At 46.8% G+C, this 57204-nt stretch carries 57 protein-coding genes and 2 pseudogenes (1 of these 59 only partly in view); 13 read left to right on the plus strand and 46 right to left on the minus strand.

Annotation, left to right across the window (positions count from 1 at the left end; all coding sequences use genetic code 11):
- Positions 1-212: 212 nt before the first annotated feature.
- The 8 genes from QGT46_RS10880 to fsa all read right to left on the minus strand — a co-directional run bounded on the left by QGT46_RS10880 (position 213) and on the right by fsa (position 6510).
- Positions 213-689 carry a hypothetical protein gene (locus QGT46_RS10880; protein ID WP_148459630.1) on the minus strand — a complete coding sequence of 159 codons (477 nt, stop codon included), beginning with the start codon at positions 687-689 and terminating at the stop codon, positions 213-215.
- A gap of 94 nt (positions 690-783) precedes the next feature.
- Positions 784-1662: a ribokinase gene (locus QGT46_RS10885; protein WP_148459629.1), complete on the minus strand. Its 879-nt coding sequence runs from the start codon at positions 1660-1662 to the stop codon at positions 784-786.
- A gap of 214 nt (positions 1663-1876) precedes the next feature.
- On the minus strand, positions 1877-2950 hold the full coding sequence (locus QGT46_RS10890) for a BglG family transcription antiterminator (RefSeq protein ID WP_301590793.1): 1074 nt from the start codon (positions 2948-2950) through the stop codon (positions 1877-1879).
- The gene (locus tag QGT46_RS10895; protein WP_301590795.1) at positions 2902-3369 is read right to left on the minus strand and encodes a helix-turn-helix domain-containing protein; all 468 of its coding nucleotides are present in this window, start codon (positions 3367-3369) and stop codon (positions 2902-2904) included. Before QGT46_RS10895 ends, QGT46_RS10890 begins: the two co-directional genes overlap by 49 nt.
- A 48-nt stretch (positions 3370-3417) precedes the next feature.
- On the minus strand, positions 3418-3663 hold the full coding sequence (locus QGT46_RS10900) for a hypothetical protein (RefSeq protein ID WP_301590797.1): 246 nt from the start codon (positions 3661-3663) through the stop codon (positions 3418-3420).
- A gap of 413 nt (positions 3664-4076) precedes the next feature.
- Positions 4077-5015, minus strand: a complete 939-nt coding sequence (locus tag QGT46_RS10905; RefSeq protein ID WP_024728436.1) for a transketolase family protein — start codon at positions 5013-5015, stop codon at positions 4077-4079.
- 1 nt (position 5016) lies between these two features.
- Entirely contained in the window at positions 5017-5838 is an 822-nt protein-coding gene (locus QGT46_RS10910) for a transketolase (RefSeq protein WP_024728437.1), read from the minus strand.
- 18 nt (positions 5839-5856) lie between these two features.
- The gene (gene fsa / locus QGT46_RS10915) at positions 5857-6510 is read right to left on the minus strand and encodes a fructose-6-phosphate aldolase (RefSeq protein ID WP_024728438.1); all 654 of its coding nucleotides are present in this window, start codon (positions 6508-6510) and stop codon (positions 5857-5859) included.
- Between the two features lie 330 nt (positions 6511-6840).
- Here fsa and QGT46_RS10920 point away from each other — a divergent pair, with 330 nt between their 5' ends.
- Entirely contained in the window at positions 6841-7920 is a 1080-nt protein-coding gene (locus QGT46_RS10920) for a LacI family DNA-binding transcriptional regulator (RefSeq protein WP_024728439.1), read from the plus strand.
- Here the strand turns inward: QGT46_RS10920 and QGT46_RS10925 are convergent.
- The 9 genes from QGT46_RS10925 to QGT46_RS10965 all read right to left on the minus strand — a co-directional run bounded on the left by QGT46_RS10925 (position 7917) and on the right by QGT46_RS10965 (position 18397).
- The gene (locus tag QGT46_RS10925) at positions 7917-9521 is read right to left on the minus strand and encodes an amidohydrolase (protein ID WP_301590800.1); all 1605 of its coding nucleotides are present in this window, start codon (positions 9519-9521) and stop codon (positions 7917-7919) included. The two genes, QGT46_RS10920 and QGT46_RS10925, sit on opposite strands and share 4 nt — an antisense overlap.
- A 71-nt stretch (positions 9522-9592) precedes the next feature.
- Positions 9593-9952: a diacylglycerol/lipid kinase family protein gene (locus tag QGT46_RS10930; protein ID WP_301590901.1), complete on the minus strand. Its 360-nt coding sequence runs from the start codon at positions 9950-9952 to the stop codon at positions 9593-9595.
- Positions 9936-10484 carry a diacylglycerol/lipid kinase family protein gene (locus QGT46_RS10935; protein WP_301590802.1) on the minus strand — a complete coding sequence of 183 codons (549 nt, stop codon included), beginning with the start codon at positions 10482-10484 and terminating at the stop codon, positions 9936-9938. The genes QGT46_RS10930 and QGT46_RS10935 overlap by 17 nt, the downstream gene beginning before the upstream one ends.
- A gap of 60 nt (positions 10485-10544) precedes the next feature.
- On the minus strand, positions 10545-11975 hold the full coding sequence (gene purB / locus QGT46_RS10940) for an adenylosuccinate lyase (RefSeq protein ID WP_301590804.1): 1431 nt from the start codon (positions 11973-11975) through the stop codon (positions 10545-10547).
- 12 nt (positions 11976-11987) lie between these two features.
- Entirely contained in the window at positions 11988-13415 is a 1428-nt protein-coding gene (purF, locus tag QGT46_RS10945; protein ID WP_301590806.1) for an amidophosphoribosyltransferase, read from the minus strand.
- A gap of 23 nt (positions 13416-13438) precedes the next feature.
- On the minus strand, positions 13439-14143 hold the full coding sequence (gene purC / locus QGT46_RS10950; RefSeq protein ID WP_024728444.1) for a phosphoribosylaminoimidazolesuccinocarboxamide synthase: 705 nt from the start codon (positions 14141-14143) through the stop codon (positions 13439-13441).
- Between the two features lie 135 nt (positions 14144-14278).
- A complete protein-coding gene (locus QGT46_RS10955; protein WP_301590809.1) occupies positions 14279-15478 on the minus strand; it encodes a glycoside hydrolase family 3 protein in 1200 nt (399 codons plus the stop codon).
- Positions 15479-15558: 80 nt separating this feature from the next.
- A complete protein-coding gene (locus tag QGT46_RS10960; protein ID WP_301590811.1) occupies positions 15559-17718 on the minus strand; it encodes a sensor histidine kinase in 2160 nt (719 codons plus the stop codon).
- Positions 17690-18397: a response regulator transcription factor gene (locus QGT46_RS10965; protein ID WP_301590813.1), complete on the minus strand. Its 708-nt coding sequence runs from the start codon at positions 18395-18397 to the stop codon at positions 17690-17692. Before QGT46_RS10965 ends, QGT46_RS10960 begins: the two co-directional genes overlap by 29 nt.
- A 183-nt stretch (positions 18398-18580) precedes the next feature.
- Here QGT46_RS10965 and QGT46_RS10970 point away from each other — a divergent pair, with 183 nt between their 5' ends.
- Positions 18581-20620: a thioredoxin domain-containing protein gene (locus QGT46_RS10970; RefSeq protein WP_301590816.1), complete on the plus strand. Its 2040-nt coding sequence runs from the start codon at positions 18581-18583 to the stop codon at positions 20618-20620.
- Here QGT46_RS10970 and QGT46_RS10975 read toward each other — a convergent pair.
- The 3 genes from QGT46_RS10975 to QGT46_RS10985 are packed head-to-tail and all read right to left on the minus strand — an operon-like array spanning position 20603 to position 23413.
- Entirely contained in the window at positions 20603-21055 is a 453-nt protein-coding gene (locus QGT46_RS10975) for an NAD(P)H-dependent oxidoreductase subunit E (RefSeq protein WP_301590818.1), read from the minus strand. The two genes, QGT46_RS10970 and QGT46_RS10975, sit on opposite strands and share 18 nt — an antisense overlap.
- A complete protein-coding gene (locus QGT46_RS10980) occupies positions 21052-21978 on the minus strand; it encodes a tocopherol cyclase family protein (protein WP_024728450.1) in 927 nt (308 codons plus the stop codon). The genes QGT46_RS10975 and QGT46_RS10980 overlap by 4 nt, the downstream gene beginning before the upstream one ends.
- The gene (locus QGT46_RS10985; protein ID WP_024728451.1) at positions 21926-23413 is read right to left on the minus strand and encodes an FAD-dependent oxidoreductase; all 1488 of its coding nucleotides are present in this window, start codon (positions 23411-23413) and stop codon (positions 21926-21928) included. The genes QGT46_RS10980 and QGT46_RS10985 overlap by 53 nt, the downstream gene beginning before the upstream one ends.
- Positions 23414-23637: 224 nt before the next feature.
- Here QGT46_RS10985 and htpG point away from each other — a divergent pair, with 224 nt between their 5' ends.
- On the plus strand, positions 23638-25629 hold the full coding sequence (htpG, locus tag QGT46_RS10990; protein ID WP_024728452.1) for a molecular chaperone HtpG: 1992 nt from the start codon (positions 23638-23640) through the stop codon (positions 25627-25629).
- A gap of 115 nt (positions 25630-25744) precedes the next feature.
- Here the strand turns inward: htpG and QGT46_RS10995 are convergent, their stop codons facing one another.
- Genes QGT46_RS10995 through QGT46_RS11015 form a run of 5 tightly spaced genes read right to left on the minus strand, consistent with a single transcriptional unit; the run spans position 25745 to position 31292 of the window.
- Positions 25745-27142, minus strand: coding sequence for an MFS transporter (locus tag QGT46_RS10995; protein WP_301590822.1), 1398 nt, complete (start codon positions 27140-27142; stop codon positions 25745-25747).
- A 37-nt stretch (positions 27143-27179) separates the two neighbouring features.
- A complete protein-coding gene (locus QGT46_RS11000; RefSeq protein ID WP_024728454.1) occupies positions 27180-28217 on the minus strand; it encodes a zinc-dependent alcohol dehydrogenase in 1038 nt (345 codons plus the stop codon).
- A gap of 24 nt (positions 28218-28241) precedes the next feature.
- Positions 28242-29246: a Gfo/Idh/MocA family oxidoreductase gene (locus tag QGT46_RS11005; protein WP_301590825.1), complete on the minus strand. Its 1005-nt coding sequence runs from the start codon at positions 29244-29246 to the stop codon at positions 28242-28244.
- Between the two features lie 15 nt (positions 29247-29261).
- Positions 29262-30155, minus strand: coding sequence for a myo-inosose-2 dehydratase (gene iolE, locus QGT46_RS11010; RefSeq protein WP_024728456.1), 894 nt, complete (start codon positions 30153-30155; stop codon positions 29262-29264).
- Between the two features lie 12 nt (positions 30156-30167).
- Positions 30168-31292, minus strand: coding sequence for a Gfo/Idh/MocA family protein (locus QGT46_RS11015; protein WP_148459617.1), 1125 nt, complete (start codon positions 31290-31292; stop codon positions 30168-30170).
- A gap of 233 nt (positions 31293-31525) precedes the next feature.
- Here QGT46_RS11015 and QGT46_RS11020 point away from each other — a divergent pair, with 233 nt between their 5' ends.
- Positions 31526-32371 carry an AraC family transcriptional regulator gene (locus tag QGT46_RS11020; protein WP_301590828.1) on the plus strand — a complete coding sequence of 282 codons (846 nt, stop codon included), beginning with the start codon at positions 31526-31528 and terminating at the stop codon, positions 32369-32371.
- 129 nt (positions 32372-32500) lie between these two features.
- On the opposite strand, the gene QGT46_RS11025 is transcribed toward QGT46_RS11020, so the two are convergent.
- The 7 genes and pseudogenes from QGT46_RS11025 to QGT46_RS11050 form a co-directional block, all read right to left on the minus strand.
- Complete coding sequence (locus tag QGT46_RS11025) at positions 32501-32689, minus strand: hypothetical protein (protein WP_235824590.1); 189 nt, start codon at positions 32687-32689, stop codon at positions 32501-32503.
- Positions 32664-32765 (minus strand): annotated as a pseudogene (locus QGT46_RS16995) (ABC transporter ATP-binding protein); the annotation flags it as partial. The pseudogene QGT46_RS16995 and the gene QGT46_RS11025, both read right to left, overlap by 26 nt.
- Positions 32738-32890: pseudogene (locus QGT46_RS11030) on the minus strand (ABC transporter ATP-binding protein); the annotation flags it as partial. The pseudogenes QGT46_RS16995 and QGT46_RS11030, both read right to left, overlap by 28 nt.
- A 149-nt stretch (positions 32891-33039) precedes the next feature.
- Positions 33040-33318 carry a DUF2325 domain-containing protein gene (locus tag QGT46_RS11035; RefSeq protein WP_006566567.1) on the minus strand — a complete coding sequence of 93 codons (279 nt, stop codon included), beginning with the start codon at positions 33316-33318 and terminating at the stop codon, positions 33040-33042.
- Between the two features lie 61 nt (positions 33319-33379).
- Complete coding sequence (locus QGT46_RS11040; protein ID WP_024728460.1) at positions 33380-33817, minus strand: flavodoxin; 438 nt, start codon at positions 33815-33817, stop codon at positions 33380-33382.
- Between the two features lie 13 nt (positions 33818-33830).
- Positions 33831-34391, minus strand: a complete 561-nt coding sequence (locus QGT46_RS11045) for a DUF3793 family protein (RefSeq protein WP_301590833.1) — start codon at positions 34389-34391, stop codon at positions 33831-33833.
- A gap of 138 nt (positions 34392-34529) precedes the next feature.
- Complete coding sequence (locus tag QGT46_RS11050; protein WP_270432245.1) at positions 34530-34754, minus strand: aldo/keto reductase; 225 nt, start codon at positions 34752-34754, stop codon at positions 34530-34532.
- 139 nt (positions 34755-34893) lie between these two features.
- Here QGT46_RS11050 and QGT46_RS11055 point away from each other — a divergent pair, with 139 nt between their 5' ends.
- Complete coding sequence (locus QGT46_RS11055) at positions 34894-35799, plus strand: DMT family transporter (RefSeq protein WP_301590838.1); 906 nt, start codon at positions 34894-34896, stop codon at positions 35797-35799.
- On the opposite strand, the gene QGT46_RS11060 is transcribed toward QGT46_RS11055, so the two are convergent.
- The 3 genes from QGT46_RS11060 to QGT46_RS11070 form a co-directional block, all read right to left on the minus strand.
- A complete protein-coding gene (locus QGT46_RS11060; protein ID WP_148459613.1) occupies positions 35796-37082 on the minus strand; it encodes a homoserine dehydrogenase in 1287 nt (428 codons plus the stop codon). The two genes, QGT46_RS11055 and QGT46_RS11060, sit on opposite strands and share 4 nt — an antisense overlap.
- Positions 37083-37188: 106 nt before the next feature.
- Entirely contained in the window at positions 37189-37848 is a 660-nt protein-coding gene (locus QGT46_RS11065) for an alpha/beta fold hydrolase (protein WP_024728465.1), read from the minus strand.
- A 103-nt stretch (positions 37849-37951) separates the two neighbouring features.
- The gene (locus QGT46_RS11070; protein ID WP_024728466.1) at positions 37952-38203 is read right to left on the minus strand and encodes a glycerate kinase; all 252 of its coding nucleotides are present in this window, start codon (positions 38201-38203) and stop codon (positions 37952-37954) included.
- A 166-nt stretch (positions 38204-38369) separates the two neighbouring features.
- Here QGT46_RS11070 and QGT46_RS11075 point away from each other — a divergent pair, with 166 nt between their 5' ends.
- Both QGT46_RS11075 and QGT46_RS11080 read left to right on the plus strand, forming a co-directional pair.
- Positions 38370-38798, plus strand: coding sequence for a MarR family transcriptional regulator (locus tag QGT46_RS11075; protein WP_024728467.1), 429 nt, complete (start codon positions 38370-38372; stop codon positions 38796-38798).
- A gap of 18 nt (positions 38799-38816) precedes the next feature.
- Positions 38817-40235, plus strand: a complete 1419-nt coding sequence (locus QGT46_RS11080; protein WP_301590843.1) for an MATE family efflux transporter — start codon at positions 38817-38819, stop codon at positions 40233-40235.
- 8 nt (positions 40236-40243) lie between these two features.
- Here QGT46_RS11080 and QGT46_RS11085 read toward each other — a convergent pair whose 3' ends face one another.
- Entirely contained in the window at positions 40244-41611 is a 1368-nt protein-coding gene (locus tag QGT46_RS11085) for a citrate/2-methylcitrate synthase (protein ID WP_148459611.1), read from the minus strand.
- Positions 41612-41846: 235 nt separating this feature from the next.
- Between QGT46_RS11085 and QGT46_RS11090 the strand changes: the two genes are divergently transcribed.
- The 4 genes from QGT46_RS11090 (at position 41847) to QGT46_RS11105 (ending at position 44172) form a co-directional block, all read left to right on the plus strand.
- Positions 41847-42290 (plus strand): MarR family winged helix-turn-helix transcriptional regulator, encoded by a 444-nt coding sequence (locus QGT46_RS11090; RefSeq protein WP_301590845.1) that lies wholly within the window; start codon positions 41847-41849, stop codon positions 42288-42290.
- 86 nt (positions 42291-42376) lie between these two features.
- Positions 42377-42763 (plus strand): BlaI/MecI/CopY family transcriptional regulator, encoded by a 387-nt coding sequence (locus QGT46_RS11095; RefSeq protein ID WP_024728471.1) that lies wholly within the window; start codon positions 42377-42379, stop codon positions 42761-42763.
- 1 nt (position 42764) lies between these two features.
- Positions 42765-43196 carry a hypothetical protein gene (locus tag QGT46_RS11100; protein WP_301590848.1) on the plus strand — a complete coding sequence of 144 codons (432 nt, stop codon included), beginning with the start codon at positions 42765-42767 and terminating at the stop codon, positions 43194-43196.
- Positions 43171-44172 carry a penicillin-binding transpeptidase domain-containing protein gene (locus QGT46_RS11105; RefSeq protein WP_301590850.1) on the plus strand — a complete coding sequence of 334 codons (1002 nt, stop codon included), beginning with the start codon at positions 43171-43173 and terminating at the stop codon, positions 44170-44172. Before QGT46_RS11100 ends, QGT46_RS11105 begins: the two co-directional genes overlap by 26 nt.
- Here QGT46_RS11105 and QGT46_RS11110 read toward each other — a convergent pair.
- From QGT46_RS11110 to QGT46_RS11120, 3 genes are all read right to left on the minus strand, one after another.
- Positions 44150-46168, minus strand: a complete 2019-nt coding sequence (locus QGT46_RS11110; protein ID WP_301590852.1) for a penicillin-binding transpeptidase domain-containing protein — start codon at positions 46166-46168, stop codon at positions 44150-44152. The two genes, QGT46_RS11105 and QGT46_RS11110, sit on opposite strands and share 23 nt — an antisense overlap.
- A gap of 669 nt (positions 46169-46837) precedes the next feature.
- Positions 46838-46993 carry a hypothetical protein gene (locus tag QGT46_RS11115; protein ID WP_301590854.1) on the minus strand — a complete coding sequence of 52 codons (156 nt, stop codon included), beginning with the start codon at positions 46991-46993 and terminating at the stop codon, positions 46838-46840.
- Between the two features lie 597 nt (positions 46994-47590).
- Positions 47591-48583, minus strand: coding sequence for a hypothetical protein (locus QGT46_RS11120; protein WP_270432277.1), 993 nt, complete (start codon positions 48581-48583; stop codon positions 47591-47593).
- A gap of 175 nt (positions 48584-48758) precedes the next feature.
- Between QGT46_RS11120 and QGT46_RS11125 the strand changes: the two genes are divergently transcribed.
- Positions 48759-49202, plus strand: a complete 444-nt coding sequence (locus QGT46_RS11125; RefSeq protein ID WP_301590855.1) for a hypothetical protein — start codon at positions 48759-48761, stop codon at positions 49200-49202.
- 42 nt (positions 49203-49244) lie between these two features.
- Here QGT46_RS11125 and amrS read toward each other — a convergent pair whose 3' ends face one another.
- From amrS to QGT46_RS11150, 5 genes are all read right to left on the minus strand, one after another.
- Positions 49245-50072 (minus strand): AmmeMemoRadiSam system radical SAM enzyme, encoded by an 828-nt coding sequence (gene amrS, locus QGT46_RS11130; protein ID WP_301590857.1) that lies wholly within the window; start codon positions 50070-50072, stop codon positions 49245-49247.
- Between the two features lie 4 nt (positions 50073-50076).
- Entirely contained in the window at positions 50077-51462 is a 1386-nt protein-coding gene (gene amrA / locus QGT46_RS11135; RefSeq protein WP_301590859.1) for an AmmeMemoRadiSam system protein A, read from the minus strand.
- A 20-nt stretch (positions 51463-51482) separates the two neighbouring features.
- Positions 51483-51626 carry a hypothetical protein gene (locus QGT46_RS11140; RefSeq protein ID WP_301590861.1) on the minus strand — a complete coding sequence of 48 codons (144 nt, stop codon included), beginning with the start codon at positions 51624-51626 and terminating at the stop codon, positions 51483-51485.
- Positions 51627-52031: 405 nt separating this feature from the next.
- Positions 52032-52727 carry a LiaF transmembrane domain-containing protein gene (locus QGT46_RS11145; protein WP_024728482.1) on the minus strand — a complete coding sequence of 232 codons (696 nt, stop codon included), beginning with the start codon at positions 52725-52727 and terminating at the stop codon, positions 52032-52034.
- Positions 52724-53185, minus strand: a complete 462-nt coding sequence (locus QGT46_RS11150) for a LytTR family DNA-binding domain-containing protein (protein ID WP_270432286.1) — start codon at positions 53183-53185, stop codon at positions 52724-52726. Before QGT46_RS11150 ends, QGT46_RS11145 begins: the two co-directional genes overlap by 4 nt.
- Before the next feature lie 143 nt (positions 53186-53328).
- Between QGT46_RS11150 and QGT46_RS11155 the strand changes: the two genes are divergently transcribed.
- Positions 53329-54111 carry an HAD family hydrolase gene (locus QGT46_RS11155; protein ID WP_270432288.1) on the plus strand — a complete coding sequence of 261 codons (783 nt, stop codon included), beginning with the start codon at positions 53329-53331 and terminating at the stop codon, positions 54109-54111.
- Positions 54112-54161: 50 nt separating this feature from the next.
- Here the strand turns inward: QGT46_RS11155 and QGT46_RS11160 are convergent, their stop codons facing one another.
- Together QGT46_RS11160 and QGT46_RS11165 are read right to left on the minus strand one after the other, a co-directional pair.
- Positions 54162-55940: an ABC transporter ATP-binding protein gene (locus QGT46_RS11160; protein WP_301590864.1), complete on the minus strand. Its 1779-nt coding sequence runs from the start codon at positions 55938-55940 to the stop codon at positions 54162-54164.
- Positions 55933-57204 carry the 3' portion of an ABC transporter ATP-binding protein gene (locus QGT46_RS11165; RefSeq protein ID WP_024728486.1) on the minus strand. It continues 459 nt past the right edge of the window, so the window shows 1272 of its 1731 coding nt (coding positions 460-1731); its start codon lies beyond the right edge, outside the window; it ends in the stop codon at positions 55933-55935. The genes QGT46_RS11160 and QGT46_RS11165 overlap by 8 nt, the downstream gene beginning before the upstream one ends.

The following is a 57204-nucleotide window of genomic DNA, read 5'->3' on the forward strand; positions in this document are numbered from 1 at the left end:
ATATCGGGTTTCTGTCCGTAGGGCTACGATTTCGCTATCCCTTCTTCTCGCCCACACCTCACGATGCAAACCTTGGGAGTCGCTTACAAGTTCGTCGGTAGCTACGCCTATGTGGACTTGCACCACAGAACACGGACATGCCCGTCATACTTATAAAACACCAGTTCAAATTGAGCTGGTGTTTTGCTTTATGCTGTCATAAGTACCAAAGATTATTTTACCTCTTTTAAGTGCTGTATCTCACCACTGTGATTGATGATTACGTCCTTCATCACTAACAGCATATGTGTATTTTTTTCCACTCGGTCGCTTAATCTGCTGAACTCTGCATGCGGAATCCTGTCCTCATAGAGGGCATCCAGCTTTGGAATGATCTCGTTCTCCACACGGAGGCAGGTTCTCTTGATAGGGGATAGGTCCTCCTCCACTGCGATCAGCCTGTCATCTATGGACTGCACTTTTAGCTCTAATGAATTGAATCTTCCTTCTAGTGAGTTGAATCTTCCTTCTAGTGAGTTGAACCTTCCTTCTAATGAATCGAATTTTTCTTCTAGTGAGTTGAACCTTCCTTCTAATGAATCGAATTTTTCTTCTAATGAATCAAGCCTTCCTTCTAATGAATCGAATCTTCCTTCTAGTTTGCAATCCAGTAACTTTTCTATCTGTATGAGTAATTCATTGTTGTCCATTCGCTGTTCCTCCTTCTTTTGTGTTAATATTATTATACTCCGGCAAGGAAAGAAAAACAACATATTTTTCCATATAAGATAATATTCAGAAACTTCAAATAATATCGACTTCATCCGATGTCGGTATTGACGGTGCCGCTCCCTTTCTGGATACAGTTATGGATGACGCTTTCGCACACCGTTTCAAGTTGTCCGCGGGACTCATCCCTTCTATAATACCTGCGATAAAATAGCCGGTAAAAGTATCTCCTGCGGCAGTGGTGTCCGCCACATCAGCCGGTATACAGTCCTGCCTGACCTTCACAGATCCCTTCCGGTAAACAGCACCTTTTTCCCCTAAAGTCAGCACGGCTTCTGCCTGAGGAAACCGCTCCGCCATCACATCCAGGATTTTTTCCGGCTCTCTTTCCCCTGTCATCTGAAAACCTTCTACTTCGTTGAGCATAAAGATAGAAATTTTTGAAAAGTCACATTGTTCAAGAGTTCGATTATAAGGAGAAGGGTTGCAGACAATGCGAAGCCCCCGGTCAAATGCACTGTCAATCAGATAGTCTAAAAGATTAATCTCATTCTGGATCAGCAGAAAATCTCCCTGTCCGAATGCATCCAGAGCCTGATTCATCTCATGCTTTGTCTGCCTCACATTCGCTCCTCCGAATAGAAGAATTCCGTTTTGTGCATTCCGATCTACCTGTATGACCGCATGTCCGGTCTCGCCGTCAATTTTCCGCACAAAGGAGGTGTCCACCCCGTATTTATTCAGTTCATCGAGAAGCATCTGTCCGTCAGCGCCGACCGTTCCGCCCTGAAAAACCTCTGCTCCGGCTTTTGCAAGGGCTATGGACTGGTTCAGCCCTTTTCCTCCACAGAAGGTTTCCCTTTTTTCAGATGCCTGCGTTTCTCCTGCCTCTGTGATGTGATCTACCTGATATACAAAATCATAGTTTAAGGAACCGTAATTTAAAACTTTCATATAAACTGCCTCCCACACCTTTTGATTTTATTATATCATTCTCCGGACATATTTCATACCCTCTCAGAACCCATATGTTATAAGCCTGCTTTCTGCATTGCCAGATATGCGGCTCCGATCAGACCGCAGTCTTCTCCAAGCTGTGCCGGTACGATACAAATATTTTCTTTCAGTGCCGGGTACACCTTCTGTTCAGTTCTTTTCTGAATTTCCTTTATGAAGCCCGGTTCCTGAGCATCTTGATCTTTTCCTCCGTATCGATCAGGGATACATATTCCTTGTAGAATAACTGTATACGGTGGATCTCATCTCTCGTGTTCATTTTAAACCCCAGCAAAAATACAATCTGTATCTGCTCATCATCCCAGATGACCGGTTCTTCTAAAATAGCCACCGCAACCTTTGGCTCATTGACGGCAGTCGGCGAGCCATGGGGAAGGCTGATCCCATTTCCGATCGTTGTTGTCGTATTTCTCTCCCGTTCCATGACGGTGCCATAAAAATCATCTTTTACGACTCCCTTTTTTTTCATGGCCTCACACATAACCTGTAAACATTCTTCTTTTGTCTGAACCTTCAGTTCCGCAAAGATCAGTTCCGGAGAAAAAGGATTTTCATTCTCGATCATCTGAGAATTCATATCATCCAAATGATTTCTCAGCCCAACAATACCATTTTTATTTAAAATATTCGGAATCACTGCAACTCTCTTGTCCTTTGTCTTCATATCCTTCGACGAAATGATCAGATCATAGTCCCAATAGTCCTCTGTTTTGTAGTCGTGTGTACTGACAAACACTAATTTCCCTATTTCCGGCACAAACTTCCGTATTCTCTCTTTGATCAGCTGTGCATGCCCCATATTGGAATCAGTGATCACTAATGCATCATATTGATGCTTTTTCCTTTCTATGGCCGCCTGATTATATAAAACAATGTATCCTATTTCGTCTTCTGTAATCTGGAGATGATAGCTTTCCTCAAATAAAATACTGATCACCCAGCTGGCCCGAAATACATTTTTATACTCCTCTTTGATAAAGTCAATCAGGGCATTGTCCTGAGGAGTGCCGTATCTTAACCTGAAAATTGTAGGGCGGAGATGCACGATCAAACTCTCTTTGACCTTCTTATCCGATGTCAGGTCTACTTCCAGAACATCCCCAATCATTTTTAACATTCTGTCTACGAATTCAACCAGCTTATTATCATATTTCCTCACCTGCTCCAGGGTAAGTTCTACTTCTGAAATACCAAGGAATTTAGAACACAGGATTTGAATGGACAAGAATAAGATATCCTCTGACAGGAAGTGTACATGGAACACCTCCTCCAATTTCTCAAAATAGCAACCGTATACGCATACTCCGTATACTTTTTAAGAATCTTCAGTTCTTCCTGGTAATAATCACTTACCAGAGGGATCTCCAATTCCTTTCTTTTATACGCCAGACAGCAGTAAATCAAAATTTTATAGAACGATTCGTCAGTAAACCGGTACTTCCATTCATTTTCCTTGCTTTTCAGCCGGTATCCTTTTCCCCTTTCGTTGACCAGTATAATATGGTACTGCTTCAGCCATTCTTCACATTCTTTCAGCACCTTCAGCATTGTGGGAACGCTCAGATACAGTTTTTCCGACAGCTTCTGTGTCGTAAGGGTCTGCCATGGCCGCAGGTTGAAAAACAGCTTCAGGGTTTCTGTCATCCGCTCCCCCGGATCGTAATTTCCTACCTGATATTTTCTTTTCTTACTCTAAATTGCTTGAATCTTTTCTTTCTGTTCATCAGAAGCCTTCAGCCATACCCACACCCTCGGCTTGCGCTGGATTTCTCCAAGATTATTCTGCAATAGAAATTCATTCATTCCATCCAGCTTGTTTCTCACAGATTTTTCAGAAAGGCCGACTTCCTGTGCAATCTTCCCGGCTGCAACTACTTTTCCTTCCATGAGGCAGTCAAATATTTGTCTCTTATAGAATTTATCTTTTGAACGTCTCATCTCTTCCAGGCTCCTCTCAATAAAATTGAAATCCTTTCACACCTGCTTTTTGATAATTTAAGTATATCATAGAAAATTTTCATCAAATTATTGAGTCAGGACATTTTAATGCGGTAGATTTTTTGCCTTCACCGAGGAAAGTTGTATGACATTTTCCACATGATTTTCGTTCGGCTCTTAGAATGCCTCACTCCAATCATGTAGAAAATAAACGTAATATCTACTGGATAAGTACTCATCGAACAAATGGAATTATCTAACAATAGTTTTTTATCACTATTGGAGGAACGCATTTTAAAGCGTGCCGGAAATAGTGGTAAAAAACTCAAACATCCTGCACAGAGAACTTTTCGAATAACTAAAAAAGAGACCTCAACTGAGATCTCTTTTTCAATCCTATAAAATATTTTTTTCTATACAAACGCTTTCACGCTCTTGTAAATTCCTTCGCTGTCCAGTCCGAATTCTTTGATCAGTTCCACTGCCGGTCCTGAATGTCCGAATACATCCTGTACCCCAAGTTTCAGTACCGGAGTCGGTGCTTTCTCGCTCAGCACATCGCATACAGCGCTTCCGAGTCCTCCGATCACAGAGTGTTCTTCCACTGTAACCACTTTTCCAGTCTCTTTTGCTGCGGCGATCACCAGCTCATCATCCAGCGGCTTTACCGTTGCCATGTTGATGACTTTTGCATTGATTCCGTCAGCAGCAAGCTTCTCAGCAGCTTCAAGACTCTCACCTACACAAAGTCCGTTTGCAATAATGGTCACATCGGTACCTTCTCTTAACACAGTACCTTTTCCAATCTCAAACTTATAGTCTGCTGTATCATTGATCACAGGCACAGCCAGACGCCCGAATCTCATATATACAGGTCCGTCAAGTTCTGCTGCTGCCTTTACAACTGCCTTTGCTTCCACATCATCGGAAGGCACGATGACCGTCATCCCAGGGATTGTGCGCATTAACGCCACATCCTCGCAGCACTGGTGAGTCGCACCGTCTTCTCCAACGGAGATACCGCCGTGGGTAGCCCCGATTTTTACGTTTAAGTGAGGGTATCCCACACCGTTTCTTACCTGCTCATATGCACGTCCTGCGGCGAACATTGCAAATGTGCTGACAAACGGGATCATACCGCTGGCAGCAAGACCTGCTCCCATTCCCACCATGTTGCACTCTGCGATACCGCAGTCAATATGACGCTCCGGAAATTCCTTCTTAAACACGCCTGTCTTGGTAGCAGCTGCCAGATCGGCATCTAATACTACTACGTTTGGATTTTCTTTTCCTAATTCAGCCAGGGCATTTCCATAGCTTTCTCTGGTTGCGATTTTCTTTACATCTGCCATCTTAACATCCCACCTTCTCTAATTCATTCAATGCCTGTTCACATTGTTCGTCATTCGGAGCAGAACCATGCCATCCGACCTGATTTTCCATGAAGGAAACTCCCTTTCCTTTGACGGTCTTCATGATGATAGCCGTCGGTTTCCCTTTGCACTCTTTTGCTTTTTTCAGTGCGTCGGCAATCTCGTCAAAGTTATGTCCGTCGATATTAATCACATTGAAGTTGAACGCTTCAAATTTTGTATCGATCGGATATGGTGAACACACATCGTCAACTTTTCCGTCGATCTGAAGGCCGTTGTTGTCCACGATGACAACAAGGTTGTCAAGCTTTCTGAACCCTGCGCTCATGGCAGCTTCCCATACCTGTCCTTCCTGGATCTCTCCGTCACCAAGCAGGGTGTAAGTGCGGTAGTCTTTTCCCTGTAATTTTGCAGCCACAGCCATTCCCACTGCCGCGGAGATGCCCTGTCCCAAAGATCCGCTGGACATGTCGACTCCAGGGATTTTCTTCATGTCAGGGTGTCCCTGTAAATAAGAATCAATATGGCGCAGTGTGAGTAAATCTTCTTTAGGGAAGAATCCTCTCTCTGCAAGTGTGGAGTAAAGTCCCGGCGCTACATGTCCCTTGGACAGCACGAAACGGTCTCTGTCTTCCATCTTGGGATTTTCCGGATCGATGTTCATCTCTTCAAAATATAAATATGCAAACATGTCTGCGGATGATAAAGATCCGCCCGGATGTCCGGATTTTGCAGCGTGTGTCGCTTTTATGATCCCTTTACGGATCTCATTGGCTGTTTTTTGTAATTCTGCCACTGTCATTTTTTCTCCCAACCTTTCTTATTCTCCAAATACTGCTTTATAGTCTGCCTGGAATTTTGCGATTCCCTGGTCTGTCAGAGGATGGTTCATCATCTGCTCAATGACATTGTAAGGTACGGTAGCGATGTCTGCGCCCATCTTCGCACACTCGATTACGTGGATCGGATTGCGGACACTTGCACAGATAATCTGCGTATCAATTCCGCCTGCCTCAAAAATCTCAACAATATCGGCAATCAGATCCAGACCATTCTGAGAAATGTCATCTAATCTTCCTAAGAATGGAGAAACATATGTAGCTCCTGCCCTTGCTGCAAGCAGTGCCTGTGTCGGATTAAATACGAGAGTCAGGTTTGTCTTAACTCCCTCAGAAGATAATACTTTTGTAGCCTTTAACCCTTCTATAGTTGTAGGAATTTTAACTACCATGTTCGGGTGGATCTTTGCGATTTCTCTTCCCTCTTTGATCATTCCTTCTGCATCGGTTGTCGTCGCTTTGACTTCCCCGCTGATAGCTCCGTCTACGATAGAAGTGATTTCTTTGATGACATCTTCAAACTGTCTTCCGGATTTAGCGATCAGTGACGGATTTGTTGTTACTCCGCAGATCACACCCATGTCGTTTGCTTTTTTAATGTCTTCTACATTTGCTGTGTCTAAAAAAAATCTCATATTATCTTCCTCCTAAAATGAATTGCTGCACTTTTGCTCTGGTATCATTTAACCATGTATCCCCCCGGTTTGTCAAACTCTTAAACCCCAGTGTTTATGCGATTTAAAGTGAATTTATTAATAATTTTATGGTTTATTAATAGCCGAAAATTTATGGTTATTGTATACCAAATTCACCCATCAAAAAAAAACCTAGGTTTTATCTGTTTTTTCTATTCCATTTATGTTATGCTTTTGTCAGGCAATTAATATTTTTTATTTTATTAGTAATATATCTCGTTTTTATTAATGAATATTAATTAATAAATATTTTTTTGATTAGGAGGATTTATGGCTTCAAAAAAAAAGGTTACTACAAAAGATATCGCAAGATATGCAAATGTTTCCCAGTCCGCAGTGTCAATGATTCTGAACAAAAAAAACAATGTATCTTTTTCTGAGGAAACAAGGCTCAAAGTTTTAAATGCGGCAAAGGAACTCGGATATGAAAAAAAGAAAAAGAAGGAAGCTCAGTTGGTCGGGCTTTCCAAAGTGATTGTCATCATGTGTCCTTTCTTATCCAATCACTACTATTCGATTCTTGTCCATTCTATCACAGAGCGCGCTCACGACTACGGATATGTCACTTTCGCGGCCCCTACTCTGAGGAATCCCAACACCGAGCAGTTCTACCTGAATATGATCCAGGATTTTGACGCGGCGGGCATCGTCTACCTGTACCCGACTTCGTGGCTTGAGGATGTAAATGAAATGTCCAAACATATCCCCGTGATCAACATCGGAGACAAAAATGACGACATCATGTTTGACTCCATCCATGTCAGCAGCACCAAACCGGCTTATCTGGTAGCAGAGCACCTGCTCTCTCTCGGACACCGAAAAATCACCTACGTTTCAACGCCCATGAGTACGATCGAGCGTTCCCGGTCCAAGCGCTTTGAGGGACTGAAAAAGGCCTTCTATGAGCATGGCTTTGATCCGGAAAATGTCACCTGCCGCTCTGTGTCGACCGGGGAGTACAACACCCTTTCCCCGAACATGCTGGAGTATTCCTGCGGCTTTAACCTGACCAAAGAAATCCTTACCGAGGGAACAGATTCCACTGCATTTGTGGCCTACAACGACATGGTCGCCCTGGGAATCTTAGATGCCCTTTTTGATATGAAGTACAAGGTTCCGAACGATTTTTCTGTCTGCGGCTTTGACAACATTCCCATGGCAGACATGCGAAGGATCTCCCTCACAACGGTGGAACACTCTATCGAGGCTAAGGGGCGGGAGGCAGTGGATATCATAGTGAGACACAGGGAATCCAAGACGAAAAACAGGCCGAGGAGCTTCGTGACAAAACTTGAGTTTGAGCCGTTCATCGTCAAAAGAAAAAGTACCGGAAAAGCCAGGAACACCTAGCGTTTCCGGTACACAGTCTCTCCCTCCTTCAACGTCTCCGTCACCTTGATGTCTTTCAGTTCTGAGATAGGTGTTTTCAGTGGATTCCGATCGAGGATCACAAGGTCTGCAAGTTTTCCTTCGGCTATACTCCCTTTTTTGTCTTCTTCAAAATAAGCATAGGCCCCGTTGATCGTCACGGCTTTCAGCGCCTCATAGACACTGACCCGCTCCTCTTCTCCCAGGCTCTTTCCTTCCCGGGTCATGCGGCTTGCTGCACACCACACCGTATGCAGCATGTCCGGAGGAACCACCGGCGCATCCTGATGAAAATTCACACAAAGCCCCTGCTCAAATGCAGACTTGGCAGGACTTATGGCTTCTGCCCTTTCTTCTCCCAGATTCTTTAAATGAATGTCACCCCAGTAGTAAACATGGTCTACAAACATAGACGGGATCATACCGATGTTTTTCATCCTGAAAAGCTGATCTTTCCGCACTGTCTGACAGTGGATCATGACCGGCCTCAAATCATCGTCTTTTGAGACACCGCACTGTTCCATAGCGTTTTCAAAACTGTCGATCCACTGCTGAGAAGCCACGTCTCCGTTGCAGTGGGCGAGGATCTGTACACCGCTTTCTATGGCATCCCGGACATATTTCTGTACTTTCTCCCGTTCCATTGCCGGATATCCCCGGTACTTTTCTTCTCCCACATAGGGTTTCGACAGCCACGCGGTCTTTCCCTGTGGAGATCCGTCCAGGATCACTTTCCGTCCGCCCAGTTTCATGTGATTCCAGTATGCTTTTTTAAGCTCTGCATATTCCCGCTCCAGCTTTTCAGGTTCTTCACCGACGAGAACATAAGAAACCACGTCTGCTTTCAGCAGCCCCTCTTTCGCAGCCTCAAATAAAGCCTCCACATCCTGTCCGGATGCCGCACCGTCCTGAACCGTAGTAATTCCATAGGACAGGTAAAGTTCCTGGGCTTTCTCTATCTGTGCTTTCGGGTCCCTTGGAATCTTTGCATATACCTGAGCCAGAAGCAGGTTCAGTGCCTTCGTCTCTTCCGCATACCCGTCCGGTTCCATAGTTCCCGGTATCCTGCCAAATCTGGAGCCTTCCATATTCGGTGTCGACGCGTCGATCCCTGACTCTTTTAATAAAACTGAATTTCCAACCCCCATATGCCCGGACGCATGCAGGACAAATACGGGTACTTGATCTGACACTTCATCCAATATATGTTTATCCGGGTGCTTCTTTTCTTCCAGAAAATTGTGGTCATACCCCACACCTATGACAGCCCCGCCTGCACCAATCTTTTTTTCCTTCTGAAATGCAGCCAGGCGCATTTTGATATCTGAAAAGCTTTCGCATCCGGACAAATCTGCAAACTGTGAAAACTGTGCCACAAGAGAAATATGACTGTGTCCGTCTATAAACGCCGGCATCAGGGTCTTCCCGTTAAGATCTATCATCTCCGGATGCTGCGCAGCCCTCACTGCTTCTTCCAGGCTTCCTGTGAATGCAATGATCCCGTCCGATATCAAAACCGCCTCCGGCTCTGTCTGGGTGTCTTCCATTGTGAGAATATCCCCGTTATAGTATATCCTGTCCATCTGATCCCTTCCTCTCTGTAAATCATTGTCCCTGTTAGGATTTACAGACCGGGACATTTTTACTCCTCCGGTCAGCCCAAAATCTTCAAATCTTCAGAATCGATCCCTGCCGTCACGTGGCAGAACTGCCCAGGCACTTCTCCGTCCATATGAAAGAATTGAGGTTTCTCCATAAAAAATTCTGCCTTCCGGCAGTGGAAGCTGTAAACACCTGGACAGCCTACATGCTTTCCTCCGGGTACTTTGGACAGCAGCCGGATCATCTTTGCCTTTGATATACCTGCCACAATGCACAGATCCAGAAAGCTGTCATCCGGCCGGGCATCCGGTGAGAATTTCAGGCCTCCGCCCTCATAGGGCAGATTATGGACCGATGCAAACAGCACGTCGTGAAACACCTCTTCCATGGAATCGTCAAGGACCAGGCGCATCGTCACGAAGGCCGATCCCCAGATAAGTCTGCTTCCCCATACGGAGCCGGTTCATCATTTGCTTTGCCTTTGCGTGATTGACCATGTGGCAGACCCGGGCGTCATATCCTATACCGGAGCTGACAAGGAAACACCCCGAAGCTCCGGAAGCAAAAGCGTTTCCCACATTGATTCCTGCCCCGTCCTCATCTGCTAAAATGCTCCTGATCCTCTCTTTCGGGTCTTTAGAATATCCCATCCCCCTGGCAAAGTCATTGCCGGACCCTGCAGGGATGAAAGCCAGCTTCGCCTCTGTGCCTTTCTTCATTCCCGAAACCGTCTCATGGAGGGTTCCGTCGCCTCCCACTGCCACGATCACATCCGGCCGGCCTTTCCCTGTGATCCGCTCTGCGAATCGCATGGCGTCTCCCTCACCTTTGGTCAGGAGTTCCCGAAAATCAATCCCCTCTTTCAGAAGATATGTCCTGATCTCCTCCCAGCAGTGCATCCCTTTTCTGGACCCTGCATTTGGATTTACAATAAAATAATACATTATCATCCCCTATAAGCAGAGAAAAGCCCCTTTTAAAAGGAGCTTTCCGTCATATGAATACTATACCGTGATCTCGGCTGTCATACCGAGCATTTCTTTATTTTCATCCAGGATGGGCTTTATAACTTCACTGACAAATTCCTCTGTCTGCTGCGGTGCACGTCCCACGAAATTTTTCGGTTCCATAATCGCTTCCAGCTGTTCCATCGTCATTCCGAAGGAAGGATCGTTCGCGATTCTCTCCAACAGGTCGTTTTCTTTTCCTTCTTCTTTGACCATTTTCCCGGCCGCCATAGAATGTACACGGATCTTTTCATGAAGTTCCTGGCGGTCTCCGCCTGCTTTTACTGCGTCCATCATGATATTTTCCGTTGCCATAAACGGAAGTTCTTTCATGAGGCGGCTTTCAATAACCTTAGGATAAACGACCAGACCATCCACGACATTCAGGTACAGATCCAGAATGCCGTCAATAGCAAGAAATCCTTCCGGCACAGAAAGACGCTTATTGGCTGAGTCATCCAGAGTTCTCTCAAACCACTGGGTAGAAGCTACCAGCGCAGGATTCATGGCATCAGAGATCACATAGTCAGCCAGGGAAGCCATACGTTCGCTTCTCATCGGATTTCTCTTGTATGCCATAGCGGAAGATCCGATCTGATTCTTCTCAAACGGCTCCTCTACCTCCTTCAAATGCTGGAGGAGACGGATATCATTGGAGAACTTATGGGCAGACTGTGCGATGCCGCTTAATATATTCAGTACTCTGGAGTCGATCTTTCTTGAATAGGTCTGTCCGGATACCGGCTGGCACTTGTCAAATCCCATCTTTTCAGCAATCATACCGTCGATCTTTTTGATCGTGCCGTGGTCTCCCTCAAACAGTTCCAAAAAGCTTGCCTGAGTCCCGGTCGTTCCCTTGGACCCGAGAAGACGCATATTATCGATAACATGGTCAAGATCCTCCAGATCATACACAAGATCCATCAGCCAGAGGCTTGCCCGTTTTCCGACTGTTGTCGGCTGTGCAGGCTGGAAATGCGTAAAACCAAGGGTCGGAAGGTCTTTGTATTCTACAGCAAACTTGGAAAGCTCAGCAATCACGTTCACAAGCTTTTTCTTCACAAGCTTTAATGCCTCTGTCATGATGATAATGTCAGTATTGTCTCCAACATAGCAAGAAGTAGCTCCCAGATGGATAATCCCTTTAGCATTAGGGCACTGCTTTCCATAGGCATAAACATGGGACATCACATCATGGCGGACTAACTTCTCACGCTCTTTTGCAACATCATAGTTAATGTCTTCCGCATGTTCTTTCAGCTCGTCGATCTGTTCCTGTGTAATAGAAAGTCCCAGTTCCTTTTCCACTTCGGCCAGTGCGATCCACAGTTTCCTCCATGTTTTGAACTTCATATCCGGTGAAAAGATATACTGCATCTCTTTACTGGCATATCGTTCGGATAAGGGGCTCTGATATTTATTGTTCATGAATTCTTCTCCTTATTTATCATAATCTCCGCGGATATCTTCCTTCGGCGGTTCCATCGGATATTCTCCCGTAAAACAGCCTTTGCAGATCGGCAGCCCCTCAGAGAGCTGTTCCAATCTCTCAGTCTTTAAGTATCCCAGGCTGTCCGCTCCAATCAGATCACAAATTTCATCAATACTTCGGTTATACGCTATCAGCTGCTCTCTGGCAGGAACATCGGTCCCAAAATAACACGGCCATAAGAACGGCGGAGAACTGATTCTTACGTGGACCTCACTGGCTCCCGCCTCTCTGAGCATGGAGATGATCCGGTCGCTGGTTGTACCCCGGACGATAGAGTCGTCGATCATGATGACTCTCTTTCCTCTTACAGATTCTTTTAAGACATTCAGCTTAACCTGCACGCTGGACTCCCGGCTGCTCTGCTTCGGTTTAATAAATGTTCGTCCCACATAAGTATTCTTCACGAAAGCTGTTCCATAAGGGATCCCCGATTCCAGAGAGTAGCCCAGTGCAGCGGCATTGCCGGATTCCGGCACTCCCACGACGACGTCCGCATCCACCGGCGAATCGATCGCCAGATATTTTCCCGCCTGAAGTCTTGACTGGTACACGCTGACTCCGTCGATACAGCTGTCCGGCCGCGCAAAATAAATGTATTCAAAGACACATCTGGCAGCTTCGCCCTTTGGAAGGCACATACTGCAGTCCGACTGAATGCCGTCTTTTGTGATCGTAACGATCTCACCCGGCTCCACATCCCGGACAAACTCAGCGCCTACCGTGTCCAGAGCACAGGTCTCGGACGCCAGGATATAGGCATTGTCTCTCTTTCCGATGCAGAGCGGCTTAAAGCCATATGGATCTCTTGCCCCAATGAGCTTCCTCGGAGACATCACCACAAGAGAGTATGCGCCCTTTATCTTGCGGATGGCCTTTGCCACTGCGTCTTCCACACTGTGGGTATTGACCCTCTCCCTGGCAATATGGTAAGCGATCACTTCAGAATCTATGGTCGTCTGAAAAATAGCTCCGGAATATTCCAGTTCATGCCTTAACTCCAGCGCATTGATCAGATTACCGTTGTGGGCCAGACCCAGAGTACCTTTGACATAATTTAATACGAGCGGCTGCGCATTCTCGGGACAGCTCTGTCCTGCAGTAGAATACCTCACATGGCCGACACCGATATCGCCTTTCAGTTCGCCTAAAGACTCCTGGGTAAAGACTTCATTACAGAGTCCCATACCCTTCCTGGAAGAAACCTTCCTTTTCGGACCATTGGTATCGGAAACCGCGATCCCGCAGCTTTCCTGTCCCCGGTGCTGAAGCGCAAATAAACCATAATAAATCGTAGAAGCCACGTCATTGCCGTCAAAATCATAGACTCCGAAGACGCCGCACTCTTCTCCTAACTTGTCAAAACGTTCTATGTCCATTTTCAAGCCTCTCTGTGAATAAATTATAAACCAAGTCTTCTGTATACTTCTTCGTATGCCTCTTCCACGTCTCCTAAATCTCTGCGGAAACGGTCCTTGTCTAATTTCTGGTTTGTCTCTAAATCCCAAAGGCGGCATGTGTCCGGAGAGATCTCATCTGCTAAGATGACTTCATCTTTATAGCGGCCGAATTCGATCTTAAAGTCAACCAGTTTAATGCCGATCTTTTTGAATTCCTCGATCAATGCCTCATTTACTTTAAATGCATACTCAGTGATACGTTCTACTTCTTTGCGGTTGGAGATACCGATGGCATAAGCAAAATATTCGTTGATCAATGGGTCCCCAAGATTATCATCTTTGTAGCTGAATTCAAGGGTAGGCTCTAACAGTTCAAAGCCTTCCTCGATCCCGAGTCTCTTGGAAAAGCTTCCTGCAGCCACATTGCGGACGATCACTTCCAAAGGCACGATCTCCACCTTTTTTACGACTGTTTCACGGTCGCTGAGTTCCTGTACATAGTGTGTCGGAACACCTTTTTCTTCCAGCATCTTGAACATGTAGTTGGACATGCGGTTATTTACAACGCCTTTTCCGATGATGGTTCCTTTTTTCTCTCCGTTGAACGCTGTCGCATCATCTTTATAGTCGACAATTAATAAATCCGGATCTTCTGTTGTAAATACTTTCTTCGCTTTTCCTTCATATAATAATTCCTGTTTCTCCATGTCTTATCTCCTTTATTCTTCTGCTTTCACTGCATTGCCCCGCTTTGGAGGCTTCCTCACAAATAGTATCACATATAAAATACCAGTGCAATATCTTCTATCGCACTGATTTTTATTTTTCGACATCCAAAAAAATTATTGGTTATCCTCTAAAAGAATGGTATCCGGCTGTATCACACCCCGTTTCAGTTTGGTATAGAAGATCCTTCTTACGGCCTTGTCAATGACGGATTCCTCGATCTTTCCATCTTTCACCGCACGCTTCACGGCCTTGAATGCCTGTCCCAGATCCTCAGGCATAACGACAATGTTCACGCCTGCTTTTATGGCTTTCACCGCCGCTTCCCCTGAGGTATAGCTGTCTGTGATGGAATTCATATTCATGGCGTCGGTTAAAATGAGCCCGTCGTACTCAAGCTCGTCTCTCAGGATGTCCGATATCACCCGCTGGCTTAAACTGCACGGCTCTTTCTCATCCGTCACATTGGTGAGAATCAGATGGGAAACCATAACGGCATCCGCGTCTGCCTCCATACCGCTTTTAAATGGAAGAAACTCTTCTTTTCTCAGCTCCTGGATGGACTGTTTGGTCTCCGCCGCTCCCCTGTGGGTATCTCCAAGGGCATCGCCGCTTCCCGGAAAATGCTTTAACGTGGCTGAAATTTGCTGCTTCTGCATATTTTTTACCAGCGTCTTTACAATAGCAGCCACTTCTTTGGCATCAGAGCCGAAAGCCCGATTTCCGACCTCCGTGTTGTTTTGATTGGAGAGCACATCGGCCACCGGCGCCAGATTCATATTGATCCCGAAGGCCTTAAGCTGTCTGCTCTGTTCCTTCCCCATCTCTGCGATCTGCCGGTCCGTATAAGTCTCCCCGATCTTCCTGGCGTCAGGATACTGGCTGACTGCATCCGGAAGCTTGGAGGCGATCCGCGAGACGCTGCCTCCTTCCTCATCTGCCGCTATGAACAGCGGTATGTGGGAAGCACTCTGAAGGTCTTTGATCAGCTGCTTTAACTGCTTTTCGGAATTGACATTCTTTGAAAACAGAACGATCCCTCCCACAGGATACTTCTTCATGGTCTTCTTCATCGTTCCGGTTACTTTGGTCTGGTTCTTGCTGCCCGAACCATCCAGTGAATACATAGATACCATAAAGAGCTGCCCGATCTTTTGTTTCAGTGTCATCTCTTTTGTGATATCCTTTGCCATGCCCTGAAGGGTAGCTTCGTCCAGATCTTCTGTTTTTGTATAGTCCTTTTTGCCGTCAATGTTGCACCCGCATAATAAAAGACAGAGTGCCAGCAGCATGCATGTAATACGTCTTCTCATCATAGAAATTCCTTTCTTCAATGAAGTTATTATAGCATGTAATGGCACTTCTGTCATTGTCCTTACTTTTAAAACTTTGTGTCCTACGGAAGAATCGGGAACAGGATCATAGCCTTAAACTGATCTCCGTCGATCCCGATCTTAAATTCTCCCCCGCAGTTTGCAGTAAAGCTGTCTGCGATCGAGAGTCCCAGGCCGTTTCCTTCACTGGTCCTGGATTTTTCTCCTCTGTAAAAGCGTTCCATGATCTCCTCCTCAGTAAAGTTCATCTCATAACCGGAAGTATTCTGGACCGTCAGGCAGACTCTGCTGCCCTGATTTGAGATCGTGGCAAAGATCCTTGTACCTTTGAGGGAATACTTCAGTGCATTTTCCAATATATTCTGCACTACCCGGTACATACGGTTCACATCCCCCTTAAATTTCGTATGCTCTGCTTCACACTGAAACTTCACTTTAAAACCGGACTCTTTGATCTGATCACTCATATCCTCGAGGGTCTGTTCCATCAGTTTCTTGAGATCCATCGGCTCCAATGTGACCTTGGCCTCACCACTGGTAGATTTCGCAAGTTCAAACAGATCAGCAATCGTATTTTTCAGTCTTTCCGTTTTCTGATTCAGTATGGTCACATAATCCCTTGCCTCCGGAGACAGTGTCCTGTCTCTCGCAAGAAGGTCCACATAGCTGATGATCGACGTAAGCGGCGTTTTCAGGTCATGGGATACATTTGTGATCAGGTCGATCTTCATGCGCTCCCCTTTCATCTGGTCCTGAAGGGATTTGTCCAGGCCGCTTCCGATATTGCTCAGCTGTTTCGACGCGTTATAATACAGGGATTCCTTCGGTATGTCTGCATCGGCTTTCAGATCTCCCTCCGAGATTCTCTCGATCTGCCGGATCAGTTTTCCAAGATCCCTCTGCTGCCTCGCAACCTCATCAAAATGTTCTCCCAGATATTTCATTCCAAGGACACCCACACAGAGGGCGATCACTGCCAGAATAGGCGACCAGCCGATCATAAACAGCCCTGCAAAGAAAATTGCAAGCATGAGGTACTTTCCTTTTCGGTAGATTGAAAGCCGTTCCACTGCCAGACGGTCTGCAAACTCCAGAGCTTCTTTCTCCGCCTCCCGTCTCTGCCTGTTCCTGCGGTACCATCTCCGGGCCGTGCCCACACAAAGTGTGTGTTCTAAAAATGTCCCTTCCTTCAGGCGCCAGACCGTTGTCTGCAGGCAGATGGAGAGTACGATCCCGATCATCAGCAGTACGATCCCTGCAAATGTCATGATCGGTATCAGTTCTTCCTGCTGAAGGACACCGATGGATGCAGCCGCCACCGTTCCTGTGCCCAGGAACAGGCCAAATCCTATGACGCAGAGGATCACTTCGTACCAGATGTGGTCTATATTTTTGAAGAACCTGGCACGACTTTTCTGAAGTGCAAACAGCACTGACAGAACAAGAAGCCCCAAAACCTCTGCCCCCAATAATATAGACAATTTGATCATCAGTTCTTTCCTCACATCCGGAAACGTCTTGTAATGTTTATTCAGCGCATTATAATATCCATCGTAGAAACCGACTTCGATCACTGCAGACTCAAGTCTCTGCTGCTTAGCATCGTCAATAAAAAATGTCTGAGGCAGGGAAAGGCTTCCCCTGTTCATAGAGTTTCCGCTGATATTGTAAAAATCCGACGGTGACATAACATTATCTTCGTATTCATCATTATAAGTCTCATCCGTATTTGCATTGCTTGCATATTTGGCTCTTATACTTTTGTTGGGATTCAATCCATACCCCAGCGTATCGTTTCTGTTGATCACGATCTTTTTCTTAAATACAGGTTTTCTTACTGTCCTGGCATCGGCACCTGTCCTGGCATCGGCACCGTATTCTTTCGTCACGGCTTTTTTGCCGTAAGGCTGGATCGTAAGTTTTGCCTTTACAAAAATCTCGTTTTCAAGATTGAACGGGAGTTCTGATTCAACATCCTCATAATTCTGGTCCATCAGATTATTCTCTTTCACCCATTTGTTTAAAATCCGCTGGACGGCGTGCACATAGTAATCGGAGTCTTCCATCCGCTCACCTTTTTTGATCGTTGTGAAATCCAGTCCGTCATTATAATTATCCATGGTATGCATCTGATAGATGCCGAACAGCACTCCGCCTACCATGGCGATGATCACCGCAGCAATCAGTCCGCTGTTAATCCATTTTTTCCATTTTGTATCCAATTCCCCATACCACCTTTAAATATTTTGGGTTCTTCGGATCGATCTCGATCTTTTCACGAATCCTCCGAATATGAACCATCACTGTGTTTTCTGTTGCATATGCTGCTTCTTCCCAGACTCTTTCATAGATTTCTTCGGCGGAAAAAACTCTGCCTGGATGCCTCATCAGGAGATGCAGTATCTTAAACTCTGTAGCCGTGACTTTCACCGGTTCCCCGTCCACATAAATACACTTACCGTCCAGATCCAGTGTCAGTCCACCAAGGATCAGCCTGTTCTTATCTTCCGGCCCTGCTGCTTTGCTTCCGAGCTGTAAATATCTGCGAAGCTGGGATTTTACCCTTGCAATCAGCTCATCCGGCCGGAAAGGTTTGCTGACATAATCGTCTGCCCCCATGGAAAGTCCTAAGATCTTATCGCTCTCCTCCGTCTTAGCAGACAGGATGATGATCGGAATGTTTTTGCTCTCCCGGATCTTCATGGTAGCAGAAAGTCCGTCCATGCCCGGCATCATAATGTCAATAATCAGAAGCTGGATATCCTGCTCCACGAGCACATCCAGAGCCTCAAGACCGTTATAGGCGGGAACTACATCGTATCCTTCCAGTTCCAGGCGCTTTTTGATCGCTCCTACAATCTCTCTGTCATCATCTACTACTAAAATCTTGGGCTGTGCCATAGTCTTCCTCCTCTTTTTCTTGATAACCACAGTGTATCATCCAATTCTGAGATTTCATTGAATACAATTCTGAAAAAAGTCTTACAATCAGTATTTCTTTTTATTATAACAGAACCTGATGTCCGGATGAAACAAAAAGGATCTGCATATTCTAAAGCCATAACCATTTGGAAAGGAGCCTATATGTCAAAATTTGAACCAAACCTTTTAATCCATGAAAAATCACCTTATCTGCTCCAGCACGCACACAATCCGGTGCGCTGGTACCCATGGGGTCCCAAAGCCTTTGAAAAAGCCAGAGCTGAAGACAAGCCTGTATTTTTGAGTATCGGCTATGCCTCCTGTCACTGGTGTCATGTGATGGAGGAGGAATCTTTCGAGAACCCGGAAGTGGCAGAGCTTTTGAACAAAAATTTTATTTCCGTTAAAGTAGACAGAGAAGAACGCCCGGACATTGATTCCGTCTATATGTCTGTCTGCCAGGTAATGACCGGGTCCGGCGGCTGGCCCATGTCTGTTTTTATGACACCTGACCAGAAACCGTTTTTTGCGGCCACTTATCTGCCCAAGACTTCCCGATACCAGCTGACAGGCCTCATGGACCTGCTGCCCCGAATCTCTCTCTTATGGAAACAGGACCGGGAACGCCTTTTAAAAATCGGAAATGAGATCACTGACCAGCTGAATACAAATCGAAGGCCGTCAGAAAATGTTTCCCTATCAGAAGATGTCCCGGCTCAGGCTTTGGCAGAACTTAAAGCATCCTTTGACAAAGTCAACGGTGGGTTTGGCACAGCGCCCAAATTTCCGACTCCGGCAGTGCTGCTGTTTCTGATTCATCAATACAAACTGTGCGGTGATAAGGACAGTCTGTTTATGGCAGAGCACACACTTCTTTGTATGTATCGGGGAGGAATCTTTGACCATATCGGAGGAGGCTTTTCCCGCTATTCAACTGATGACCGCTGGCTGGTGCCCCATTTTGAGAAGATGCTGTATGACAATGCACTTCTTTTAGAGGCATATGGGGAAGCCTATGCATGCTGTAAAAATTCTCTCTTTCCCGAAATCGTTGATGCGGCCGTCTCCTATGTCTTAGAAGAACTTTCTCATCCCGATGGAGGCTTTTACTGCAGTCAGGATGCAGACAGCGAAGGGGAAGAAGGGAAGTACTACACTTTCACCCAAGATGAAATCCTTCACGTTCTGGGAGAAGAAAAAGGCAGGCTTTTCTGCCGCCGCTATGATATTACGGACCGCGGCAATTTTGAAGGCAAAAACATCCCGAATCTGCTGAACCATTCTGTTCTCCCGGATGACCCGGAGGACTTACAAAAGATGAAGGAGGCCCTTTATCTTTACCGAAAGAAGCGGACCAGTCTTTCCACAGACAAAAAAATACTGACTTCCTGGAATTGCCTGATGATCTCTGCTCTCACAAAAGCATCCCGGATTTTCGGACGAAAGACATTCCTTTATGCTGCACAAAAAGCAGAAGCTTTCCTTGACAAACATTTAAGAAAAAACGATGGCCGCCTGTTTCTCCGGTGGTGCGGCGAGGAAGCGGCTTATGACGGCCAGCTGGAGGACTATGCTTTTTATTCCCTGGCCATGCTTTCTCTCTATCGCTCCACTTTTCTGGAAGAATACCTTAAAAAGGCAGTTCAGGCGGCAGACCTCATGATCTCTCTGTTTTTTGACCGGGAACACGGCGGGTTTTTCCTCTATTCCAGTGAAAGCGAGGCACTGATCTCCAGACCGAAAGAACTCTATGACGGCGCCCTGCCTTCCGGCAACTCCGCTGCCCTCCATGTGCTCTCGATCTTATCTGAAATAACCGGAAGATCCATATACAGAGACTGCATGGATCAGACTTTTTCTTATTTTTCTGCAGATCTGTCTGTCCATCCTTCTGCTTACTGTTATGCCCTGACCGTGCTGTCTTCCCAGTTTCATCCGTCCAGACAGCTGGTCATCACGGCAAAAAAAGAGAGCCTTCCCGAAGAATTCCTGGAACTGCTCTCCAGACGTCAGATGACTGACTTAACCGTACTGGTCAAAACAGAGCGAAACAAAGATATGCTGGCTGCCATTGCTCCGTTCACGAAAGAATATCCGGTGCTTCCGGATAAAATATCCTGCTACCTCTGCCGGGGACGGGCCTGTCAGGCTCCGGTCTTTGACGCAGAAAGCCTGGAAGCACTCTTACAGGAGGCGGATTAACTCGGCCGCCTGTTCCGGCGTCATGTGATGGTGAAGGACCCCATTGATCTTAAGATTGGGGCCTTTGCCGCACTGCCGGGTACATCTGCCTTTCACAATTTTAACGGAGATTCCCTGTTCCCGTTCTTTCTGCTTCCCTGCAGCTTCCACAGCCCTCAATATTTCAAGGGCTTTTCCTGCCCCGCAGGACGGACCGGTGCAGACCTGGATCTCATATTTTTCTGAAACTTCCTTAAATTCAGGATACTTTTTTACAAATGCGGCAAGAAAGGACGGCTTGACCCCAAGCCGCAGGGAAGCTTCTTCCTGCACCGCTTTCGGGATGCATCCCAGCACCTCCTGGATCTCCCGGAGGGCAGAAAGAATCTCTTCCTGTCCTGCCGGCTTCCCCTGCCTCTCATAAAACTTTAGGATCTCACCGACACGTAGATTCATGTTCTCTCCTTCTGACTCTGTTCAAAGCTTCCCCTGTCCGTGATCATATCAAGGACCTTCAGTTTCTGGTCCCAAAAAGTATATCTCACTCTGCAGCACAGACTTTCCTTGATCCTCCGGTCCATTGCCCCGTGTTCCGGCGCAAGAAGCTCATTTCCGTCTCCGGAGAGGAGCTGGGCCCGGAGTTTTAAGTCCCCCTGCCGGATGATGATCCTGGATTTCCAGTCTGTCTTTACTTTAGCGCCCAGGTAAGTACCTATCTTATATTCCTTTCCGTATAAATTCAGCGCCGCAAGCACCCCATCGAAATGAAGGCCTGCAATCGGTATTTTTGCCGCCGCCAGCATCAGGCTGTTCTTTCCGCTGTCGGGAAATATGCTCTGGGACCAGAGGTAGGCATCCGGAAAAGATCCGCCCCAGTCCTTTTCAATGTATCCTGTCCCCTGGTCAAAGTTCATCTTATATCCGTTCAAAGTGACTTCTCCGAAAAGCTGATGCCGCATACTGATGATCCCATGGCGGCACTGCATTCCGGGCACATGCCGGAACGGCCCCATAATATCGGAAGAAAGCGGATGAATATTTTTATAAATGATCCTCCCCTCAAGGCTTAATCCTTCCTCATGGATATTGAGAAGAATGCCCCGCTCAGAAAAAATGCTTACCGGCCCCTCTCCTCTTCCCGTATCCAGGACTACATGAAACTTCTGTCCCGATCCGCAGAAAGCCTCAGCCTTCCAGGAAAAATACCATGACTGCTCCTTTGTGATCACCTGAAGGGATGAAAATGCATTTCCTTCCCGGTCAATATGATAAGCTGGTATGATCGAAAACATCTGATCCCCTTTCTGGTGTTTTAAATACCAGCCCTCAAAATAATTCTTCTTTCTTTTTGTCCCCTGAAATGCATTCGGGTTTTTCATGTGTTAAATCCTCCTTTGCTGGATTGTCAATTAAATTTCCTTTATAGTCAAATCTGGAACCATGGCATGGACAGTCCCAGCTTAATTCCTCCGGATTCCACTGGAGGATGCATCCTAGATGCGGACAGGTCAGAGAAACTACGTGGACAATTCCCTTCTCGTCTCTATATGCCCCGGCCTTTTTCCCTTCGTATTCGATCACACCGCCCTGTCCCTTTTTAAGATGCGCCGCCTCTTCATCTGGAATCTTCATTCTCTCCAGTACAAAGTTCCTGGCAGTCACCATCCCCTCTTTTGCCAGCGATTTGGCTGATGCCTTCAGATGAAGCCTCTGAGGTGAAAATACATGGGCAAAGGCATTCCTCTTTTCTATAATATAATCTGTGATCAAAAGAGCAGATGCCATGGAAGAACTCATCCCCCACTTCTTAAATCCTGTTGCCACATACCATCCCGTCTTTGAAAAAGAGTAATATCCAATATAAGGAATAGAATCAATGGTCATACAGTCCTGTGCGGACCAGGCGCTTTCCACCCGGCAATTTCCCCAGTACTGGCGGGCATTTGACTCAAGCATCTGATACTGCCCTCCCAAAAGATTCTCACCCGTCCTGTGGCCTCCGCCGCCGAATAAGAGATATGGTCCGTAAGGCCGAAAAGACAGGCCGTTGTTTGGATCGACTCCCAGATACATATCTTCTATATGATCAGTCCCCGTGAGAGCCAGAACGTAGCTCCGTTCCTGATGCATTCGAAGAAAATAATATCCGGGCCGGTTCATGATGGGATAATGGGTCGTAAAGACGATATTCTCCGCCTCAACGATTCCCCGGTCCGTGATAATTTTGTTCCTCTCCACATCTGTGACAAGGGTCTGTTCATAAATCTCCAGCCCTTCCGCCGCTGCTTTTAAAAATTTCAGCGGATGAAATCTGGCCTGTCCAGTATACCTGACTGCCCCTTTCACGGAAAAGGGGAGTTCTGTCTGTGACGTATAATCAGCCGGAAGGCCAAGTGACTGTGCCGCGTGTACTTCTTCCTTCAGCGCCTCTTCCTGATAATTGGAGTATAAATAGGAAGAGCATTCTTTAAAATCACAGTCGATCTGATGATCCTTTATCAATTCCCTGTATTTTCTCACCGCAGTCTGGTTCATCAGTGCATATTGCCTTGCCTGTTCCCTTCCGACTTCACGGATCAGCTTTTGGTAGATCAGACCATGGGAAACTGTAATTTTTGCTGTAGTCCCCTTTGTCTGTCCGCTGCCGATTCTGTCTGCCTCCAAAACGAGAACTTCTCTTCCCTCCAGTGCCAGGAGATACGCTGTCAAAATTCCGGCTATGCCCCCGCCGATCACTGCAGTCTCAACTTTTTTTCTCCCCTGAAAAGCCGGGAAAGAAGGCATATCCACAGTCTTTTCCCAAATCGTATCCACAAAAATCCCTCCCTTCAATTATTTTTCTTTTTAGGATGGCTCAAATTAATCCGGACTATTCACGGCAGAATTATCAGCACTCATATGAATTGAGTGCTAATTTTCTCTTGACTTTCCCTTTCTGTGGCTCTACAATATTATGCAGAACGGCAGATTCTTGTCCTGCCGAAGAATTGAAAATTAAACCTGTCAATAGAAAAGCAATGCAAAGGAGTGTGTATATCATGGCACAAAAACATGGTAACCTTTCAATTAACAGTGAGAACATTTTTCCAATTATTAAAAAATGGCTGTATTCCGATCATGATATTTTCGTCAGGGAATTGATCTCAAATGGATGCGATGCCATCACAAAACTCCGGAAACTGGCTTCCATGGGCGAATATGAATTTCCGGAAGGTCACAAAGAGGAAATCCAGGTCATCGTTGATGCTAAAGAAAAAACAATGAAGTTTATCGATACCGGCCTTGGTATGACGGCTGAGGAAGTCGAAGAATACATCACACAGATCGCGTTCTCAGGAGCCACAGAATTTTTAGAGAAATATAAGGATAAGACAGATCAGGACCAGATCATCGGACATTTCGGTCTTGGATTCTATTCTGCATTTATGGTAGCCGATAAGGTTTATATCGACAGCCTCTCTTACAAAGATGGTGCGGTTCCGGTACACTGGGAGTGCGACGGCGGTACAGAATATGACATCGAAGACGGCGTCCGGGAACAGGTCGGAACACAGATCACACTGTTTTTAAATGAAGACAGCCTGATGTTTGCCAACGAATCCAAAGTTGAAGAAGTCATTCAGAAGTACTGTTCTTTCATGCCTGTGGAAATCTTTTTGACCGATGCCAATAAAGAACAGGAATATGAGACGATCGACGAATCAGAACTGACCGAAGAGGATGTGGTTGTCGAGCATATCCATGAGGATGCAAAGACCGAAGAAAAGGAAAATGAAAACGGCGAAAAAGAAACGGTCGAGGTTTCTCCCGCAAAAGATCTGGTAAAGATCAATAAGCGCCCGGTATCTTTAAGCGATACACATCCGCTTTGGATGAAACACCCGAACGACTGCACGGACGAAGAATACAAGGCATTTTATCATAAAGTATTTGCGGATTTCAAAGAGCCTCTGTTCTGGATTCACTTAAATATGGACTATCCGTTTAATCTGAAGGGAATCTTGTACTTCCCGCAGATCAACACGGAGTATGATTCCATCGAAGGAACCATCAAGCTTTACAACAGCCAGGTGTTCATCGCCGACAACATCAAGGAAGTCATCCCTGAATTCCTGATGCTCTTAAAAGGTGTCATCGACTGTCCGGACCTGCCGCTGAATGTTTCAAGGAGCGCTCTCCAGAACGACGGCTTTGTGAAAAAAATCTCCGACTACATTTCCAAGAAGGTTGCGGATAAACTGAGCGGCATGTGCAAGACCGACCGTGAAACCTATGAAAAATATTGGGATGATATCAGCCCGTTCATTAAATTCGGCTATATCAAGGACCAGAAATTCGGAGAAAAGATCAAAGACTACGTTCTGTTCAAGAACATGGATCAAAAGTATTTAACACTCAGTGACCTGGCTCCGGTCCCTGCCGATGAGAAAGACAAGACAACCATCTACTACATTACGGACGAAGTACAGCAGAGCCAGTATATCAATATGTTCAAAGAACAGGGTCTGGATGCCGTCATCCTGAAACACAACATTGATGCGGCGTTTATCTCTCAGCTGGAACAGCAGAATCCGAACCTGGCGTTCAAACGGATCGACGCCGATGTGGAAGGTGCCCTGAAAGAGGATTCCGAAGAAGATCTCACCGACATCACGACTGCGCTTACGGAATTATTCAGAAAGACTCTTGGAAAGGAAAATCTGGATGTCCATGTGGACAAACTGAAAAATGAAGATGTATCCGCAGTCATCACCTTATCCGAGGAGAGCCGCCGGATGCAGGATATGATGAAAATGTACGGAATGGCAGGCATGGACCCGGCCATGTTCGGAGGAGCGGAATCTCTGACCTTAAATGCCAACAACCAGCTGGTACAGTACCTGTTTAAACACGGGGACGCAGAGAATACACCGATCATCTGTGAACAGCTTTATGACCTGGCAGTTTTAAGCAACAAACAGCTCCCGGCCGATCAGATGACAAAATTCATCGCACGCAGCAATAAGATCATGCAGATGCTGACGAAATAAAATAGCCAATATTCGCAAGGGTCCTTGCAGTTGGGAGTATATATCTCAGCTGCAAGGACCCTTGTTTTTTATGGCCATGCCTGCTATGGACAGCGCGCCGATTTTTATAAATCTACTATAATTCCCCCTGCCTTTCCCTTTTTTCCAGGTCCGACATAATGGTATCATATCGTTTGTCCAGCTTATAGAGAAACAGTACTGCGATGACGATCACCCACACAAGAACAGGACCGAACTTATAAATGTTCATAATCATTGCCAGGGCAGAACCCGGCTGGACAGTACTGCCTGCAGCTGAACTTATGTAACCAGACATTCCCAGGAGACTTGTCATGGCTGCTGCTGCAAGCCCGTTTCCGATCTTTGTCCCCACAGAACCACATGCAAAGATCAGGCTTTCCTGACGCACGTGATGTTTCCACTGTCCGAATTCCACCACATCACCCAGCATTCCAAAAATAATAGAATTTAACGGCGCCAGGCAGACAGCCCGGATCACACAGCTGAACAAAAGCCACGAAAAGCTTTCCGGATCCATGAAGAATACCAGCTGTCCTGCCAGAGCAAGGACAGCCCCAAAAAGAGACATATTCCTCTTGCCAAATTTTCTGAGAAGAAGGGGACAGATACAGGTCGCTCCCATGAGCACCAGTGTCTCTGTGAAATACAGCACACTGTACATATAGCTGTCATTATAAAGTATATATTTGCAGTAATAAGGGAGAATGGTCCCCGTCAGGCTGTAAATAACATTCTGCATCATCCACAGAATCAGCACCGCCCAAAAATACTGGTTTGTGAGTAAATACTTCATAGATTTCAGGACAGGCTGCTTATCTTTTTTTTCTTCCGCCGCCGGTATATGGACATTTTCCTTACAGTTGATAAAGCAGATCAGCAGCAGGATCAGCGCGATCACCGCCCAGATGGAAATTGTTTTGATCCAGGCTGCCTGGTCATTTCCCATAATCTTTACCAGCGGAAGCGAGCAGCCCACTGCCATGATCCGACCGAATGGGGACATCCCCATTCTTACAATGCTCAGCATATCACGTTCTGTGGAATTTCTGGTCATCATGGCGGACAGGCTTCCATAAGGCAGACTCAGCATGGTGAAGCATACGGTGTTGCAAAGGTTATACGTGATAAAAATGTATACCAGCTGCAAAAGATCTGTAGTCATGGGCACGGTGAACAAAAGCACCACGGAGACAGAGTACGGCAGCGCCATCCACAGCACCCACGGCCTTGATTTTCCCCATTTTGAGTGTGTTCGCTCCACAACAAAACCCATAATGATATCGGAGCATCCGTCAAAAAGCCTTGAGACCAGCATTACCACACCGATGGCCGCCACTGAGACACCCACATAATCCGTATAAAATATCGTCAGCAGGCTTCCAATCATTCCATAAACCACATTGATTGCCACATCGCCGGAACCGTAGGCAAAGCGCACTCTCCAGGGGATCCTTTTAAAACTATTGTCAATTTCCCTCGTCTGTTTATCCATATATTTCCTCCATAAACGTTTATTCTTATACGCTGGCTTATGCGTTGGCAAACGGGTCCAGGACCACTTCCAATGCTTCCCCTTTTTGCATGGCTTTCAGCCCTGTCTCGAAATCTTCAAGAGGAAGCTTATGGGTGATCATATTGACAAAGTCTACTTTTCTGCTGGACAAAAGATTCGCCACATTTTTCAGAGTGTAATTTCCAATAAAGTTGCCATAAACTGTGAGTCCCCTGGCCGTAATATCATTCTGGCAGATTTCCTGTCTTGCGGCCCCGTTCTGTCCAAAGAGCAGAATGCTTCCTCCGCTTTTGACTGCTGAGAGCGCATCGTTGATCAGAATTCCCACTGCGTCTATAACGATATCTGCCCCGGTTCCTTCTGTCTCACTCAGCACCTCTGTCTTTAAATCCTCTTTCGCAGGATTGATCACACGGTCCGCCCCCTGGGCTTTCGCATACTCCGTGCGGAAATCCGATACCTCGGATACAAGAACCTTTCCCGCTCCGCAGGCTTTCAGCAATGTCGTAAAATATAATCCGATCGGTCCGCCTCCCAGCACCAATGCTGTATCACCCGGCATCACCTTCAGCTTTTTCACTGCGCCCATGACACAGTTCAGCGGTTCTGCAAAAATTGCCTGCTCTAACGGGATCTCTTTTGGAATCCGCACCATTTGCCTTTCAGGGGCTACGGCATACTGGGCGAAGACTCCATCTTTATGAACACCCATGGATCCCATATGCGTACACAGATTACTATTTCCTGTCTGGCACGGTGTGCAGACTCCGCACGGCACATTGTTGTCCAGAATAATGTGGTCGCCCACTTTTAAATCGATCACATCACTGCCGATCTCTGTAACCTCACCCACACATTCGTGTCCAAGGATGATCCCCCTATTTGCCTTGATTCCGGGCGGATTGCGCAAAATATGTACATCTGTACCGCAGATGCTGGCGGCCAGGATCCTGATCTGTACATCGTCTCCATGGGAAACCTGGGGTACCGGTCTCTGTGTATATTCAAATTCTCCTAAATCTTTAAATACGATTGCATTCATTTTATCACTCATCTTCTTCTCCTTCCAGATTTTCGGTTATTTTTCATCCAAATATGCCTGATGCAGTTTCTGGCAGAACTTAAGGCTCATCGTACCGTCATGGGCCGTAATCTCCGGGCTGCGTCCGTTCTCTACACAGTCCACAAAGTTCTCAAGTTCATTATAGAATGCATCTCCCCAGCGGTTCATAAAGTCTTCCTGGCATTCCTCCACATAGCCTTTCTCTGTAAAGGCAGACACATAGTTTTTCCTCGGCACGCTGTTTATGCGGATGGTGCCTTTTGTGCCCACAATCTCAGATTCCACATGGCTGCAGGTCGCAGTTCTTCCCACCTGAATGTATGCAGTTGTCCCATTGTCCATTCTGGTCAGAGAAAATCCATTGTCATAGTCATCGTATTCTTCCAGCCCTTTGCACACATAGGCACCGCCAAAGGCATGGCAGTCCTCGGGATCTCCGTCGAGGAACCACCGTGCAAGATCTGTATCATGACTGCCCATCTCAATAAACCACGGTACATAAATTCCTTTTTTCACACCCTCCAGATGAGCGTCCAGCACCGTAGACGGATCCAGGCTGACCCCCTTAAATAAGATCGGTGTCCCGATCTCACCGTTTTTGATCTTTTTCTTTGCCTCTGCATAGGAGGGATCAAATCTCCTCATAAATCCCACGGTAAAACACTTTTCTGAATTTTGTTTTACTGCCTCTTCAATGGCCAGACAGTCCTCTACCTTTTTCGCCAGCGGCTTTTCACAAAAGATATGCTTCTTTGCCTTGCAGGCAGCCACAACCTGATCCTTGTGGGCGTCTGCTCCTGTGGCGATCAAAACCGCATCGATTTCCGGATTTTGAAGCATCTCGTCATAGTCTGTGTAGCCATAAGGAATGCCGAATTCCTCCTGGACCGCTTTCACCTGCGTCTCCCTCCTACCACATACGGCGATGACTTCTGACTGCGGAATACGGCAGTGAAGATTTCGGATACGCATACATCCCATATTTCCAATTCCTATAATTCCAAACTTGATCTTTCCCATAACTTTTTGTCCTCCTTACAGACCGGTCTTCTCCCTGATATAGTTTCTTGCCATGACTGCATATTCAAATGGATTTGCCTTTGCCGGATCCTGCTCTGCCTCAACGATGAACCAGCCCTCGTAACCCGCCTTATGAAGTTCCGAAAACACACCGTCATAATCCACACATCCGTCCCCCGGAATCGTAAAGCACCCTTCCAGCACTGCTTTCCTGAACTTGAAGCCTTCGTCATATGCCTGTTTCATTTTATCCCTGCGGATATCTTTCAGGTGCACATGTCCGATCCTGTCACCGAACATCCGGGCAGCTTCCACCGGATCCTCATCCGAGAACGTGAAATGCCCGGTATCATAGCAGAGAAATACATAACGGGGATTTGTATGGTCCATCAGCCGTTTTGTCTCTGCTGTAGTCTGTACCACCGTAGCCATATGATGGTGAAAGCATAGTTTAAACCCACGGTCTGTGGCAATCCTTCCCAACCTGTCAAGTCCCTGGCACAGCAGCTCCCACTCCTGTTCTGTGGCCTCCGGCTTGTTGTCACCAAACATAGAGGTCTCCTCCGCAAACAGACATCTTGTCAGTTCGCAGACATTGATGCGGGATGCCCCCACTGCCTCCAGAAAGTCCAGCTGTTTGATAAATGCTTTTTCATTTTTTTCGTAAGGTTCAGAGCAGAGAAAGGAAGAAAACCACTGGCTGGCGATCTCCATATTTCTCAGTTTTAAAGCCTTGTTGAGTGCTTTTGGATCGGTTGGAAACTTTCCTCCCACTTCAGTGCCCTGAAAGCCTGCCAGGGAAGCCTCGGAGACCATCTGCTCAAAGGACAGGTCTCCCCCTAACTGAGGCATATCGTCGTTTGTCCACCCGATCGGTGCGATTCCTAATTTAACATTTTGAAACTTCATGTTTCTCCTCCTTTAGCATGATTCCCACTGTCTGCTCTTTACGGATTTCAGAACAGCGCTTATGACTCCGTCCACTTTTGCCCCCATGGCAAAACTCCCCTCATAGCTGCCCCCGTTCATGGCCTGCATCAGCTCATGTGCCTGCAGGGTCTTCATATCATCAAAGGCTATGGCGATCCCTCCTGCCGGCTGGAAGTATTTGAATCCCTTGTGCTCCGGATTTAAAAGAACTGTGCGGAAACCGCAGTCACGCCCGTTGTCCTTATCTGCATCCGCCTTAAAATAAACCTGAACTTCACACATTCTCTCCAAATCATAAACCACAGTCCCTTCGGTTCCCTGGATCTCATAATAGAAGTAATTCTTTCTGCCTGTGGCAACCCGGGATGCAGAAATATCTCCGATGGCCCCATTTTTGTATTTTACAAGGAAGGTGATCAAATCATCATTTTCCACCGTGGCCATTTCGTTTTTGCCCGGAAGCGGCCGTTCTGGTATGACAATAGAGTCCACAGCATTCACCTCTTCAATATCGCCTAAGATCATCTGGGATACAGAAAGCAAATGGCTTGCCAGATCTCCCAACGCACCGGATCCGGCAAATTTATTTACATGTCTCCAGGTGATCGGCTGTTCCGGATCTAACAGCATATCCTGATCATAAGTTGCATGAATCCTCATGATCTTACCCAGTCTGCCGCTCTGCACTAAATCCTTTACATATTGATTGGCAGGATTCATAAGATTTGAAAATCCACAGTAATTTACCACATTCTTTTCTGCTGCCAAGTCCGCAAGAATCTGTGACTGCTCTCCGGACAGGGACAACGGTTTCTCACAGAAGACATGCTTTCCGTTTTCCAGGGCAGCCTTCACCATTTCAAAGTGCATGCTGTTGGGTGTAGCCACATCTACCAGATCAATGTCCGGATCTTTTACGATGTCCGTCCAGTCTGTTGTATAACGGTTGTAACCTAAGGACTCAGCCATGTTCTTTACTTGTTCCTCATTCACATCAGAAATCATCTCAAACACCGGCACATCATCTCCGAATATCATTTTTGCGCTGTGGAATGCAGTTGTATGTGCCTTTCCCATCCATCCTGCTCCGATTAAACCAATACGAATTCCTTTCATTTTCAGATCCTCCTAACATAAGATTGTGTTCCCATTCATAATAATATATTGTCTTTTTCTGCAAGAGACCAGCGCAGTACAGCTCCTGCTGCACCACTCCTTGATTATGATAAAACATGCCGGCAAAATCATGTTTGACTCTTTACATGTTGTATCGTACAATAATCTGTACAATAAATCACTATGCAGGATTGTCAGAAAATAATAAAAAATTGCTCTTTAAGGAGAAATTGATGATTGGAGAGAACGGTGTACTGAAAGACTCAGAACGCTACTATTATGAACCTGACCCGTTTACGGCAGACTATCTGTTTTATTCGCCTCACGGAGGGATCTATCACTGTGACGGAGAATACTCTTTGAGCAGAAATTCGCTGGATGTAAACCAGATTATTCTGGTAGATTCAGGCTCACTTACAATAGAATACGAAGGTGAGACTAAAACAGCACATTCTGGAATGATCATACTTTTAGACTGCAGAAGACCACACCGCTACTACGCCAGCGAGGATCATCTGCGCATGAGATGGTTTCATTTTAAAGGCAACACCAGCCATGCTTATACGGATATGCTGTTGAATCAGCAGGGATTTGTCATCAGCTCTGCCGATCTTATTCCTGAGATTGAACATTGCTGTGAACGGATCCTGATGCTGTATGACAAGACGGAACCTTCTCCTCATGTAGCTTCCGTCTATCTGCACAGACTGCTGGCTTTACTGGCCATCACATCCAGAGAAAAGAAAAAAAGTGATCTGGAGCTTTCTATTGAAAAGACTGCAGAATACATGAAGGGGCATTTAGACGAGAAAGATATCTCTCTGGAAGTTCTTGCAGACATGGCAGGACTCAGCCATTATTATTATTTGAGAAAATTTAAAGAAATTTATGGATTGACGCCTCACAAATATCTCTTAACACAGAGACTTCGCTGCTCAAAAAAATTGCTGACCACAACCTCCCTGAGTATCGAGGAGATCGGGCTTGAATGCGGCTTTTCCAATCCATCCCATTTTATTATGGCTTTTCGGAAAAATACCGATATGACACCGTTTCAGTATAGAAATTTTTGGCGTTAAAACTTTGCAGAACCGGAAGACAATTTCAAAGCCTTCTGTGTAATCCTCCGGGATTTCGATCTGTATCCCCAGGCTGTCCGCCGTCTGCTTTGCCAGATAAAGCCCCATTCCTGTGGAATTCTTTTTCTTCTAATTTGTATCTCCCGTAAATCCTTTATCAAAAATAAACGGCAGATCATACGGCTTGACCCCGATTCCATTGTCCCTGACTGCAAGTATCACTTCACCGCATATATGCGGAAGTGAAACTTTTTCAAATACATCGTCCGTACACGCATTTTTAAGTCTTGCATAATACAGCATTATTTTTAGAATCAAGCGCCCCTGTGGGTTCGTCTGCCAGCAGAATTTCCGGTCTTAACAAGAGAGCCCTGGCCGCTGCGACCCGCTGCTTCCCATGATACCAATAAACTCATCGTCCACAACCTGAAAACTGATTCCATCCAGGGCCTTTGTTATATTTTCTTTTTTTCCATAATACTTTTTAAGAGACTGTACCTCCATTTTTTTCTCGGTCATTTTGTATCCTTTCTCACAGTCATAGGACTCGGTTGTCTTTCTGACCTTATTATACAAAATAACACTTCTGAATAACACTTACACTTCTTGTAAGGATTCATTAAAAAAAAGAAGCGGATAAGTCCGCTTCAACTCCCTGCATCCTTTTCTCAGGAACACTGTTCTAAGATTGATTCCAGCGCCGCCTCACTGCTGCTGTGCGACCGGACGATTTTGGCCTTGCTCCTTTTCGCCTCGCAGAGGGCACATTTCACCATCTTATGGGAAACTGTATTGGTGAACAGAACAACTAAGTCAGGGCTCCCCACCTGCTTTCCCAGTTTTGCACTCATCTGAGTAAACACTTTTGCTTTGCAGTTATATTCTTTGCAGATTCTTTTATACTGACAGACCATCCGGTCGTGTCCTCCAATGATCACAACACTCATAAGCAGCCTCCTCTGTTTAAAATGGAGCCAGTCAAACCGGCTCCCGCACTTGTTATCATTTTTATTGGGCCAGCTTTACCAGGGTTTTCCCAAGGCTTATGCAGGCCGCTTTTGCATCGTCATCCGGAGTTTCATGGGCGATCAGTCCCTCTCCGCCCACAACAGATGCTCCTGCAGATTTCATACGGTCTGTCCAGTCCCGCATCCATTCTCCGTCACCCCATCCGTAGGAACCGAAAAGTGCGATCTGCTTTCCTGAAGCAAAGGCTGCTACTTCCTCAACAAATGGCTCCATTGCCGATTCCTCCAGCTGTTCTACTCCCATTGAAGGGCAGCCGAGTGCAAATGCTTTTGCATCTTTCAGTGTGTCCGCAGAGACTGATTCCACATCCACAAATTCCGCGGTCCCGCCTGCCGCCGTGACTCCCTCTGCGATGGCCTCCGCCATAATTCCTGTGTTGCCTGTGCCGCTCCAAAATGCTATGTATACTTTTGCCATGATAACTCCTTTCTTATGCCGCAACGGTCATCTTCAAAATACCCCTGCCCTGCTGATACAATTTCCAGTAGATTTCTTTACACTTCCTATATTTTTTAAATAATTTCAGTGCCTCACATTGATCGCAGTAAACCTTCCACATTCCGCAGAGCCTGCAGTTCATCCCTCTGTTCTCAATAAATCCGAGAACATCCCCCAGCGGGTAATCCAGAAACACACCAATCTCGTGGGGAAAATCATCTGCCAAAAGCCTGCTTTTCAAATGGCTCAGACAGTGTCCGGCCTCTGTTCCGGAATAACCGAAATCAAAAAGCAGCTCAGCAATTCCTTCCTCCCGGAGTCTCTGATCCAGGTCTTTTCTTCGGTATACATAAACCAAGACCGACTCTTCTCTCCATTTCAGCGCTTCCAGATATAGCCCGCATGGATTCAGCCATTGATTCCAGCTGCGGATTTCCTGCCTTGCAGCCGCATTTTCCTGATAACGGTAGTTAAACAGGCTGCCGCATTTCATTCCCGCCAAAGTCGGGGCACAATGCTCTACGATTAAATCTGATAAGGTTTTCTCTCTCATGTCACACCTGCTTCATTCTTACACCGCGCGATGGTTAGTATTAACTAACTACCAACATCATATCACCCTTTTCAAAAAAAGCAAGGGAATAACTGAGAGTCATTCTCAATTATTCCCTTACCAAAAACTCGTATCATTTTAAAAGTCAATGTGGTCACTGTCTCTGTAAGAACCTTCACAGGTGGAAACCGCATCCAGAATCTTCATATCTTCAGGACTGATCGTAAAATCAAGCTTTAAATTATCCTTAATACTTTCCCTGGTCACGCTTTTTACGAGCGGTATCGTTTTATGCTGCAGTGCATACTTCACACAAAGCTGTGCCAGCGCTGTGACACCGATCAGACAAATAACTGTATTCATTCTTCATATCCTCCTTTATGATTAAAAAGCTTATCACAGAGAAAATAAAATTAGTGTCAAGGTAGAGGGTAAGGGCATTAAAACGGTGTAAAGATGTGGTATACTAGATTTTATAAATACGATAGAAAAGAGAGTTATTATGAAATTTTTAGAAAAACATCCGATGACCATGATCGTCATCGGGATCATCGGGATATCCCTTTCTGCAATTTTGGTCAAATATTCTTATGCTCCTTCGTCAGTGACCGCAGCTTACCGCCTGCTGTGGACGGTGCTTCTGATGACACCGGTGGTGCTCGGAAAAAAAAGTTATCTTGCCGAGCTCAGGCAGACAGACCGTAAAACCGTCTGTCTCTGTGCGGTCAGCGGTATTTTCCTGGCCCTGCATTTTACATTCTGGTTTGAATCCCTCTCCCACACCACCGTTGCAAGCTCCACGGCCATCGTTTGTACGGAAGTCATCTGGGTCGCCCTGGGCTTCACAATTTTTATGAAGGGACATCTGTCCCGCACTGCTGTCATAAGCATTATCTTCACTCTGGCCGGAAGCGTCCTGATCGCATTTTCCGACTCTGCCGGCTCCCACGGCAGCCTGTACGGAGACATGCTCGCCCTGGCCGCTGCCGTTTTCGTGGCGGTATATACACTGATCGGAAGGATCGCCCGGACGGAAATGTCCACGGTCAGCTATACATATATCGTATACGGATTCTGCTCCATATCTCTGGTGTTTACGTTACTGATCCAGGGATATTCGCTTTTCGGGCACGGAAAAAGCCCGGCAGTCGTCGGGTTTTTGTTAAGTATTTTTTCTACTTTATTGGGCCACAGCATCTTCAGCTGGTGCCTGAAATTTTTCTCTCCTGCCTTTGTGTCGGCCTCTAAGCTGTGTGAGCCTGTGGTCGCATCCGTGTTTGCGGTCTTTTTGCTTCAGGAACTTCCCGCTGTCCTTCAGGTTCTGGGAGGACTCATCACGGTCGGAGGCGTGCTTCTTTACTCCAGGGCTGAAGCCAGAGAAGCCGGACAGACATCCGTGGATACTTAATATACCCGGATGACGCTGGAAACTTTCTTTGTCGTCTGCATCTCGGCAATGGTAGCCAGCGCGTCTGAGAAGTTCTGCTCTTTTACTTTTGCGGTAATGACAACCAGCTCGGCTGTCCCTTCTCTGCTGTCTTTCTGAATCACCTGGGATATGCTGACATTATATCTGCCGAGTGTATCTGCGATCTTTGCGAGCACTCCTGCCCTGTCCTCAACTTTAAGCCTCAGAAAATATCTACTCTCAATCTCATTGATCTTCTTGATCGGCAGGTCCTTATAACAGGTACAGCTGATCCTTCCGCAGCAGTCAAACCGGATATTCCTTGCCACATCGATCACGTCACCCATGATGGCACTGGCCGTCGGCAGTTCTCCGGCACCTCTTCCATAAAACATAGCATCATCCACCGCGTCTCCGTGGACAAACACCGCATTAAAGGAATCATCTACCTTTGCCAGCGGATGGCCGCTTGGAATCAGCATCGGATGGACACGTACCTCTATTCCATCCGGCGTGTTCTTGGCCACACCCAAAAGCTTGATGGTACAGCCCATCTCTTTGGCATAGGAGATATCTCTGGACGTAATCTTAGTAATCCCTTCCGTATAAACATCTGAAAAAGTAACTCTGGAATTAAATGCGATAGAGGCCATAATGGCAACTTTGCGCCCCGCATCGTACCCTTCAATATCCGCCGTGGGATCTGCCTCTGCATATCCAAGTTCCGTGGCAAGCATGAGAGCATCCGAAAATTCCATTCCCTCCTGTGTCATCTTGGAGAGAATAAAATTTGTGGTGCCGTTTACGATCCCCATGACTTCGGACAGATGGTTCCCCGCCAGGCACTGCTTTAACGGACGCAGGATCGGAATGCCTCCTGCCACTGCCGCCTCGAACAGCAGATCACAGCCGTTGGCGGAAGCTTCATCCAAAAGTTCCTTTCCATGCTCTGCGATCAGGTCCTTGTTGGCAGTGACCACATGCTTTCCCGCTTTCAACGCGGCATTTATGTAAGTTCTGGCAGGTTCAATCCCTCCCATCACTTCCACGACGATCCGGATATCATCATCTTCTATAATATCTTCAAAACGGTCTGTGAGCAGGCTCTGGTCGATCCCGTCCCTCTTTTTTGTCTTATCCCTCACAAGGATCTTTGCCACCGAGAGATTGGCTCCGATTTTATGGGGCATCTCTTCCCTCTGGCTCTCCACCAGCTTATAAACTCCGGTTCCCACAGTCCCGGACCCCAAAAGGCCGATCTTCAGTGTCTTTAATTCTTCCATATTCCTACCTCTTTCCTTTGGATTTCTCTTTTCAGACTATCAATTTTGGTTCCTTTAGTATATGCTCACCATCGTTTCTTTGCAAGACCTTTGGCATCATAAAATACTAACGCAGAAGTTCATGTTCGATAATAGTTGCCAGTGCTTTGTTATGAACCACGTAGCTTTCATGGCTCTCCCCCTTTAAGATCCTGAGCCTGGCTCTTGGAATCAGCCTGGCGATCTCTCTCGTCTGGCTCTCTTTGACCAGATCCCTGCTTCCGGCAAGGACCAGGGTCTTTGTCCTTATGCCCTTTAGCTGGCTTCTGGAAATATGGGGTTCTGTGAGCATTAACTTCACCTTCGGGTCCCGGGACCAAAAATAAGAAATCTTCAGCGGAATCCTGAGCTCTGCTTTCAGGCCTTCTGGATTGATATTGGCTCCGCTTATAATCAAATGGGACAAGAGCCCCGGCCTTTTGGATGCCAGCAGAAGCCCGACGATCCCACCGTCACTGAATCCATAAAAAGCCGGACTTTCAATCCTGAGCTTTTTGATAAACTGGACCATATCGGATGCCATGTCCATATAGTGAAACTCCTCTGTGCCCGAGCTTCTCCCATGTCCTCTGGCATCCGGCAGATAAAGCGTAAAATTTTTGGACAGCGGTTTTATGACCTCCCTGAAAATAGTGTGGTCTTCCCCATTGCCGTGCAGCAGGATCAGCGGCCTTCCGCTGCCGTACCTTTTATAATACATTTTGATGCTGTTTAACTGGACAAACATGACTCTCCTCCCTGTTTTTCTAAAGCCCTGACAAGACGCAGGATATTCTCCACCGCAAACGCGATGTGTTCTTCAGTGTAAAAACGGCTCTCGGAAAAATGCATCAGCCCCTGGTCCAAATGTGCCACCTGTTCAGAGTCTGCTCCCTTTTGTCTTTTGCCTCAATCCGCACCCTCACTCCGCCAAAAACCTTCATAAACACATCCACACTGCCCTCCCCTCCGTCTGCCGCAGGGATGGCAATAACTTCACTGTCCGGATATATCTCTGAAATTTTTCGGCTCATGATCCGGCACATTTCGAGGGAACTTGCGGTCCCCCGAAAAGAATCCAGGATACAAATAAACTTTTCCATTTAAAAATCCTTCTTTCTCTTACTTCATCTTACATTGATTTTTCCCGAAATTCTTCGCCTGATACATCGTCCTTACGATTATCATACGCCTTGACAATCTTTTTTTCCAGCGGTATCATAAAGTTATCATTTATTGCGCACGCAACTGTTATAAAGGAGTAGATAAGTGAAAGGCTTTTTAAAATGGATATCGACCATATCCCGGTTTACGAAAATGCAGCTGGATAAAGAATTCAAAGATCTGGGGTTTAACAGCAGCCAGCACATTTATATATTAAAAATCTGTGAAGATCCGGGCATTGCCCAGGAAGACCTGCTGACCGCGTTCAATGTCAATGCCAGCAACGTGACAAGGGCTCTTGCCCACCTGGAAAAAGAAAATTATATTGTTCGGGTGCAGAACAGGGACAACAGACGCTGCTACAACATCTATCCGACCCAAAGAGCAAAAGACGTCTGCCCGGTCATCAAAGACGCCCTGAAGCGCTGGAACTCAAAGATTCTTGAAGGCTTCACCGAAGAAGAAAAACATCTGTTTCTGGAATTCCTCACGCGGGCCGGAAACCATATGTTAGACTTTGTATATCATAGATAAGAAAGAGAGATATGAATTATGGAACAGCAGCATTCAGTTCAGGACAATCCGCTGGCCTTTGAGAGCACCGGCCGGCTCATTGCCAAATATTCTGTGCCGAGCGTGATCGCCATGCTGGTGAGCTCCCTCTACAATATTGTGGACCAGATCTTCATCGGCCAGGGTGTCGGCATGCTCGGCAATGCGGCAACCAACGTGGCGTTTCCCTTCGTCAATGTCTGCATCGCCCTTTCACTTCTCATCGGCATCGGTGGTGCCTCTAATTTTAATCTCAACATGGGGAGAGGAAAAAACGAAAAGGCAAAAAGCTTTGCCGGTACCTCTATATCTCTTCTGATCCTCTCGGGTCTTGCCTTAAGTATTTTTTCCCTTCTTTTCCTGAAACCGATCCTGATCGCCTTCGGTTCCACGAAACAGGTATTTCCCTATGCCCTGACCTACACAAGGATCACTGCACTGGGATTTCCGTTTCTGATCGCCACCAATGGGTTCTGCAATCTGATTCGGTCCGACGGCAGCCCCAGATACTCTATGGTCGTCATAGTGACAGGAGCCGTCATCAACACCTGCCTGGACCCTCTGTTTATCTTTGGATTCCATTGGGGCATCGCAGGCGGAGCCGCGGCCACGGTCATCGGCCAGGCCGTCTCCTGTGTCATGGCCGCTGTCTATCTCACAAGATTCCGGACCATGAAGCTCACAAAAGACTGTCTGAAGATCAAGGCGGATAATCTTAAGGACATTGTGTCCATCGGCATCGCCAGCTTCTTCAACCAGATTGCCATGATGGCCGTACAGATCGCTTTAAACAACACTCTGGCATACTACGGTGCCCTTTCCTCCTACGGAAGCGATATTCCGCTTGCATGTGCGGGAGTGATTATAAAGGTCAATGCATTTGTCATGGCATTTGCCATCGGCATCGCTCAGGGCTGCCAGCCCATCCTTGGCTTCAACTACGGAGCACAGCTGTACGGCCGGGTTCGTGACACCCTGAAAAAAGAGATCATAACCGTAACCGCTATTTTCTCCGCCGCATTTATCTGTTTTCAGCTGATCCCGAGGCAGATCGTCAGCATTTTCGGAGAGGGAAGCGCAGCCTATTTTCACTTTGCCGAGCGCTATTTCCGCATTTATCTTTTTATGGTATTTATAAATGGACTCCAGCCTATCGTGTCCAACTTTTTCAGTTCCATAGGGAAATCCTTGAAAGGGATGCTCTTATCCCTCACCAGGCAGATACTGTTTTTGCTCCCTCTGATCCTGCTGCTCCCTGTATTCCTCGGAATCGACGGAGTCATGTATGCAGGCCCCATCGCTGACGGGATTGCCGCTGTCACCGCCTTCTTCCTTGGCCGTCATGAATTTATTCAGATGCGGAAGCTGGAAACTTCACAGGATTCTTCTTCTGAAGCGGCAGCAGCCGTTCCCCGCTGAGATTAAAATCAGCGCTCTTGCATGGGAATATACTTCTTTTCTTTTGCCACACTCTTGTAGGCAGGGCGTATGATCTTATCCACGTTGGCAAGCTCCTCCAGCCTGTGGGCGCTCCAGCCGACGATTCTCGCCATGGCAAAGATCGGTGTGAACAATTCCAGCGGAATATCCAGCATGCTGTAAACAAATCCGCTGTAAAAGTCTACGTTGGCGCTGACGCCTTTGTAGATCTTCCTCTCCTCCGCAATGGCCTGAGTTGCCAGTTTTTCCACTGACGAATAAAGTGCAAAGTCATCATCCCGGCCCTTTTCTTTCGCAAGTTTCTCCACAAAGCTCTTAAAGATCAGCGCTCTCGGATCGGAGATCGAATACACCGCATGTCCCATGCCGTAGATCAGACCCTTCTTATCGAAAGCTTCTCTGTTCAGCAGCTTCAGCAAATATGCCTTCACCTCATCCTCGTCTTTGACGTCTTTTACATGCTTCCTGAGATCATGCATCATCTGTACGACCTTGATATTGGCGCCGCCGTGTTTCGGTCCTTTCAGAGAAGATAAGGCTGCCGCGATGACGGAATATGTATCAGACCCTGCGGATGTGACCACATGGGTCGTAAATGCGGAGTTATTTCCTCCTCCGTGCTCCATATGCAGCACAAGCGCGATGTCCAGTACCTTGGCTTCCAGTTCTGTATACTTCATGTCCGGACGGAGCATCCTCAAAATATTCTCAGCTGCAGAAAGCCTTTCGTCCGGCCGGTGGATATAAAAACTCTCCTGTTTTACATAATGATTATACGCATGGTAGCCGTAGACTGCCAGCATCGGAAATACGCTGATCAGCATCAGGCTCTGCCGAAGTACATTCGGCATTGAGATATCGGCCGCCTTCGGATCATAGGACGCAAGATTAAGCACACTCTTTGTCAAAGAGTTCATAATGTCAGCGTTGGCCGCTTTCATGATAACGTCGCGGGTAAAATTTCTGGGAAGTGTCCTGCAGAGTGAAAGGACGTTTTTAAATTCTGCCAGCTTAGTTTCGTCTGGAAGCTGCCCGAACAGCAGAAGATATGCAGTCTCCTCAAAACCAAACCTGCGGTTTTGCACAAAATTCTTTGTGAGGTCGATAATATCATAGCCGCGGTACAGGAGCCGCCCGTCGCACGGTACCTTTTTCCCGTCAATCTCTTCATACGCCTGGATTGATGAAATATTGGTGAGTCCCGCCAGGACGCCCGTACCGTTTTCATCTCTCAGTCCCCTCTTTACACCGTATTGGGAATACAGCTCCTTCGGAACCGTACAGCTCTCCGTACACAGCTTAGAATAGGAATCTGTATACTCTCTGATAATGCTGCTCGTCTTCTTGTATTTCATTCTGGATACCTCCTTTACATTTCCTAGTATTTCTTTTCATCATACCTCAATATTTGATTTTTGTCAACGATTGACACTTATCAAAGAACTCACTATACTATAAATATGAGGTTTTTAGCACTATTTCCGTCACGCTTTAAAATGCGTTCCTCCAATAGTGTTAAAAAACGATCGTTGGACAGCTTTTTTTGTTCAAGGAATAAATATAAAAGAAAAATTAAGGAGAGTATAAAACATGAATCAGGCAGAATCAACGGGGATCGCCGTATCTCTGTTTGAAATATTCCCTCTGTGCCGGAAACTGATTTTCAGTTCCCTGGATATGAAGGAGCTGAATCTGACAAAAAGCCAGCTGTCTGTCTTATTTGCGCTGGAAGTTAAACCCGGCCTTACGATGTCCAGGCTGTCCAAATATATCGGATCGTCAAAAGAACAGACTACCCGGGCAGTGGCTCCCCTGGCAAAGGAAGGTCTGGTGGAGCGTTACATGGATGAGGAAAACCGGAGATATGTCTACATCCGGCTTTCCCAAAAGGGCACATGTATGACACAGAAAGCAAAACAGGCTTTTATCAATCATCTGAAGCAGTCCTTTGACCGGCTGCCGGAAGAGGATCTGAACGATTTAAAACAGGCGGCCCAGACAACCTTAAACATCTTAAAAAAGCTGGAACCATAGTGCTGCATGGTTCCGGCTTTGCTTTTTATAAAATCCTGTGATATAATTTCATATACTACATTTGTAAGATTAAAAGGAGAGGACCTATGAAACCGATTCCCCAGATATCAGATGCCGAATACAAAGTGATGAAAACCGTGTGGGCCCATGCGCCGATCAGCACACCCCAGGTGACAAAGCTTCTGGCCGCCCAAAATGACTGGAGTCCGAAGACCGTCCAGACCCTTCTCTCAAGACTGGTCAAAAAAAGAGCCCTGACCTACGAAAAGCATGGCAGAGCCTTTTTCTATACTCCCCTGGTAAAGGAGGAAGAGATCTTAAAGCAGGAGACAGCTTCTTTTCTCAACCGCTTTTATGACGGCTGTTTCAGTTCACTTGTATCGAATTTCTTACAAGAAGACCGGCTGACAGCCCGGGAGATTCGTGAATTAAAAGAGATTTTGGATACGGAACTTGACAAGGAGGATGAATAAAATGTACCAAGCGCTGATGGAGAATTTTCTCTTCCACTGCCTGTTTCTTGCTCTTATCGTCCCTGTGATCCTGGCAGGACAAAAGCTGCTGCGGCACTGTCTGACGGCGCAGTATCGGCATATGACCTGGTATCTTTACTGTTTCTGCGCCCTCCTTTTCTTTCTTCCCGTCCGTCTGCCCGGATCAGCGAATCTCTGCTCTTTTGTCAGCAGTTTTATGAAAAATGCTCCCAGGCAGGCTGTACAGACCTCCACTGTCTCCGCCGCATCAGGCTCTGCCGGACAAATCAGAGACTATGCCGTATCCGCCGGAGCAGCTGTCCCCGGCCCGGTCTTTACTGCCCTGTTTTGGATCTGGGCCGCCGGCGCTGCCGCCATGACAATAATCTTTTTGTATCATTGCGTCCGTGCTGAATCATATAAGACAGCATGAATGGAATTCTTACGGCCACACGATCCTGAATTTTGCAGGATACCTGTCTTCCCGGGAGATATTTTTCGTTTCCTCGGGCATCGGAGGCAGCTATTCCCAGCTAAAACAGCGCATCACGGCCATCGCCTCCTACCGCAGGCCGTCAAAGAAAACGCAGCTTGCAGGTTTTTCTCTCCTGCTGATCCTCTGGCTCCTGTTTTCGCCTTTCGTTCAGAATCATAATTTATTGGCGGACTCCGTATCCGGGAAACCTGACCGGCCATTCGTTCCGGTGGATCTGTCTACTTTCTTTCCGGAAAATGAGGGCTGTTTTGTCCTATATGATGAAAATAAAAACCAGTACAGCATATACAACGAAAAAATGAGCCGGCAGAGAGTCTCCCCGGATTCCACCTATAAAATATACAGCGCTCTGGCCGCATTGGATGCCGGCGTGATCTCCCCCGGCAAATCTGAGATTGCCTGGGACCAAAAGCAGTATCCATTTTCATCCTGGAATAAAGACCAGACTCTTGACAGCGCCATGTCCTCCTCGGTCAACTGGTACTTCCAGACCCTGGATCAAAGACTTGGGAAGACAGCACTGAAAAAAACACTCAGACGCATCCGGTACGGCAATGAGGATATTTCCGGCGGAATCACTTCTTTCTGGCTGGAGTCCTCTCTGAAGATCTCCCCCTTAGAACAGGTCATGCTGCTCAGAGACTTTGATCAAAACCGGCTCGGCTGCTCTGAAAAAACGGCCAGAGCAGTCCGAAATTCCATCCGGCTCAACTGCGGCCCCGGCCGCATCCTGTATGGAAAAACCGGGACTGGCTGTATAGACGGCCATGACATAAACGGATGGTTCATCGGTATTCTGAAAACCAAAGATAATACTTACTGCTTTGCCCTGAGGATCAAAGGCCGCGACGGCGCATCGGGGAAGGAAGCGGCTCAGACTGCCTTAAAGATTATTCGTTCTCTTTCGCTTTGATCACCGGAAGAGTCTTCTTCACGACATATCCGCTGCCTCCGCGTTCTTTCACATCTTCTGCCATGGTGATCAAAAGCCATGGCTCTTTTTCGCTCTTTCCGGCAGTAAAAACCCCGAACCAGCCAAGCTCTGTCCCGGAAGTATCGCTCTTGCTCGCTTTAATCTCGGCGGTCCCGGTCTTTCCGGCGAGCTTCACGCCGGGAGTCCTGGCTCCGTGTCCGGTGCCGTCCGGGTGTTCAATGACCTGGATGAGGTCTTTTTTGATGATCTCCGCCGTTTTTTCTGAAAATGCGTCTTTCATCCAGTACTCTGGCTCCGGTTTCTTCTTATACAGCAGATATGGACGTACCATGCTGCCCTTGTTGACAAAGGCCGAATAGATCGATGCCAGATGCACTGGATTCACAAGTACCTGGCCCTGGCCGTACCCGCTGTCAGCCAGCTGGACTTCTGAATCAATGCTTTTTTGATTATTTGAAAACTGAGACACTGCCATCTTAATGTCAAAGGGCAGTTCCTGGCCGAACCCGAGATGTTTTGCCTGTGCCGCATAGTCTTTGGCCCCGATCTTTAACGCTGCCTTCGCAAAATAAATGTTGTCGGAATAAATCAGTGCATTCTCAAGCACTGCATTCTCATATGTATGCAGGGTCGTTACTTTGTAAGATCCCCAGCTGTTGTCTTTCTGCCATGAAAGCCCGCTGTATCCGAAATCCTCATTGGGCTTCAGTTTCCCTGTATTCATGCCCATCCCGGCCACCACCGGCTTAAAGGATGATCCCGGAGCCCATTTCTGGCGGAAACGGTTGTAGAGCGGTTTTGCCTTGTCTTTGTTCAGTTCCTCCCACTGATCCGCGGGAATCCCCAGCACAAAGTCATTACTGTCGTAAGCCGGAGTGCTGACCAGGGCCAGGACCTCCCCTGTCTTCGGATTCATCATCACGGAACAGCTCTTATCGTCTTTATATTGGTCATAAATTTTTTCCTGAAGTCTCGCATCGATAGTTGTATAAATATCTTCCCCATTCTTTTCCCTTTTTACGGCAAGCACCTTCTTCTCTCTGCCGTCCTCATTGAGGATCGATATCTTATATCCGTCCGTCTCATGGAGCTGTTCTTCATACAATACTTCAAGGCCGCTTTTCCCCACCAGCTGTCCCTGCTCATACCCCTGATCTTTCTTTTTTTCCAGCTCTTCTGCACTGATCTCCTGGACATATCCGGTCAGGTGTGATGCCTTCTTCCCGTACGGATACACTCTGCTGTCCTCTGAAGACACCAGCACGCCGGGTATTTTTAACAGCTTCTTCTCTATTTTTGCTTCTCCGGCAGACGTCATTTTCTTTACCGGTACAAAAGAATCTTCTGCAACCCAGGATGCATGAAGCTTCTTATCAATATCCTCTTCCTTCATGCCAAGCAGTTTCGCCAAACCGGATACGGAAGCTTTCCGGTCTTTTATTTTCCCCGGCACGAGTCCCACAGATGCGGCTTTTCCTTTTCCCGCCAGCATTTTCCCATTTCGGTCGTAGATTGCTCCACGGTTCCCTTTTAATTTCGTGACACGAACTTTATCTGTGAATTCCATGTCCGGAAAGATTAAGCTGTCATCCCACTTGAGACGGTAATCTCTTCCCTCTTTCTCAAAATGAGCCTGGTGATCAAAAGAAATCCTGCCTGCGATCGTATCCATGGACATGTGATAGGAAACCTTATCTCCCTCTGAATCTTTATCCACAGTAACCTTCATATTTTTAGCCCCTATCCCCTGATAGATCTTTTGATTTCTCTGTATAAACTCTTTTTTTGAGATCTCCTTTTGACTGCCTTTATCTAACAGTCCATACATCGTCCCATAGTCTTTTTTCTCAATACACGAAACATACTCGGAAAGTACATCTCCTGGGCGTCCTGTGCCAAAATAATTCCAGAGAGCATATGCGGCAATGCCAAGTGCCGCTGCCGCTCCGAGTATAAAAATCCCTGTCTTTTTCATAAATACCTCCTGTTCCTGATCTTCAGGTATCAATATCATCTATATCTTACACATGTAGGATATATGTGTCAAGGTAAACCAGTCTGTTCAAAATGTAACGCATATTTTGCGTTTTTTACAGTAAACGACTGAGAATTCGGCAAAATCTGTTGTATAATGACAAGTACAGTATTTGCCGCAGCTGAATATAAAAAGACAGGTTAAGAATAAAAGGGGGCAGAGGAGGACGATCGTGTTTAAATAAATCGATGATATCACAGAAATGATCTATGTTGCAGATATAGATACATACGAACTTCTGTATCTGAACAGTTCCGGCAAGCGCCCTGTTCGGTACAGAAAGCTATAAAGCCCTTTTCTTTTGCGTTATAGCGTAACATCTGTAACTGGTTGGTAATGCTGTTGCTTTCTTTGTCAGTGTCCCCGTTGTCTTTTGATAAACATGCATATAATCTAACTCTTAATTTTGTCTGCTGTTTTAACATTTGTTATACTGTTTTCATATCAATAGTTGCTATTTTTCTGTTCAATTTCTCTTTGTATCAACCTTTTAATCAAGTGCTGTAACTGAACTGTACCATTGATAGTTCTATTATAACATCAAGACAGGCTGGCAGAAACTGATATTTAAGACAACTTTAAGATAACTGATAAAAATATTTTCCTTTCTCATCCACAACAAAGAAATCTGCAACGGACACATGGAACCACTGCCTGTGCCTGCTTCATAGCATTTGACCAGACTCCTGAGAGTCCTGCCACACTCACCGGATCACAGTCCAGTCTGGTTCCATCTTCGGAACAAAGTGGGCAAGCCCACTTCAACGCCCCAACCCCTCACTCTTTGAGGGGCTTGACAACTTTGCGTGCCAGATGCAATTTGCCGCAGGCAAATAATTTCCTTACGCATCTGTGCACAACCCGCGGAGCGTTTTTATTTCATAAGGAAGGTCGTAGAACTTTCCTATGAAAAAAACTGCGTCAATTGCCCCTTCACTATTCTTATGTATATCCATGACTTTTGCCCCAGAATAAACTGACAGCCATGTGCCTCAAACTGTTCTTTGTAGACTTTTCCCACCTTTTCAATGAGCTGAATCGGCAGGATGCGGTCCAAACACATTATTGGCTGTTCGCATTTCTCCAATCGGCGGAATAAAGCTATTCGCTCCTGTTGCAATCAAAAGCCTGTCATATCCGATTTTTCTTCCATCTCACAGGATCAGTTTGAAATTATCAAAACTCTGCAGCGCGAAGGCATACAGGGCTATCTCTTCGGACGTCCTATGCCCCTTTCTGACTTCTGCCGATTCCCTGAAGAAAAGCAAAACAAACCGAAAAATTCCCGCACAGAATAAAACTGACAAATCATATGGCCTCCGCTGCATCAGACAACGGAGGCCATAGAAGGCTCTGTACTTCTTATTCTTCGATGATCTCTTCCGGCGTAAAGCCCCGGCATCTCCACTGCCGGGTGCGTTTCTGCCAGCGGGCGCAGCAGGCCAGAAATTCCTCTTTTTCATGTGTCTCATTCAGAAAAATACCGGCGTCTTTCATCAGACTGAACATTTGAGAGACACCGCCTCCTAAGAGCAGATTGTCTTCCAGCGCTGTCATCAGCTCCGCAAACGACAGAGGATTGTGTTTCCTTTTCTCCAGGAACCTTCTCAGTTCCTTGTACTCAGGCGCATCTACATCCACATACTCTTCATAATACAGACGGATTTCCTCCTGATCGGGTATGTAATACGGCAGGTTTTTCACCTCATTCATAAGGTTTAAGCAGACCCTGGTATCCGAAATCTTGGAGGAGATCACGTAGCGCCCTTCGACACGGTAATCTCCGTAGACTTTTTCGGTAATTTTCAGGAATCTGGAAAGCTCCCCTTTCTTGAGCGGTGTGCTGTGAAACTCTTCCCACACCCTCATCAGCTGTTTTTTTTCATAAACGCCGTACAAATGAGCCAGAGCTCTTGCATACCGGTACAACTCCTGGTTGTGGACGACTGTCTTCCTGTTTTTTGCATTGGACAAAAATCTTACGATCTTTGCTTCTACCCCGGGCGGCACAACAAACTTCCTCCCGCCGTCTTCACCGAATACAAAAAGCCAGCCTCTTTTCTGGTATGTCCAGATGCCGGCGCTTTCCCCATCCGGCCCGTCCGGTTCACTCAAAAGCAGTTTCAGTCCTCTCAAGTCTTCAGAAGAGCTGTATTTTAAAACAGCAGGCATCTGGGCTAAAATCTCGGCTTCCAGTTTCTCCGCCAGTTCATGCTTCCTGTACCGTGTGCCGTCCATTCCATAAAAAGAGGCAATCTCTAAAAGCTGGCTCTTCGTATAACAATGAAGGCAATCCAATAAACCTTGTGCAGAACTTTTCAGAATGGTCCATTTCATTTCATTTTTCTGCTCCATCTTGCACCTCTTTTCTAAACTGTACATCTTTTTTTTATTTTACCATAGAATACGTGACCTTCCTACCTGTATACAACATACTTTTTTCTATGAAGAATCTTCTCCCTCGTTTTTTCTTTCACACATTTTTCCCGGGACCATAAAATATAGAAAGACAAATTATGGATGTGATGTTTTGAATCATTTTACTGTCTCCTGCCAACCCCCGGGAAGCCATCTGCCCTCCTGTGCCCAATATAGTATTGATGCCGATTCTGCCTCCGAAAGTCTCCTTCCCATGTTCCAGGTCTTTGAACAGGGCGGACAGATCAGACAGGCAGATGAACATACAGCCATATTGATGCCGTCTTCGTTTTACTTTGTGAGCTATCATTTTATTGCCGGTCCCGGAAGCTGGAAGTATTTTCGTATCCTTCCGTGCATCAACAGCAAGCCCGCGCTTTTATATGCTTCTTTTTCCCCCGCCGCCTCAGACGGGATCGCATCGGCATCGGCTTGTTTTATCACAGATAAAGCCCTGCACAGCCCGGCTTCCCTGAGTTTCCGGGTGAGCTATCCCGAATCCCCAAAAGCCTTCAGTATTACGGGGGCCGTGAGCATTGCGGCATATGATGCCTGAACACAAGAGAGAACAGCAAGGACCATGTCCCGCTGTTCTCTCTTAGCAATTTCCCACAAATACATATTTCAAATAAGCTCTCGCTGTCTCTGCCAGCCGGTAGACCTGTTCGGCTTCCGTGGCCTTCTTGTCCGCCATTTTCCATCTCGGAAAAAACCTGTTCACGTGAAGCGGAATTTCCGGATTCACAGAGGCCACCCAGGCGGCCATCTCCTTCATCTCTTCCCTCGTATCATTTTCTCCGGGAACGATCAGTGCTGCAAGTTCCACATGACATCTGTCCGCCGCTTTTTTTATAAAATTCTGTACCGCGCCCAGATCTCCTCCCAATTTCCTGTAATATTCTTCTCTTATGCCTTTCAAGTCCACATTCATCGCATCAATGTAAGGGAGCAGCGATTCTTCCACGGCTTCTGAAAAGGTGCCATTGGTCACGAGAACATTTTTCATTCCGTACTGTTTTACTATTTTTGCCGCATCTCTCACATATTCATAACCTATCAGCGGTTCGTTGTAAGTATATGCGACTCCGATGTTGCCTCTGGCCCTGAGTTCCGAAGCCTTGAGTGCAAGCTTCTCCGGTGCCAGAAAGACCGTCTCCGCCTCATCTGCATTCTCCATGGAAATGTCATAGTTCTGGCAGAAAGGACAGTTTAAGTTGCATCCGAAGCTTCCCACAGACAGTATGACACTCCCAGGATAAAACATGGAAAGCGGTTTCTTTTCGATAGGATCCAGAGCCAGGGCAGTAATCCTGCCATAGTTTTCACACACGATCATACCGTTTACATTTTTCCTGGCCCCGCATCTCCCGAACTGGCCTGGTTTCAGCCTGCAGCGGTGCATGCATACCGTACATGTCTCTTTCATCTTCTCACCTGTGCCTTATGACTTCAAACCGCTCGATCTGTACAGATTCCTCTTCTCCGATCCCGGCTTTTTGTTTTGCAATCTCAATCTGTTCATCCACAGTATCCACACCGGAAAGATTCGGGAGCAAAAGCCCTCTCCGCCCTCCCCGTGTTACGATGACTCCGTATTTTTGGGCATCCAGTTCCTCCATTGATGTTACCTTCTCAGTCTTTCCGAGGACATCCACACTGTATTCCAGCTGATCCAGTTCTTCCTCCCTGACAGGGGGGAATCTCGGGTCTCTGGCTCCGGCGCTGACCGCGTTTTGTATGATTTCCTCAGCAACAGAAGATTTCGTTGCACAAATAGTGCCGATACAGCCTCTCAGCCTTCCCTCTTTCTTCAGAGAGACAAAGACACCTGCCCGGTTGCTCAAAAGTTCTTCCGGAAGCCCTTTCGGAACTCCTATGGCGGTTCCGTTTCTCACATAAGACTCCAGTGACAGTCTCGCCAGACGCACAAAACAGTCTTCTCTGGCCTGCCTTCGCTCCGCCTTCTTTCTCTGAAGCCTCACATACTCGTCCTTAAACTTCCGGTCCGGATCCTCCCTGAGCGGCTCAAAGGCACAGACCCCGTATCCCACGCCAAACGGCCCCTCATAAGACAGTTTTTCCGTTTTCACGGCCGTGCCGTCCAGGGCTCCGGCCAGCATCACAAAAGTCCTGTGGCCGCACTCTCCTGCTTTCTCAAGAAATTCCTCGTCAAACTCAAAAAGCTCCAGAAAATTTCCGCTTTCCATAGTCTTCATAATCCTGCTGTCATACCGGGGACCTTCCTCACAGTATCCGTAAGGCCCGTCCTCCATCAGTCGGTGGGACAAATCTCCGCTGGCAATAAAAACTGTCTTTCTTCCAAGGCTGTCTGCCGCCTTTTTCACATACTGCCCCATTGTATAATGGTCAGAAAGAGAAAGACCCGAAAGGCCGATCCTGACAGTCTGAAACTCCTGATAATTCTGCTGTATGAAATAGAGAGGAATCATGGACGCGTGATCCAGCTGTTTCTCCCGCTCTCCCGCAGTGCCTGCCATAAATCCGTCTTCTTTCGCCAGCCTCGTGATCAGCTCTGTCATTTCCCGGTCATAGGCGGTACAGATCCGGCTCTCTGCGGCTCCAAACTGTGAGAAATCCCCCCGGGCCCCGTCTCCCGGAGAAATGTGAAAGTAGTCCGTATACATGACAGAGTGGGGTGTGGCGATCACTACTGTCTCCGGGGCAAGACAGGCGATCTTTTTTCCGGCTTCTCTGTAAGCTTTTACGGTGTCTGCCACCGCCTGCTCCTTTCCGCATCCCACCTCGGGAACGATCAGCGGGGGATGCGGTACCATAAATGCACCAATTACAGCCATTTTTCATCATCCTTTCTATGTTATTTATACCTGGTAATATTATGGCAGGACAGCATACATGCATCTTTTTCTCCCCACTGGATCAGCGATGCATCTGCCTCCGTCCATACGTTCATGACAGCTTTGTCTGTTCTCTGCCTCAAGAAAATTGTAATCTGCTTCAAACACTCCACGGAGGATGACACGGTTTATCTCCATATCATCAACGATTAAAATAGTGTCTCTTCCTGTCATCACATTTCCCCCGTTACTGCACTCCAAATATTTCCGTTCTTATTTCCAATTTACACTATATTATTAATTATAACACAAAACAAGAAGAGAAACGCAAAAAACAGCCGGATGAACCAGCTGTTTTCATACGATATTTTCCATATAATATCTGCGGCAGAAGGAATTCTTTCAGCAGAAGGGAACCATTCTGTAATAGTGTTCTTTATTCATCTGCTTTCTCTGGCAGATACTGCGTCCAATTTACTTGACAATACTTGTTCGGCAGCCATTATGTCCATTTTTACATGGTTAGAGTGAGGCATTCTAAGAGCCGAACGGAAATCATGTGGAAGATGTCATACATAGATGATCGTGACTCCCCCAAAGCTGATTCTTCCGGTCAGTCTAATCCGTATCGTACCGTCGCCGTGGTTCCTGTTTTTCTCATCCACAGCCCCGAAGACAGCGCTGGCCTGATTGATCACCGTCCACTCTTTCGGCAGAAAAAGCTCCATCCCTGCAAACGATACGTCCACATTGATTTCGGCATCTCCGCCCTCTACTCCTGCATTGTCGAAGTAAGCCTTGATCTCTCCGAAGCTTACGTCAAACTGTGCGTATTTGAAATGATCAGAATTTACATACTTGACGGCAGAACCGAATGTAGTTCTGTGACAGACAGCAGTTCCGTCCTCCTCGTCAATGACTGACTCAAACGGCTCATCTCTGTGCCATTCCTTCCATCTCTTTTTCCTGGAAGGAAACAGCAGATGACACCCGATGCTTCCCAGGAGTGCAGCTCCTAATACCGGCCATGGCGTGACAGCGGTGATTCCCAGCGGCCCTGCATAAATAATGCAGAGAAATGCAATGGAAAACAGGATTCCCGTGTACTCCAGATGCATCAGGCTTTTGATCAGCATGGCTGCAAAAAATATAGTCAGCATAAGGCTGAATACACTGACTTCTCTCAGGTACCCCAGTCTTCCAAAAATAATGAACACTGCTCCAAAGATAAAAAACAATCCCCAGAAAATCTTTTCTTTTCTCATCTTCCGATCCTCTTTTCTTCTAATTTTTGCTTCAGCGGTTTCAGATAAAGTCTCGACACATACAACTGCTTATGGGTATGTTCAAACTGTATGACGCCGGAAGCTGACATCCCCCTGCTGATGGAATAGATCCTGTTGGTGTTGACAACTGCCGACTTTGAGATCCTCATGAAGGATCCCGGAAGCATCTCCTCCAGTTCATACAGCCGGTACCTGGTCTCGTAGATATCATCCGCCGTATGCACGTTGATGGTGTTTCCGTCTGTCTCAAAAAACAGAACCTTGGACAGGGGAAAATAGTACTCCTGCTCTCCCTTGGAAAACATGGCCGTCTGTGTCCCGGATGCTGCCTCCGAGACCGCTTTCTGCACTTCCCGGACGATGTCATTTAAACCGGCGCACCGGATGATGACCTCTTCTTCCATTAAATTTTCATCAATTTCAATCCGTATCTTCATCTTTTCATCTCCACGTCTTTATTATAGCAGAGGCCGTGAGGCTGTAAATGAAAAACAGCCAAGTGGTAAAAAACAGAGGGTAAGTGACACATTACTCTGCATATATGGTATAATAACTGCAATCAGAATGGAGGTATCATACTATGTCCAAAAAAATTTTTTTCTTTGATATCGACGGAACCCTTGCGGATCAGGAAGACATCCTTCCCTCGAATCAGAAAGCCCTTCGGGAACTGAGGTTAAAAGGGCACACGGTCATGATCGCATCAGGAAGGCCTGCCGGCTATATCAGGCATATGTTTTCCGGGCTGGCCGACGGATTTATAGCCGCAAACGGCAGACGCATAGAGCACGAGGGAAGCGTCCTGCTGGACAACAGCTTTACCGTCGCCGAACTGAAAGAAATCATTAAGCTGTGCAGGGTTTCCCAGTGCTCCTACTGTCTCCTCGGAGACGGTGTCGTATACCACGGCAATCCGCTGTATCTGTACGGACATACGAGACCATACGAATCCATCGATGTAATCCATGAAGAGAGCTGGGACATCCGGGATGTCAGGGCCTATGCATTTGATATCATCTACAGGGATGCGGAACATCTAAAGACGATCAAGCAGAATTTTGACGGCAAATATATCATCAATGACCACTTTGACGGCTCCGCCGATGTCTCCAGCGTATCCTTCAACAAAGGACATGCTGTTGCCTATGCGACCAGTGCTCTCGGCTTTTCACAGGATGACAGCTATGCATTCGGAGACGGAGACAATGACGTTCACATGTTTGAGGCCGCCGGTACGGCCGTTGCCATGGAAAACGCAACCCGGGCAGCGAAAAGAGCCGCAGATTACGTCACCCGGCATTATAAAGAGGATGGGATTTTCCATGCCCTGAAACACTTGAAAGTACTGAACTGCCCGCTTTAATCCAAGCATAAAAATCACCAGACCTGACAAAATACGGCCTGGTGATTTTTTTATGTGGAAAATTGTGAGTGGTAAAGCTGTTCGTAGTATCCTCTTTCTTCTAGCAGTTCCGTGTGTGTGCCGGTCTCCACGATCCGGCCTTCTTTCAGCACAAGAATCAGGTCTGCATTTTTTATGGTTGACAGCCTGTGAGCAATGACAAAGCTGGTCCTTCCGGCCAGCAGCTTATGCATGGCTTCCTGAAGTATCTTTTCGAGCCTTGTATCCACGGAAGATGTAGCTTCATCCAGAATCAATATTTTCGGGTCCTTTAACACTGCCCTCGCAATCGTAAGAAGCTGTTTTTCACCCTGGGAAATATTGCTTCCTTCCTCGTCGATCTCCATATCATATCCTTTCGGCAACGTCCGGATAAAGTGATGGACATTTGCCGTCTTGGCCGCATCGATCACCTCATCCTTTCTGGCATCCAGCCTTCCATACCGGATGTTTTCATAAATTGTTCCGGAAAACAGCCATGTGTCCTGAAGGACCATGCCGAACATGCTTCTTAAGTCTTCTCTTTTCATGGACTTGATATCCACGCCGTCAATCAGGATTCTTCCGCTGTCTGTGTCATAAAAACGCAGCAGCAGGTTGATGATGGTTGTTTTCCCGGCCCCGGTAGGACCCACGATGGCGACCATCTGGCCACTTTTTATATGAATATCCAAATCCTTTATGACCGGTTTATCTCCGTATCCAAAAGCCACATGCTCAAATGAAACCTCTCCTTTTACATCGGAGATACAGGTTCCCGGTTCCGGATCGGGAATCTCCTCGGGTTCATCGAGGATCTCAAAAATTCTTTTCATCCCTGCAAATGCCGCCTGGATCTGAGCTGAGAGCTGAGCCACCTGAGAGAGGGGTTCATTGCACTGCCAGATATAGCGGATGAAAGCCTGGAGATTGCCCACGGTCAGCATCCCCTGTATTACAAAGACAGTCCCGGATACTGCCACACCTCCGATACAGAGATATACAGTCAGAGAAATCAGCGGACTCATCATGGAAGATACAAACTGTGCTTTCAGAGCATGCTTCTGGAGCCTTCCGTTGATCTCTTTAAACCGCTCCCGGGAAGACTGCTGCCTTCCGAACAGCAGAATCTCATTGTATCCCGTATAGAGCTCTGTTATCGTCCCGTTCAGTTCTCCAAGAGAGTCCTGCTGAGCCTTGAAGTGCTTCTGGCTTTTCCTTACCACAGCCACGCTGATCAAAATACTGACAGGAATGATCAGCACGACCAGCCATGCCATCACTGGCTGGATGGTAAATACCATCACAAGGACCAGGATGAGCGTCAGGACTCCGCTGATGACCTGGGTAAAACTCTGCTGCAAACCGTTGGATACCGAGTCGATATCATTTGTCACCCGGCTTAAAGTATCTCCAAAGCTGTGGGTATCAAAATATTTCACCGGCAGCCTTCGGATCTTATCCTGCACCGCATTTCTCATATCATGCATTGCGCTCTGGATGGAATTGGTCAGCAGGAACATACTAATGACCTGGGATGCCATCTTTATAATATAGACAGCCGCAAGTACTGCAAGGATTCTCACGATCACATCAAACCGGACTCCCGCGCCGGGTACTTTCCCTGCGATCTGTGCCGCGTCTTTGGCCAGCCGGGTAGTGATCATTCCCTCGATCCTTGGTGCCGAGGTCATGGCGGCCACGCTGACAACCGTCATCACAACCGCTCCGATAAATCCCCATTTATAAGGAGCGATAAACGGCCTGAGTCTGCCTGTCACCGCACCCGCCTGTTTTATTTTCTTAATCATCGGCCAGTTCCTCCTTATCCAGCTGGGATGCAGCGATCTCCTGATAAATCCTGCAGCTTTCCAGCAGTTCTCTGTGAGTTCCGGCTCCTGCGACCCGTCCCTCATTGAGCACCATAATCTTATCTGCATCCATGATGCTGGTGATTCTCTGGGCTACGACCATCATGACCGCATCCTTTAAAACCTTTTTCAGTTCTTTTCTGAGCTTTGCATCTGTCTTGAAATCAAGAGCAGAGAAAGAATCATCGAAAATATAGACTTCCGGTTTTCTCACAAGTGCCCGCGCAATGGAAAGCCTCTGCCTCTGTCCGCCGGATACATTGGTTGCATTTTCCGTGATCTGTACGTCAAACCCGCCCTTTTCCATGATAAAATCATATGCCTGGGCAGTTCTTGCCGCCTCCTCCATTTCTTCAAAAGAGGCATCTTCTTTTCCAAACTTGAGATTATCTGCGATGCTTCCGGAGAAAAGCAGTGCCTTCTGCGGTATAAACCCGATAGAATTTCTCAGGGAACTAAGATCTATATCTCTGATGTCTGTCCCATTGACCAAAATCCTTCCGCCGGACACATCATAAGCCCTGGGGACAAGATTGATCAGAGTGCTTTTTCCGGAACCCGTACTGCCGATAAAGGCGATAGTCTCTCCTTTTTTCACAGTGAATGACACGTCGGTGAGCACTGCTTCCTCCCCGTCCGGGTATGCAAAGGTTACATGGTCAAACGTGATCTCATCGATGCGGATAGGGCTGCCTCCTTCTCCCGAAGTATTTTCAACTGCCGGCACAGCGTCGAAGATCCTGGTGATCCTCCTGGCACTGACCGCCGCTTTGGGATACATCATGAAAACCAGGCAGAACAGCATGATAGAGAACATCACATGGAACAGATAATCCATGAAGGCTACCAGCTGTCCGATGTTCAGCCCTCCCTGCTCTATCATAATGCTGGAGATCCAGTAAATGAGCATACCGGCTAAATTCATGAGAAAATAGAAGGCCGGCTGGGTGACAGACATGAGTTTAAACAGCTTTTTGGAATATCCCATATAGGCGCTGTTGGCTTCATCAAAGCGCTTCTTTTCATGCCTGTCGTTGGTAAATGCCCGGATGACCCGGATACCGCTGATATTTTCCTTGGAAATGCGGTTGATCCATTCCAGCGAGGACTGCTGGCGTTCACTTAAAAGCTCAGAGCGTTTTGCCACGATGATCACTCCCACAACGATAAAAGGTATAGTTCCCAGGATCACCATAGAAAGACT

This window comes from Anaerostipes faecis, from assembly GCF_910574135.1.
GTDB lineage: Bacteria > Bacillota > Clostridia > Lachnospirales > Lachnospiraceae > Anaerostipes > Anaerostipes hominis.

Bases quoted from the DNA above. Each gene is read 5' to 3' on its own strand.
- QGT46_RS10880 (WP_148459630.1), bottom strand. From the start codon at position 689: ATGGACAACAATGAATTACTCATACAGATAGAAAAGTTACTGGATTGC.
- QGT46_RS10885 (WP_148459629.1), bottom strand. From the start codon at position 1,662: ATGAAAGTTTTAAATTACGGTTCCTTAAACTATGATTTTGTATATCAG.
- QGT46_RS10895 (WP_301590795.1), bottom strand. From the start codon at position 3,369: ATGACAGAAACCCTGAAGCTGTTTTTCAACCTGCGGCCATGGCAGACC.
- QGT46_RS10900 (WP_301590797.1), bottom strand. From the start codon at position 3,663: ATGAGACGTTCAAAAGATAAATTCTATAAGAGACAAATATTTGACTGC.
- QGT46_RS10905 (WP_024728436.1), bottom strand. From the start codon at position 5,015: ATGGCAGATGTAAAGAAAATCGCAACCAGAGAAAGCTATGGAAATGCC.
- QGT46_RS10910 (WP_024728437.1), bottom strand. From the start codon at position 5,838: ATGACAGTGGCAGAATTACAAAAAACAGCCAATGAGATCCGTAAAGGG.
- fsa (WP_024728438.1), bottom strand. From the start codon at position 6,510: ATGAGATTTTTTTTAGACACAGCAAATGTAGAAGACATTAAAAAAGCA.
- QGT46_RS10920 (WP_024728439.1), top strand. From the start codon at position 6,841: ATGGCTTCAAAAAAAAAGGTTACTACAAAAGATATCGCAAGATATGCA.
- QGT46_RS10925 (WP_301590800.1), bottom strand. From the start codon at position 9,521: ATGGACAGGATATACTATAACGGGGATATTCTCACAATGGAAGACACC.
- QGT46_RS10930 (WP_301590901.1), bottom strand. From the start codon at position 9,952: ATGCGCCTGGTCCTTGACGATTCCATGGAAGAGGTGTTTCACGACGTG.
- QGT46_RS10935 (WP_301590802.1), bottom strand. From the start codon at position 10,484: ATGTATTATTTTATTGTAAATCCAAATGCAGGGTCCAGAAAAGGGATG.
- purB (WP_301590804.1), bottom strand. From the start codon at position 11,975: ATGAACAATAAATATCAGAGCCCCTTATCCGAACGATATGCCAGTAAA.
- purF (WP_301590806.1), bottom strand. From the start codon at position 13,415: ATGGACATAGAACGTTTTGACAAGTTAGGAGAAGAGTGCGGCGTCTTC.
- purC (WP_024728444.1), bottom strand. From the start codon at position 14,143: ATGGAGAAACAGGAATTATTATATGAAGGAAAAGCGAAGAAAGTATTT.
- QGT46_RS10955 (WP_301590809.1), bottom strand. From the start codon at position 15,478: ATGATGAGAAGACGTATTACATGCATGCTGCTGGCACTCTGTCTTTTA.
- QGT46_RS10965 (WP_301590813.1), bottom strand. From the start codon at position 18,397: ATGGCACAGCCCAAGATTTTAGTAGTAGATGATGACAGAGAGATTGTA.
- QGT46_RS10970 (WP_301590816.1), top strand. From the start codon at position 18,581: ATGTCAAAATTTGAACCAAACCTTTTAATCCATGAAAAATCACCTTAT.
- QGT46_RS10975 (WP_301590818.1), bottom strand. From the start codon at position 21,055: ATGAATCTACGTGTCGGTGAGATCCTAAAGTTTTATGAGAGGCAGGGG.
- QGT46_RS10980 (WP_024728450.1), bottom strand. From the start codon at position 21,978: ATGAAAAACCCGAATGCATTTCAGGGGACAAAAAGAAAGAAGAATTAT.
- htpG (WP_024728452.1), top strand. From the start codon at position 23,638: ATGGCACAAAAACATGGTAACCTTTCAATTAACAGTGAGAACATTTTT.
- QGT46_RS10995 (WP_301590822.1), bottom strand. From the start codon at position 27,142: ATGGATAAACAGACGAGGGAAATTGACAATAGTTTTAAAAGGATCCCC.
- QGT46_RS11000 (WP_024728454.1), bottom strand. From the start codon at position 28,217: ATGAGTGATAAAATGAATGCAATCGTATTTAAAGATTTAGGAGAATTT.
- QGT46_RS11005 (WP_301590825.1), bottom strand. From the start codon at position 29,246: ATGGGAAAGATCAAGTTTGGAATTATAGGAATTGGAAATATGGGATGT.
- iolE (WP_024728456.1), bottom strand. From the start codon at position 30,155: ATGAAGTTTCAAAATGTTAAATTAGGAATCGCACCGATCGGGTGGACA.
- QGT46_RS11015 (WP_148459617.1), bottom strand. From the start codon at position 31,292: ATGAAAGGAATTCGTATTGGTTTAATCGGAGCAGGATGGATGGGAAAG.
- QGT46_RS11020 (WP_301590828.1), top strand. From the start codon at position 31,526: ATGATTGGAGAGAACGGTGTACTGAAAGACTCAGAACGCTACTATTAT.
- QGT46_RS11035 (WP_006566567.1), bottom strand. From the start codon at position 33,318: ATGAGTGTTGTGATCATTGGAGGACACGACCGGATGGTCTGTCAGTAT.
- QGT46_RS11040 (WP_024728460.1), bottom strand. From the start codon at position 33,817: ATGGCAAAAGTATACATAGCATTTTGGAGCGGCACAGGCAACACAGGA.
- QGT46_RS11045 (WP_301590833.1), bottom strand. From the start codon at position 34,391: ATGAGAGAGAAAACCTTATCAGATTTAATCGTAGAGCATTGTGCCCCG.
- QGT46_RS11050 (WP_270432245.1), bottom strand. From the start codon at position 34,754: ATGAATACAGTTATTTGTCTGATCGGTGTCACAGCGCTGGCACAGCTT.
- QGT46_RS11055 (WP_301590838.1), top strand. From the start codon at position 34,894: ATGAAATTTTTAGAAAAACATCCGATGACCATGATCGTCATCGGGATC.
- QGT46_RS11060 (WP_148459613.1), bottom strand. From the start codon at position 37,082: ATGGAAGAATTAAAGACACTGAAGATCGGCCTTTTGGGGTCCGGGACT.
- QGT46_RS11065 (WP_024728465.1), bottom strand. From the start codon at position 37,848: ATGTTTGTCCAGTTAAACAGCATCAAAATGTATTATAAAAGGTACGGC.
- QGT46_RS11070 (WP_024728466.1), bottom strand. From the start codon at position 38,203: ATGGAAAAGTTTATTTGTATCCTGGATTCTTTTCGGGGGACCGCAAGT.
- QGT46_RS11080 (WP_301590843.1), top strand. From the start codon at position 38,817: ATGGAACAGCAGCATTCAGTTCAGGACAATCCGCTGGCCTTTGAGAGC.
- QGT46_RS11085 (WP_148459611.1), bottom strand. From the start codon at position 41,611: ATGAAATACAAGAAGACGAGCAGCATTATCAGAGAGTATACAGATTCC.
- QGT46_RS11090 (WP_301590845.1), top strand. From the start codon at position 41,847: ATGAATCAGGCAGAATCAACGGGGATCGCCGTATCTCTGTTTGAAATA.
- QGT46_RS11095 (WP_024728471.1), top strand. From the start codon at position 42,377: ATGAAACCGATTCCCCAGATATCAGATGCCGAATACAAAGTGATGAAA.
- QGT46_RS11100 (WP_301590848.1), top strand. From the start codon at position 42,765: ATGTACCAAGCGCTGATGGAGAATTTTCTCTTCCACTGCCTGTTTCTT.
- QGT46_RS11110 (WP_301590852.1), bottom strand. From the start codon at position 46,168: ATGAAAAAGACAGGGATTTTTATACTCGGAGCGGCAGCGGCACTTGGC.
- QGT46_RS11120 (WP_270432277.1), bottom strand. From the start codon at position 48,583: ATGGAGCAGAAAAATGAAATGAAATGGACCATTCTGAAAAGTTCTGCA.
- amrS (WP_301590857.1), bottom strand. From the start codon at position 50,072: ATGAAAGAGACATGTACGGTATGCATGCACCGCTGCAGGCTGAAACCA.
- amrA (WP_301590859.1), bottom strand. From the start codon at position 51,462: ATGGCTGTAATTGGTGCATTTATGGTACCGCATCCCCCGCTGATCGTT.
- QGT46_RS11145 (WP_024728482.1), bottom strand. From the start codon at position 52,727: ATGAGAAAAGAAAAGATTTTCTGGGGATTGTTTTTTATCTTTGGAGCA.
- QGT46_RS11150 (WP_270432286.1), bottom strand. From the start codon at position 53,185: ATGAAGATACGGATTGAAATTGATGAAAATTTAATGGAAGAAGAGGTC.
- QGT46_RS11155 (WP_270432288.1), top strand. From the start codon at position 53,329: ATGTCCAAAAAAATTTTTTTCTTTGATATCGACGGAACCCTTGCGGAT.
- QGT46_RS11160 (WP_301590864.1), bottom strand. From the start codon at position 55,940: ATGATTAAGAAAATAAAACAGGCGGGTGCGGTGACAGGCAGACTCAGG.